Source organism: Treponema sp. J25, assembly GCF_004343725.1.
Classification (GTDB): domain Bacteria; phylum Spirochaetota; class Spirochaetia; order Treponematales; family Breznakiellaceae; genus J25.
The window spans coordinates 1-57671 of record NZ_PTQW01000037.1; the positions used below are offsets into that span (position 1 = coordinate 1).

The window sequence follows — 57671 nt, forward strand, 5'->3', positions numbered from 1 at the left end:
GAAAAATAATGAGGCAGTGCGCCTACTTGTCAAAATATAAACAGATAGGTCAGAATTGACCGTAAGGAGTTTCCATGGCAGATATTACCTTCGAAATTCTTAAAACCTTCGGGGTGCTCTCGGAAGAACGGGGAGGATGGAAAAAGGAACTCAACCTGGTTTCCTGGAATGGTCGGGCCCCTAAACTCGACATCCGGGACTGGGCCCCGGATCACGAAAAAATGGGGAAGGGTATTACCCTCACGAAAGAAGAGGCCAAAAAGCTTATTGAACTGCTGCAGGGAGCGCTTCCATCCCTCGAATAACACCCAGGGAAGATTGCAAAAACGCCCGAACGCCCAAAGGGGGCTCATCATCCCCTGCCCCACTACTGCAATAGGTTACACGGGCGTACGCTAAACTTTTGAGAGTCTAACTGTCGTCTCGGAAAGGCTCTGATTAGTTACACGGCATCCCCTAAGCTTTTAATAGCCTCCTGGGTAAGGCGGTCTACCCGTTCGTTGTAAGGGTTCCCGGCGTGGCCCTTTACCCACCGCCAGGAAATAACAAGAAGGCTATTGAGGCGATCCAATTCTTCCCAGAGATCCCTGTTTTTAACCGGCTCCTTATTACTCGTTCTCCAGCCCCGGTTTTTCCATGCCTGAATCCACTCACTGATACCCTTTTGAACATACTGAGAATCGGTGTACAGTGTGATGGGGAGCCCCTGGAATTCTGACCGCTCAAGGACTCGGGTCAGGGCCGCCACGGTAGCGGAAAGTTCCATCCGATTGTTTGTTGTCTGGGGCTCGGCGCCCCAGCGCTCCTCCAACAGGGTACCCGCATCGTCTACAAGGCAGTAGGCCCAGCCTCCGGGCCCAGGGTTTCCCGAACAGCCCCCATCGGTAAATATGACAAGATGGTTCACCGCCGACCTTCCGAGCGCCAGGTAAGGGTGGGATCACTGGCAAGCCAGGCTTCTTCCAGCAGGGCCGCCGTTTCGTCCCATCCGATACAGGGGTCGGTTACAGAAACCCCATAGCGAAGCCCCTCTCCCCCCGGTGCAGGACTCTGACAGCCCGGTTCAAGGTTACTTTCCAGCATGAACCCCACCACAGGGGAATCTGCCTCCCTTCGCTGCACCAAAAGGTCCCGCAGGACCAGGGCCTGCCGTTCCGGCTTTTTCTCCGAATTCCCATGGCTACAATCAATTACGATAGAGGGGCGTAACCCCGCCTTTTTCATCCGTTCCGCCGCCTCTGCCACATGGAGCCGATCAAAGTTGGCGCCCCCTTTCCCTCCCCGGAGGATCAGATGACAATCGGGATTTCCCGTGGTCCGCATCACAATGGTGGTCCCTTCTTTGTCGATACCAACAAACGAATGGGGGCTACTGGCGGCTACAATAGCGTTGATAGCAATCTGCACGTCCCCATCGGTGGCGTTCTTAAACCCGATGGGCATGGAAAGCCCCGAGGCCATCTCTCGGTGGGTCTGAGATTCGGTGGTACGGGCTCCAATCGAGGCCCAGGAAATGAGTTCCGCAATATATTGAGGGATGATAGGATCCAGCATCTCACTTCCCGCGGGGAGCCCCATATCATTCAGTTGTACGAGCAAGCGCCGGGCAAGTCGAAGTCCCCGGGCAATATCGTAGCTATCATCCATGTTAGGGTCCACGATAAGTCCCCGCCAGCCCAGGGCGGTCCGGGGCTTTTCAAAATAGACCCGCATCACAATACAGAGCCGGTCCGCATACTTCTTTGCCAATTCCGCAAGGCGCCGACCATAGTCCAGGGCGGCCTCGGGGTCATGGATAGAACAGGGGCCCACAATGGCAAGGAGCCGTCGATCCTGGCCATGGATAATGTTGGTAATTTGCCGACGGGCCTCAAACACCACCCGGGCAGACTCATCCGTCATAGGGATTTCCCGGGCCAATTCTGCTGGCGAAATAAGCGGCGTTTCAGAAACGATCCGCAGGTTATTCGTTCGTATCATAGTGGGAAGATAAGGATACCCAATGAAAAAAGCTTAGACAAGTAGAGAAAGTCAAAACCAGAAGGAAAGAAGGAACAAAAGGAAGTCGAAAGGTGTGTCGCTCCTTTCGAGGGAAAGGGAGGGGCCCCTAGGGACCCCATGGCCGAATCGGCCGGTGAAAAATAAATAGAGGGGTATTCAGTCATCCCGAGATCCATTATAATAAAAAAACGAACCGAACCCGATGGGCACAAAAAAGATGGTCTATTTTTTTCATCCTACAGGAAGTATAGAGAGGGTTCGTATAATGGTTTTGTTTTATAGAGGGGAGACATACCAATGAAGATAATATTGGAAGGAATGTTGGCGAGCATAGTTTTGCTGTGCAGTTGTGGAACCCAGAGCTCAGAAAAAACCAAAGGACCAAATAAAGAGGTTATTAGTGAAAACACAACTGAAAATAGTGATGTCTATTCTATAGTTCTCAATAAAATAAGAGAACTCGATGCTGTCTCGAAAGACATACCTTACTCTGAACCGCTACCTGGTTTAAGAATAAGCAATAGAAGCACATATAATAACAATCCGCCTATTGATATTGTTTTCTATGTTTCCCATGAGATTGATGGTGTTCCACGAAATGTAGATTGCTATATTACCAATCTGGACAACATAGGTCTTACCTATTTTGGATCATTTGAGGCAATCCCTTTCGATGAAGACAAGGCGATTTCGGACATCTTTAGTAAAAGAAATACAGTACATAAGTACGACCTCATAATTCCAGATGGATGGGATTTTGGATTTGAAACCTATTATGTTGGTAGATCCTCAGAAATCGAGATTACCTATAATGATCGCTATTTATATTTAAGAAATATACTTCAAGATGAAATTACTCCATCTCAACTAACGGAAGAGGAGGAAGAACTCGAGGAGGATATAGGGCGAATAGTAAATGAAATCAAACGGTTTGCTGGTAGCAGAAGAGATCCTATACGCCTAAGGAATATTTACTATTTTTAATGTATTCAGGAGCCATCCCGAATTTTGTGTTTTCGGATTGAGTAATTGAGTGACTATATGGCGTTGGTTGTATAAATTGCTTTACGGATTGGTTCTGGGTATTTGAAAAAGGAGATAAGCTCTGGCCAGCGGTTGTGCCAGGAGCGGGACATCATGGGATACTTCGAATCCCACCGTTGGGCAAATTGCTCAAGCTCTTGCGCAGCAGCTTCTTCACTAGCTGCCGTATACACCTTTTTGCCATCATCTCTCATTGAGAACCAATGCATCGAGAAACACGATAGGATAGATCGGCTCACGGCTTCTCTTTCGCCAGCTATCCAGCAGTTCTTTTACTGAATCAGTAGCATGACTAATGCGTTCGGGGAATACATCAACTCCGTAAATCTCTTTAAGTAGTATAACCGTTTACACAAAATTTGTTACAGGCTCTTTGAACTTTTCTTTTATTGTTTGCATAATTTGTCTCCTTTACAATTGAATATAAGAATTTAATTTCTCTTATTAGGAACAATAACGGTAACCTCGCTATCTCTAAAATTAAAAATCCAATTAAACTGGCAAATAAACTCCATGCCAGCTAAAAGTTGTTGGTACGAAAAAAAATTCTTAAACGAGACTATTCTGTAAACTGGAAAATAAGTTACTACTATGTTTCCAATCCTTATATCGATTATATCTTTCTTAACAACATGTTTTATTTCTTTACCTGATGTATAGAAAGTTCTTTCTTCTGCTCTTTCTTTTGATAATAGTAAACCAAATTCATATTTTAACACATATCCATCACTTCCCGTGTCAATTAGCATACGATCATCATGATTTTCAAGTATTATTGGAATTTCTGAGGTTTGACTAATCGGCACTGTTGTTACTAACGTTGCATTATAGATTGGTATTTCTTCTTTATTTCTTAGCAAAAGCATTTTCTTATTCTCAAAATCAAGAATCATAATAAAATTGTTTAAGATGTTTCTACCGATAACTCCATCGATGGCATAGCCAACCGCTTTTGAATATTCTGACAAAGCAATATTTTTATCATCTACAAACCATTCTATTTCTTCTCCCTTGTAAGGACCAATAACAAAAGGTTCGTAAGTTACAATTCGTGGATAAAATCTTATGTTCAATCGAGAACCACTATAATAAATAGGTAAAAGAAATTGATTCTTTTTTATTTTTATACCATCAATTACATAGGATAAAAGGTAACTATCGGTAGATCCAGTATCGATAAGTAAATGTATTTTTTTTGAACCCAATAGTGCTTCGATAACTATAGGTTTATCTTTTTCTAGAGGGTTTGTAAATGATGAATTAGAGGTTATATTTTCCCATTTACCACCACTACATGGATAGGGTATATAGCTCCCGATTATTAATACAAAGAATAGTACTAAGAACACTATTATGAAAAAGAAGAGAACGTGTTTTATTTTCATTATAGTTAGACCTCAAATGAGCTTTAACCAAGATAAGCTCTCTAGAAGTTTTGATTACTAGAGAGCTTAGACTATCAAAAAACTTTTTAATAGGTTATTCTCCCACCTTTACGTTTCTCACCAGAGATACTATCTCTGTTTCTGTTGCTAGTACTACTAGCTGACTCTTTTTTTACCCACTTTTCGGTCACTTGTTCTTTATAAAAACCTATATCGATTGATCGAACAATGGTCACTTCTTTTTTTTCATAATCCCTGTTTAGATCACGCTGACCCATTCCCCCTTTCACCGCTGCACTATCCTGTTCCCCCAGCGCTATCCCCTCTACATCCGCGAAGGCTACAGCGGCCGCAGTCTGTTGGGGCGCCGATCCCGGAACAGGCATCTCCGCCATCACCATACTAGCACCTAATAACAGCACCAGTAAAGACGCAATTACCTTTTTCATTATAGCACCTCCAGAAAAATTTTGTACTTCTGGCCAGAAGATGACTTGATTATACCCCCCCCCCCCCGTGTTATTGTCAAGTCAAAAAATTATTTTGTGTCATTCTGGAGGTACTATGGCGGGGATTCTTTCTTTTCTTTTACTCCTTCAGCAAGTGCAGAGTCTTGAAACCCTGCGCTTCTCCGACGTGGCCGAGCAGGGTTATGATACCTCTTGTGGCCTTTCAGTCCTTTCGGACCTGGTGTCCCGCTACTGGAACTATTCCCTTTCAGAAGAAACTCTCGTATTTGAATGGCTTAGTATGAGGCCATCCTCGGAGCAGCCCCATACAAGCGACACCGGAAGAAACGAAGAGGACTACACCATCTCCTTTAAGGATATGCAGGATCTTTTGGCCCGCCATGGTTTTGTATCCAGGGGCTTTCGTTTTAGTTATGACCAGCTTGTAAAGGCCGCTCGGTCTTACGCTCCGCTCATTCTCCATTTTGCAGACCAGGAGGGACACTTTGTGCTCTGCCTTGCGGCAGAGGAGGACCTCCTCGTGATTGCCGATCCCGCAGAGGGGGTGTATTGGCTTAGCCGGGACGCTCTCCTTTCCCGGTGGCAGGGCTATGCTCTTTTGGTCCAGCATCCCACGCTTCTTAAAAACCAACCCGCCCTTGAAAGAACAGTACAGGAAGCCCATTCACGGGAAGAAAGTTTACAATTCCTTTCGAGGATCCATCGAGGAGGATACCGATGAATCAGAGAACTTTCACAAGGCTTCTCGCCACCTATCGGGTTTTTCTTGGTATGATATGGCTATTACGTCTAGCCCCTTCCCTCGAAAGCCAGGAAGCACCCCACAACCGTCTGGCGGTTCAAGAAAAGCGACCCTGGCAAAGTACCCTGGGCGCAGGACTTACAGTGCTTCCCATCATGCAGGGAGATACCCAGGCGATACTTTGTCTTGAATCCTCGGCAGATCTCCTGCTCAACCAGCGTTGGTACTTATCCCTTGGCTTTCCTCTCTATCTCCGCCTGCCCCTTACTACCACTGATATGGTTTCTCCTGTCATTGTTCAGGGAGATGCAAACATAGAAGCTACCTGGATAGGTCATACGAACCGGGGAGAGCATCGTCTTGGAACAAGCTGGACTTTCCCTACGGGGGTAAACGAAGGGGTCGCAGCCCAAGACGATACCATTCAGACCGGAGGCCTCCTTCACTACGTGGACATTTTTTGGCAGTATACCCGCTACACCGATCCGATAAGCCTTACGCTGGGACTCCGTCTTGGAACAAGCCTCCCGGGAAGCCGTGAGGGAACTCCCTACTGGGAACCTTTCTCTGTTGGACTTACTACGGGCCTCATGATGTTGATAAACCGGTCGGTTGCCCTGCAGACTCGCCTGATCCAGGGACTTGCTCTTCCACCCCGCTCAGGGGACCAGTGGCTTTCTACAACTATGAACTACGACGCTCGCCTGAGTGGTGGCCTGTGGTACACTGACCAGGAACATACCCTTTCCCTGGACCTAAGTCACAATATGGCACAGCCCCTCGAAGGTCTGACGATTTCTTTCCGGTATTCTTATACGGTAAAACCTAAGGAGCCGTAAAAATTCTATGGGGTTCTTTCTTTAAAACTTTAAATTCAAGAATATTTTAAAGTGAAACTGGTAAGTAAACAGACATGATACCCCCCTGGGCCTACCCCGATCCAACGGATAGGGATGATAAAAAATGATACTAAAATCTACCTGCCGCATCTTACGGATACCATTATATAAATACAGAGTGACGCGGGACTTGAAATATATTCTCAAAGCTTAGAAGTAAGAGTAGATAATAGTAAATTTACCGTAAGGGTTCGTTGCTCAAAAATTCATCGAAAGAAAAACGGTTTATTAAGTATCCTAACAAAATAAGCGGGATTTGGCCCGAAACAATGACCGCAAAGGAAACGGCTATCTGCTCCAGTATTTCTAATTGCCCCCGTTATGTTCCGCCTTAGTTTACATTTTTCAATTAACTCCTTGACAAAAAACCGGTTTCCGGCCTAACACTATACGGAAGATGAACAGTCCATCACAGTTACTCGAAAGACGTTTTGCCTTAACAAAGGAGGTCCCATGCAATTTGGCTACTTTGATGATGAACACAAGGAATACGTGATTACCCGTCCCGACACCCCCACATCCTGGAGCAATTATCTGGGAGATACGACCTTTGGAGCGGTCATCACGAACAACGCCGGGGGCTATGGGTTTTACCGATCCGGCGCCCGGGGAAGATACTTACGGCTCCGTTTCAACAGCATTCCCATGGACCAACCGGGGCGATACTTCTATATTCGTGACCGGGACACCGGCGATTACTGGAGTGCCAGCTGGCAACCGGTTGGCAAACCTTTAAGCGAGTATCAATCCACCTGTCGCCATGGGACTGCCTATACTACCATCGAAAGTGTCTATAAGGGGATCCGCTCAGAATCCCTCTATTTTATTCCCCTGGGACAGACCTTTGAATACTGGCGTCTTACCCTGAAAAACGAGGGTCCTACCCCCCGACGACTTTCGGTGTTCACCTACTGTGAATTTACCAACCAGTGGATTACTGAACAGGACCAGGTGAACCTGCAATATTCCCTCTTCATCGTTAAAGGACAACGGGAAGGGGCCTTTCTTCGTATTTCAATCCACGACAACCTGAACGAGCAACATCCGGATAACCCCGGCGATGCGGGGATGAATGCCTGGATGACCCTGGTGGGGGCTCCTCTTGCGGGCTTTGATACGAGCCGGGAATCCTTTATCGGCACCTACGGTTCATACCAGCGTCCTGCGGCCCTGGAACGGGGTTCCTGCGGGAATTCAGAGGCCTATGGGGACAATGCCTGTGGGTCCCTTCAGGTAGAGCTGGAACTTGCACCGGGAGAAAGCAAAACCCTTTTGGTGATGCTTGGTATCGGTGATGCCCGAACGGAAGGGAAAAAACGATATCAAGAATACGGTAGTCTTGAACGGTGCGAACAGGAATTGGGGGCCCTCAAAAAGGTATGGCATGGGCGGCTGGGAAGCATGACGGTCCACACCCCCGACGAGGATATCAATCATACCGTGAATGTGTGGGGCCTGTACAATTGTCTTATCACCTTTGCCTGGTCCCGGGCGGCGAGCCTCGTGTACAACGGGGAACGGGATGGGCTAGGTTTCCGGGACTCTGTGCAGGATATTCTGGGGGTTGTCGCGGCCATTCCCGAAATGGCCCGGGAACGGCTCGAATTGATGCTCTCGGGCCAGCTATCCAATGGCGGGGCAATTCCGGTGATCAAGCCCTTTGAGCATCGGCCGGGTCATGAAAAGGCCCCGCCGGCAGAGGAATTCCGGTCCGACGACTGTCTCTGGTTTTTCAACGCGGTGCCCGCCTACGTGGCAGAAACGGGGGATTTCGATTTCTACAAGAAGGTTATTCCCTACGCGGATCAGGGCTCCGATACCGTCTTCGGGCACCTGAAGCGGGCCCTGCTGTTCAACCTTGAACGGCGGGGGGCCCACGGCATCCCCTGTGGTCTTTCGGCGGACTGGAACGACTGTCTTCGGCTGGGATATCGGGGAGAAAGTCTCTTTGTGGCCTTTCAGGTCCGATTGGGGCTGACGGTGTACGCGGACATTGCCCATCGGCTCGGGGAAATTCAGGAAGAACAATGGGCCCTGGAGAAGCGGGACGAGATCGATCGGGCTATTCAAAAACACTGCTGGGACGGAAACTGGTTTATCTGGGCTATCACAGAAAATGGAACAGTGTATGGAACCAAGGACTACGAAGAAGGGCAGGTGTACCTGAATACCCAGGTATGGGCGGTAATTTCAGGGGCCGCCACCCCAGAGCAGGCAGAAAAAGCCATGGCTACGGTAAAAGAAAAGCTTGCCACACCATACGGCCTTATGCTCTGTGCCCCGCCCTTTAGGAAAACCACGGTGGATGTCATGCGGGCGGTGGTATTCCTGCAGGGTATAAAAGAAAATGCGGGGATCTTTAACCACACCCAGGGCTGGGGAATCATCGCAGAAACCCTGCTTGGCCATGGGGACCAGGCCTATGCCTACTGTAAAGCGGCCCTACCGGCAGCCTATAATGACCGGGCAGAAATCCGGCAGAGCGAGCCCTACGTTCAGGCCCAGACAACCTATTCCATTTATTCACCCCGCCCAGGGAACACCCGTGTATCCTGGCTTACCGGGGCGGCAGCCTGGACCTATTACAGCCTCACCCAGTACATCCTCGGCATTCGGCCCGAATATGAGGGGCTTCGCATCGATCCCTGTATTCCCTCTCATTGGAAGGGCTTTACGGTGGAACGGCGGTTCCGGGGGAAAAACCTTACCATCCGCGTAGAAAATCCGCAGGGGGTATGCAAAGGGGTTAAAGAGGTATACCTCAACGGTACAAAACTCCAGGACAACCTGGTGCGCCCTGAATTGCTGGGCCCCACCAATGAAATAGTTGCCCTCATGGGCTAAATCGGGAAATTAGTGGGTCGCCGGGTAAAGTTTCTTGAATCCCGGCGCTCCCCTCAAGGGTTAACCGAGAGGATAAAGAAGAGCCTATTCATCGGCCCGGACCACAAGTCCCTCCCGGGCCATCATAAGCTGAAGGGATGTGCGCCCCGCTATAATCTTCTGATACTGGCTTTCAAGATACTGAAGTTGCCGGTCGGTCCGGTTGGGGTCATGGTGAAACAGAACGAGTTTCCGCACCCGGGCTCGATGGGCCGCGTTAATAGCATGTTCATAGTAACTATGGCCCCAGCCAACCTTACCCGTCTCGTACTCTTTCTTCGTGTATTGGGTATCATGGATAAGCACATCCGCCCCCTGATAGAAACGATCCACCTTTTCGTTTTCTTCTTTAGCGGCAAGTTCCCCTTCCCGGGCGGCATCTTCGTTATAGGAAGGATCGTCAGGATCGGTGGGGAAAAGGTTCCGGAAGGGTTCATGATCATAGGTGGTAACAATCGAATGCCCCTGGTATTCAAAGCGATACCCCAGGCACAAAATAGGATGATTCAGATACTTGGTAATCACCCGGAGTCCCCCACCGAGATCGATGGTGGTCTCTTTTAATTGATCATATTCGATGTGGGCCGCCAGTTCACTCTGACGAACCGGCCAGTACCGATAGGAAAGCTGAGCCCCAATAATCGACTCCAGGGTCTCATCCTCGTACGAAACGGGACCCCGGATCCGCAACCGTGTAGAGGGAATAAAAATGGGCGTAAACATGGGGAACCCCATGATATGGTCCCAGTGGGTATGGGTGATAAAGATATCCGCATCGATGGGGCCCTTCTTAAAATCATTGGCCATAAGCCAATCGCCCAGGGGCTTGATACCCGTTCCCAGATCTACAATGATAAGGCGCTCATCGGCCCGAATTTCTAAACAGGACGTGTTCCCCCCATATCGAACCGTCATCGGTCCCGGACAGGGTATCGATCCCCGATCTCCCCAAAAACGTACAGTAAACATCGTTCCTCCCGGTACACCAGTCAGGACGAGGCCCGGTCCTACTCAATCTTAAGAAACACCTGGGCCTTTTCTATCTCCTTATTCACCTGTCCTTCAATCTCTTCAAAAATGGTTCGGTCAATTCCCAGATATTCCCATACTACCCCGTCAAGTTTTTCGGGGTACCGATTCCCAGAAAACCCGATTTCCATCATACTCGCAAAACGGTTGGCTACGACCACACCGTACAATACATCTTTATACGGGCCCGAATAGTCTTGATAGGCATGATGATAGGCAATCGTATCACCCACCGCCCCCTCAAGTCGCCAGGCCTTAGCAATTCGCTGTCCTACCTCTGTGTGGTCGGCCCCAAAAACCCGCTGTTCCGCCACATGAAGGGAAATTCGTTCCCGGTCTGCGATAGCCAGGGTATTCACATACTCAGTGGGGAACACCGCATTAAAGGGTATCTTTCCAATATCATGGAGCAATCCCGCCGCAAAGTATTCTTCCATCAATTTAGGGTCTACCCCCCGCTTCTTAGCTATCATCTTTGCGGCCACTCCCACACAGAGGGAATGACGCCAGAACCCATCCATCTCAAGGGCCTGGAAGTCCTTTCGACTGGTAAGATTCCGCAGGACCGCACTGGATAGGGCCAGGTTTTTCACCGTGTTGATACCGAGCATGATAATAGCCCGTACCAGGCTTGTTACCTGCTGTCCAAGCCCATAGTAGGCAGAGTTAATCAACTTTAGAACCCGTCCAACCAGGACCGGATCAAGGGAAATAACCTGGTTCAAATCGGCAGGGCTTGTGCGGGGGTTGTTACAGACCTCCAGCACCTTGGCCACCGTGGTGGGAAGACTCGGCATACTTTTGATGTAGTTATCTATTTTTCGCTCAACCTCAGGTGTCACGGGTTCCTCCCTTACCATTCAGATTCTTTAACACCTTTTCCAATTTTTTCCCCATTACCTGGGAAAGATCCGGATCCGGAAGATTCCCCGCCATGGATCGAAGATACCGAAGGGTCTCTGAAACCGGCGGAAGCCCCTGTGCACCCCCCCGGGAAGCCCGCGGGACTTCTTCCGTTTTCTCTTTTATAATCCGCTCTTCGGCCTTTCTGAGTAAGCCCCCCTGTCCTTCGAGCTTTTCCATTACATATTCCATTTTTAATCGGGCTTCGCTCCGTTGAAATGCCCGCTTTTGCTCTTCCGGGAGTTGTTCCGTAAGTTCCTTAAGGTACCGGAAAAGTTCCAACGGCGGTGGAGCAGGAGACTTCCCCTCATAGGGTCTTTCTGCTTCAGGGGATATTCCTGTTGGAGAAGAAGGGGTATCAGGACCCGCCTCTACACTTGGAGAACCCACCGATTCCTCCGGTGAGGGCACCCTACTAGCAGGGCCGACAGGTGATTGGGGCTCCTCTCGAGGAGAAAAGGAAGGCCTCTGAGAGAGAGGAGACAGAGCAGAGTCCCCCTCAGGGGCACGAGAAGAAGGGGGGCCCTCTTCCATCGGAATGCCAGAAAGCATAGGGGAACCCTCCGCTTCTTCCTCTTCCTTTTCCAATCGATCGAGTTCTCTCTCTTCCGCGAGAAGATCCTCAAGGGAGGGAAGTTCCTCCATCCCCGCTTCCAGATCCAGGGGCTCTTCCTCCAGAGGAGGAAGGGGTTCCTGGACGTCCTGAAGGCCCCCTTCGTCTTCAAAAAGAAGAGCCTCGTCCCAGAGGTCACTGTCTTCCAATTCAGGGAAGAGGTCATCCGGCAAGGGTTCGGTGTATTCCGGGGCATTCTCCAACTCATCAGGGAAGTTTTCCGATTCCGGCAGGTTCTCTTCTGCTTCCGGTAAAGGCTCTAGTTGGTCTACCGTACTGTCCTCTCCCTCTGGTAAAAGTTCCGGTTCTTCGGCACTTTGGTCCTCCGGTTCCAGAGATACGGTTTCTAATGGCAGGTTTGCCTCGGGCTCTTCAAGGACCGAATCGGAGAGTTCCGCCGCCGAAAGGGGTTCTTCTTCTAGAGGTTCTTCCAGGGCTTGTGGGGTCTCTGTTCCCTCATCTTCAGGGGATAGCCAATTTTCCCCATCCAATTCTTCTTCCAGGGGTTCAATCTCTTCTAAAGGAATATCATCTAACGAAAGGTCCCCTTCTTCCTCCTCTATATCCGGCAACGGCGGAAGGATGGGCTCCTCTTCGTCGCTCATAGGCAACGGTTCTTGCTCAGACAGAGGCTCTTTCGGGCCCTTTTCTGGCATTCCCCGGGAAGGAGGAGAAGGACGCCCCGAGGGAGACGATGCGGGAGAGGAGGGAGAAAAAGGCGGAGCATAGTCCAACGGTCCTGGTCGAAAATCAGCGGGGGGCGTGTAGGAAGGAGGCTGCACAGGGGGCGCCGCCATAGGGGGCGGCCCATATGAGGGGGAAGGCGCCGATGGGTAAGGTCCCGGAGGAGGAGGAGGAGGAGACAGTTGATATGCCGGGGCAGGTGAAGGACTCGAAGGAGTCACCCCCGAAAAGGGCTGAGCAGGGGACCCACTCCCCAGGGGAGGAAACGCCGCCGGGCCCATATTCGGTTGGGGAGGAATGGAAGAAACAATGGGGGGGAAGGAAACTGGCGGGACCATATTCCCCGAATACGGAAAAGAACCTGGCTGTCCCGGGAACTCCCCGGGGGGATTTTCCGGCGGCACCCTTTCTTTTTGCGGGGGTCTCGGGGGAAGGTCCTCTGAAAGAGCCTCGGCGCCGGCATCTCCGGGCGGTTCTCCTTCCGAGGAAAAAGGCGCCCCTTCCCTTTCCCCTCCTTCTTCCCGGGGGGACCCTTCCACTAATCCAGCCCAGCTATCACGAGGAAGGGGTTCTTCTTCGGGGAGGGTGAACGTATCCTCCGGCACAACCTCTTCTTCTTCCGGTTCTGGCTCTTCGATGGTCTCCACATCTTCTATAAAAAGGGTGTCCGCATCTTCTTCTATACTCACCTTTTCTGTGGTTCCCAACAGCAGCGTATCCAGTTCCGGCTCTTCTTCCGGAACTTGTTCCGCCAAACGGCTCACGTTCTTTTTCCAGATATCCGTCAGGGAACCCGCATACTGGCGAATTATTTTTTCATACATCTCAAGGGAGGCATTTAAATCACTAATGTCTTCGGGGGTGGCCCGCTTTCCCTGGAGATTGATAAGGGCATCCACCGTTCGCAGGGCCCGTTCCACATTGCCCGTTTTTTCCTGCAACTGGGCAAGGCTCGCCAGGGCTTCCGTATCATGGGGATTCTGGCGAACCAGTTCCTCTAGAATCTGGATGGCATGAGGATAATGCCCCATTTCTCCATAGAGCCGGGCAAGAAGGAATTTTGCATCCCTATCCTGGGGTCTTTTTTGAAGATAGGAAAGCAACCGCTGTTCTGCCTCAGGGTACTGATGATTCTGAAAATGAAGATCCGCGAGGTCAAGATAAAAAGAATAATTGGTGGGATCTATCTGTAAAATCTTTTCAAAGATCTTCTGGGCTTCGCTGGTTTTTCCAATGGCCCGCAGGGCCACCCCTTTTATCCGGAGGGCCTGAACGTTCCGTTCGTCCCATTCCAGGGCCCGCTCGGCCTGTTCCAGCGCCTCAGGATAGCGCTGTAACTTCAGGTACAACGACGCCAGCCGAAGGCGTACTTCGATACTATCGGGAACTAACTTTACCAGCCGCTCTAGTTCTACCAGGGCATCACCCAATTTACCCACCGATTCAAGGGCATACTCCAGATTCACCACCGCCTTTACCGAATGGGGATCCAGTTCAAGGGCCTGGCGATACTCCCGGATGGCCTCTTCAAAATTTCCCTCGTCGGCAAAGATAAGGCCCCTATTGTTGTGGGCCTCCGCATTATCCGGATCGATAGCGAGGATCCGTCGAAAACCCTCCAGGGCCTCCCGATGATGGCCCTGTTTATATTGAATCAGGGCCAGGTTGTTCATCGCTTCTATCCAGCCTGGCCGGGCCCGGAGGGCCGCCTCGTATTCCGCGGCGGCCCTATCCAGCTGCCCCTGGGCTTCCAAGGCAATACCGTAATTAAAATGGAGGGTTGGATTGTTTCTATCTAAACTAAGCCCCTTCTTGTACACCTCACAGGCCCGGTCCCATTCGTGGAGCTTTTCGTACATGGTTCCCAGGTTGTTGTAGGCCGGGATATACCGGTTATCCAGCTCTATCACCCGGGCATAGGCCATGGCCGCGGCCTTGTAGTTGTGGGTCTGCTTGTAAATATTGGCCATGTTGTAGTGGAGTTCCACCCGGCCAGGATCGAGTTCCAGGGCCTTTTCGAGCATGTCCAAGGCTTCGGTGAAGCGTTCCTGACGCCGGTAGATTACCGCCAGATTATTCAGGGCCTCCAGATCCCGGGGGTTTTCTGCAAGGAGTTCCTTAAAAATTTTCTCCGCCTCAGCGTGCTTTTCTTCCTTTGCAAGGGTAATTCCCAAGAGAAGGCGGGCTTCCCGCGAAGGAGGATTCTGTTGAAGATAGAGGAGGAGCAACCGTTCCGCTTCCCGATAATCTCCCAGGCGAAACGCACCCCGGGCTCGTTCCCACAGGCTTTGTATGTCAACGGAACTCATGGTTCAATCCTTCCGGGACGTGCAGCAACTTCCCGAGAAAGTTCTCCCTCCTGGGGAGGCTGGGCGCTATCGTAGGCCGCCACAGCAAAATAGTACACCCGCCCATTCTGCAATCCTTCGATTACCACGCTCGTTGTAGGTCCCAGCCGAATGGGGGACGGGCCCTGCGCTGCATCGGTTCCAAAATATTCTCCGCTGGCCATTCCATAGTATACCACATATCCCGCCACATCGGTATCCGCGCTGGGCTTCCACCGAAGCTCTACCGCACCGTTCCGCGGAATAGCCACCAGTTGAGACGGCGGCGGTGGGGGCCTATCAGGCTCATAGGAAAGTCGTATTTCCTGTAAGGAAGGGCTCTGTTTCCCATCAGAAGAAGCGTAGAATTCGGCCCGAATTTGCACATAGCGGCCTCGAGGAAACTCCGAACCCAGCGGGATACCGGGACGAACCGGGATCCATTCCTTTTCTCCCCCTTCAATCGGGGCATCTAACATCCGTACATAGAGACGTATTTCCGGAGCCAGCCATGGGGTGGAAGAAACGCCCCGATCCTCTATTTTAGGATAGGCTATGGCATCGAGGCGCAGAAGGCGGGAATTGGGAAACCCCAGATCAAGGGGCCGGCTCACCACATAGCCCCCCGCCGGAGGCAGTCGGGAGAGCACGGGCCGTTCCACATAGACAGAGTGAATGACCACCTCATCCATAGCCCCCGTATACCGTTGCCCCAGGATGAATTCGCCACTCCGGCCCACCAGGGGAGCATACAGGGTACCCCCTTCCCGACCTGTAGAGGTGGTATACGCGACCCCCTCAATCTGGCCATTCACCAGGTATTCCAGGAGACCCGTTTTTGCTTCATAACGAATTAAATGATGGGACCAGCTCTTAGGGAGGGGAGTCGTAAGACCCCGCAGGGATATGGTAGTTCCCTGCCGTTCATCGGGGGAGACAAAGAAGTCCTGAAAAATCCATTCCAACCGATTTCTCGTTATCTGGCAGCGGATCCGCTGGAACACCTGCTTCCCATCCGGCCTTTGATGAATACCACTCCAGTCCAGAATTTGCTGCCCATTTTCCATCGTATAGGGGTACAACCAGAATTCGATAGAAAAGTCCTCGATCCGCCGGGGGCCCCTAAACAGAGCATCCTGACGGGGAAACACCTTTATCCCCACCGAAGCAGTCAGAGAGTTCCCCCCCAACGCCCCCTGGATATTCCCGCTTCCCCCCCCGGGATTTCCCTGGGGATTTCCGCTGCTTGTTCCGGCACCTCCCTGGTTTTCCTCCAGGGCCCCAAAGACAGCTACCCCGGCACCGCGCCAGGCCTGGGAACTGCCGCCGGCCAGCACCGAAGAACTCACCACCAGGTCATAACGCCCCTGTTGATCTCGATACTGAGATGGGACCGGCTCATCAAAGGAAAGGGCCAGATCCACCGTAGGCGAAAGCGATGCTCCCTCAGAAACCGAAGAAAGGACCAAAAAGGAAGAGCCCCCTCGCACTTCTTCCCGGACTCCCCACCGTTCCTGGACCAGGGACCACCCCTCTTTTCCACCCAGACGAAGAACTGGATACTGCTGGGCCACCGCCAGCGGAACCATGAGAAAAAAAGAAATTGCCAGTACCCCTCCAAGGGCTATGCTCTGTCGCTTCATCTATCGTATCTTATAGTATATCGGAACATTACGGCCATGAATCGATCGAATACCCTTGATTATAGCGAATTGAAACGATTCGTAAAGAGCGCCCCCTTGAACCCCGGGGTGTACCTGATGAAGGATCGGGAAGGGCACATCATTTATGTGGGGAAGGCCAAGGTACTGCGCCATCGGCTTGCCTCGTATTTCAATGGCCCCAAGGATATTAAAACGAGAACCCTCCTTTCTCATCTTGCCAGCATAGAAACCATTGTGGTTTCCAATGAATACGAAGCCCTGCTCCTGGAAAACACCCTGATAAAACAGCACAGTCCCCGATACAACATCAACCTTAAAGATGGAAAAACCTACCCCGTCGTTCGTATCACCCACGAACCCTTTCCCCGGGTCTTTAAAACCCGTTACATTGTCCAGGATGGATCTGAATATTACGGTCCCTACCCCAATGTGGGGGCCCTCGAAAACCTTCTGGACATCATAAAAACCCTTTTTCCCCTGCGACATTGCAAAACCCTTAAAAAACGGGAACACCCCTGTCTCTACTACCACATGGGTCGATGCAGCGCACCCTGCGCGGGTAAAATTGATGAACAAACCTACGCATCCTACATCGAGCAAGTTCGGGAGTTGCTTTCCGGTAAAACAGAAAAACTCCTTCAGGACCTCCAGAAAAAAATGGAAGAAGCCGCAACTCGCCTTGCCTTTGAAGAAGCGGCCCGCTACCGGGATGCCATTCGGCACATTGAAGAACTTTCCCACACCAACGCGGTGGTGGACTTCGACCCCCAGGCCCGGGACTACATTACCTGGGCAAGCGAAGGGGTATTCACAGTCTTTTCGGTGTTCTCCATGCGGGAAGGAAAACTCATTGGCCGGGAATTGTACCGAACCCGCTCCGCCGCCGAAACCAGCGAATCGATACAACAGTTTCTCCTTTCTTATTACAACGACACCCACCGGCCCCCTCCCTTCATCTTTTTTCAGGAAAAGGTGGAAGGCCTTGAGGAGGTCCAGCGCTTCTTCTCCGAGGCATTCCATGAACACCCCGGCTTTTTCTTTGGCACTGAAAAAAGCACCGCGGGGGAAAAAATCACCCCTAACGAAGAGGCAGCCGAGAAAGGGGCATACTTCTCCCAGGATCAGCGACACGGGGCCATCCTTGCCCTGGCCCATCAGAACGCCAAGGAAGAACTGATAAGAATCATCCGGGAACGGGGAGAAGGCCCCGCCCTAGAAGAACTCCAGAGGGTCCTGCAATTGCCCGCCCTTCCCTATCGGATCGAGGGATTCGATGTGGCCCACCTGGGAGGCCGACACACCGTGGCATCCCTTATTTCATTCGTGGGAGGAAGGCCGGATAAGAAAAACTATCGGTACTTTAAAATCCGTACCCTGGAAGGAAAAATCGATGATTACGAGGCCCTGCGGGAAGCCCTTTCCCGACGGTATTCGCGGCTCCTTGCGGAAGAGGCAGAACTGCCAGACCTCATTCTTATTGATGGAGGGCTCGGCCAGGCGAACGCCGCTCACAGCATCATTACGGCCCTGGGCCTTTCTATTCCTGTGGTAGGCCTTGCAAAACAGGAGGAAGAACTGTGGCTTCCCGCCGCCGCATCGCCTATTCGGCTCGATCAGCGCTCAGAGGCCCTGCGGCTTCTTCAGTTCATCCGGGACGAAACCCACCGCTTTGCCACCGGCCTGAACCAACGGCTCCGGAGTCGGGACCTTCAGCTTTCCACCCTGGAAGCGATCCCCGGCATCGGGGAAAAACGGGCAATCCACCTTATCCGTGCCTTTGGTTCCCTGGAAAACCTAAGAAAGGCATCCCTGGAAGAAATTCTTCCGCACGTAGAACAGCGAGCCGACGTAGCCCGGGCGGTACTGGAAGCCCTGCGGGGCCCTGCACAAAGCCCCTAGACTGATAGGGGCCGCTACCGTGCCAGAAAGAACCAGCGCACCGAGGCAGGGACAAACACAAGCAGTCCGAGAAGCCAGCAATAACAAGCGCCCCAAGGAGCCTCCGCCTTTCGGGCACCCACGCGGGGAACCTTTGCCCCCTTCTGGGAGCCTGCATCCTTCTGGCCCATGGAGAGATGAGGCGCCTTTTGCCGGCGGGTCCTTACTTCCTCGGGTGACAGGGGTTCGAGAGTCCGAGACAAACGCCTCTTCGCGGGCTCCCTTATCAGAAACTTACTCCACGGTTTTGCGGATAACTTCCCGATTCAACACCGACAGGACCAGCACCGATCCCCGCTCTACCTGGTACGGAAGGGTCACATCACCCCCAGGGCAGGGCCCAACAAAAATCCGCTTCCGTTCCCCGGAGGGACTGATCGATTCAAGTTTAATCTCCAGCGGGTAGGGATACTGGGGCAAATTCTGGGCAAAGATGCCAAACACCGTCTCTTCCGGAAGAGAGGCCGGCTCGGCAATCACCAGGTTCACCACCGTATTAGCCGCCACAACGGCCTGCCCTGCGGGAAGCTGAGAAACCACCGCCCCGGGATTTTCCCGGTTCTCGACTGGGCGACTGGAACAGGTAAACCAGACACCGGCCTGGCGGAGCCGTTCCAGGGCATCCGCAAAGGGAAGGCCCACCACATCGGGCACCTTGATCATGGCATTTTCTGGGCCCCGACTCACCACCAGTTCCAGCTGGGTTGGCCCATCAATATTAGTACCGGGCTCAGGTTTTTGCTCCAACACCGTACCCGCCGGTTCAGAAGAATACTTATACAATGGCGGCTCCCGAAGGGAGAGAAGAGGGCGACTCGCCGTCGCAAAGAGGGTCTGGAGATGGATCTTTACATCGTCAATGTTCTGTCCGATGTAGTTTTCTACCTTATCTACCACCATGCCCCGACTCACCACAAGACGGATACGCCGCCCCGCCTTCACGATGGTTCCCGGCCGGGGATCCTGTTCCAGGATGGTTCCCTTATCGGTAGCGCTATTAGAGTAGCGTAATTGGATCCGGGGATACAGTTCCTTCGCCTGCAGTTCCAACAGGGCCGCGGTGAGTTCCTTTCCCACCACATTGGGAACCATGGTCTGTTCCCCACCCCGCAAGGCCAGGCCCAAGACGGTGACCGCCACGATTCCCATCAACACCAAGAGGGCCACCGCGGCAGAAATGAAAAGCCGCCCATGCTTCGAAAGATAGGTCTCCATCGCATCAGGGTCAAAATCGATATCGAATCGTTGAAACAGTTTCATATACCCTCAACTATCTCCAAGACGGGATCCCACCATATCCCGCGCCCCATTCAAGAAACTCTTCCAATCCAGAGCTTTCTTAGTAGCATACTGCAAGCGACGCAGCGCTAAAAGTCCTTCTCCAGTTTGTACCAATATTCCCCTTCCTTTGTCTACGCCCACCACGACGCCAGGCGGCGGTTTTCCCTCACCACCGGGGGCCCCTTCCCCTTCGTCCACCGGTTCTGCCTCCAACACATACAGAAGCTGCCCCTTATGAAGGGTATAACACAGGGGCCAGGGAGTATAGGCCCGAATTTGGGCATCAATATCCCGGGCCGAACGGGACCAATCGATCTTTCCATCCTCTTTTTTTATAAGATGACAGTACGTTGCCTGGTTATTATCCTGGGGCATCCCCTGGAGCTTGCCGGCGAGCATATCCTGCAACACCTGGATAAGCAGTCCCGGCGCCCGTTCTGCCACAAAGAAACTCAAACGCTCCGTGGTTTCCCGTCCCGAGAGCGGAAAAGACTCCTGTAAAAGGATATCCCCCGCATCCATTTCCAGGGCGATCCGTTGCACCGTAATACCCGTTTCCCGATCCCCATGCAAAATCGCCGCGGGAATGGGCGTCGGCCCCCGATACCGGGGCAACAAGGAAGGATGGATATTTATTCCCCCTGAGGGGAACAGGGCAAGGAATTTGGGACCAAAAATTTTACCATAGGCAAAAGAAACCAGGAGGTCCGGCGAAAGGGCCGCCACCGCTTCTCGGGAAGCCCCATTAAGTTTTTCAAACTTCAAGATAGGAATGGGCTCCCCACCCTCCAGGACCAGCCGCTGATTTATCTCCTCCGTTGCCAGGGCGATATCGGTGGGTAAGACCACCCCGCCCCGCCCCCGGGAACTATCAGGATTGGTGAGCACCCCCACCACCGTCCAGGGCCTCCGCACCACCGGCGGAGAGGGTTCTCCTCCCTCCCCAAACACCAGGGCCCGTAAACAGGGAATAGCTATCGCGGCACTGGATGCAAAGAGAATTCTCACCACCCCTACTCCTTTCTATCTAGGCCCGCAATTTTTTATCATACAGGGCAAGCAGCTTCTTCCGTTTAGGCTCCGACAGTCGATCGATAAAGAGAATCCCCTCCAGGTGATCGTACTCATGCTGAATCACCCGGGCAAGGAGCCCCTCCGCATCGAGGGTAAAGGGCCGACCCCGTTCATTCCAGGCCTGGATCCTTACTGCTTCCGGCCGTTTTACCTCCCCATACAGACCCGGTATAGAAAGACACCCCTCTTCGTATTCCGTTAATTCCGGAGACGTCTGGATAATCGAAGGATTTATAAACACCCGGGGGATATCCCCTTCTATGTGGACCACAAAAATCCGTTGCAAGAGACCCACCTGGGGACCCGCAAGGCCAATACCTCGCCCCGCATACATGGTCTCCCGCATTTCCTTCACAATAGCGACTATTTCATCGTTGATATCCTGTACGGGCAGGGCCTTCTGCCGAAGCACCTCATGCCCTAACGTATATATCTGCATATTCCAATAATAGAGAAAAATAGCCCCACCGGCAAGGGACCGGAGAAACAACAGGCACCAGGGACGCTCTTTGCCCTCTGTCCGCGTTTTTTTCAATGAGGGGGAGCACCGCACCGCCCCCTACCGGCTTGGCCCCCATCGGGACCCGCCTAAGTCGTCGCGGCTCCCCCCACGCGCCTGCTTCCTTCGCCGCCCGACCCTATCCTATGCCCGGTCTTATCAGCCCGGGCCACTACCCTTTCCCCACGGCTCAGGCGATCAGGCGCTCCCCCCACTCCAGAATGGGGCAACCCTTCACCGTGGGAAGGGGTCCCTTCAGCTTCCCCCCAACACCACCCCCAGCAGGATAAACAGCCCCGTCCCGCCGAGGATACTCAACAGGGTATTCCGCCTCCACAGATGGAGCACCAGCGTTGCAAGGGCCGCCCCGGCGGTCGCCCAGGGGGTCGGTGGCCCTTGCCAGAGCCCATCCATGATAGAAGTGCAGGCCAGGATGGTCATCACCGTGGGAGGCACCGTCTGTTCCACAAAGGGTAACCAGGAAGGGTATTTCCTCTCCTCTGCCCCACAGAAAGCCGGTTCCGTGGCTGAAGGAATATCCCCCGCCTCTACAGTCTTTTCCGTATCTGAAAGGGGTGTCACGGCCTTCCCGGGTCGGCGGGCCCCTTTGAACCGCACCACTTCTTGCAGGGCCAGCAATATCCAGGGAAAGGCCCGACAGCAAAAAATAATCAGGGCCATCACCACCGTGTAGCCCAGGGCCTGAGCAAGACTCAACATGGAAGGCCCCCTTTTTCCTCTGAGCGGCGATACATCAAGCCCAGTATTCCCAGGGCAACCACAATCGACCCCAGGAGCACGATCCGTCCCGGAAGAACAAGTCGGGCCCCAATGGCCGCCAGGCCGGCCACCACAAAAGGCCGGGCCTGCCGAACATGATATATCTGTTCCACCATCAAAATGATGAACAATGCCGTAAGGGCAAAGGCCAGGCCCTCAATCTTAAAGGGAAGAAGAGCCCCTGCGATGGCCCCGAGGGTTCCCCCTGCAATCCAATACAGATGATTCAGGAGGGCTATCCAGAACATCCTTTTATGGTAGGTTTCGACTTCTTCGGGGGACGCGGGGAGCGGCAGAGAAGAAAGGAGCGCGAAGGTTTCATCGGTAAGGGCGAATATCAGGTAGAGGCGCCGCCAGGAACGACCCGGAAAACGCTGTAACAGGGCCATGCCGTAGGCCACATGGCGGGCATTCACTAACAGGGTGACCAGGACGGCCTCCCAGAGAGATGCCCCGGCGGCAAACAATCCCACCGCAATATACTGGCCAGCCCCCGCATACATGCAAAGGCTCATGAGGGGCGCAAGCCACCAGGGATACCCCGCATCGACTAATAAAAAACCAAAGGCAAACCCCAGGGGAAGGTAGCCTAATAAAACCGGAATGGTATAGGTAACGACGGATTTTTTCATAATACCCCCATCATAAAGAGGGGGCTTTTTCATCGCAAGGGGGAATCGGTTATTCTAAAAGCCACAAAATTGATAATTTACAATTTTAAAAAAAGGGTATACCCTAACACCAAAAAGGGGTCTCCCCTTCAGGAGGTTTCCTATGAAGGTACTTATCACTGGTGCGAATCGAGGGTTGGGACTTGCCCTTACCCATCACTTTTTACAAGAGGGCCATCAGGTCTTTGCCACCTATCGAAGCAAAGGGGAAGATCTCGCCCATCTTGAAAGCCTGTATCAAAAGAATCACCAGTTGAGAACGATCTCTTGCGACGTGGCAGAGGAAGCCCAGATTAAACAGGCAAAAAAAGAACTAGAACAGTGGACCGACTCAATAGATATCCTCATTAACAATGCGGCGGTGCATCTAGAACAGGGGCGCCCCGATATCGGGGCCCTTGATTTCTCGGTATATCTTCCTACCCTGGCGGTGAATTCGGTGGCCCCCCTCATGATGGTGCAACACATGCTTCCCCTTCTCCAGAAAGGGCAGGGGAAAACCATCATATCCATATCCTCCGAAGCAGGAAGCATCGGAAATTGCTGGCGGGAACGGGAATATTCCTACTGCATGTCCAAGGCGGCCCTGAACATGGCTATGCGGATTCTCCAGAACCGCCTGGGCAAAGAGGGGTTCCGAATTCGACTTATTCATCCCGGCTGGGTTCAAACCGATATGGGTGGGAAAGGAGCATCCCTTAGTCCTGCCGAATCTGCCCGGGCAGTATACCAACGCATCATGGAGACCGTAGAGGAAGGGATGCCACAAACACATCCCCTCTACATTGATTGGGAGGGAAAGCCCCTTCCATGGTAAACATCCTGTGCCTTGGGGGAACCGATAGTCCCTACCATCCCTTCGAGGTATACCACCCATTCCTCGAGCGCCTTATAAAGGAAGAAGGGTATACCGCCACGTACACCGAGGATATGGACGCCCTTTTACCCGACGCACTCCGGGATTTTTCTGTGGTACTGTGCTGCGTATCAGGGAAAGGCCTTTCCCCCCTTCATGAACGGTCCCTGCTGGAAGCCATGGCGGGCATGCAACAAGACCGGTATGGGCCGCCAAAAAGCTTTGTAGGTATTCACAGTGCCAGTGCGGCCTTTTTGAACTCCGAGGCCTATCACAGAATGATCGGGGCTACCTTCCTTGCCCATCCTGTGGCTGGGCCCTTTTCTATCCAGATTCAAGAACCTATCCACCACATCAGTAGCGATTTAGTTCCCTTTTCGCTAGAAGATGAGTTATACCTTCTGGAAACCCACGGACCTTTCCGGACTTTGTTTTATACCACCTGGGAAGAGTTTTCGGTCCCCCTTGGCTGGATAAAACCCTACGGGCTTGGAAGGGTGTTTTATTTTTCCCCCGGTCACAATCCCAGCACCTGGGAACATCCTGTAGTCCGCACCATCCTCCAGCGGGCCCTCCGCTGGGCCGCAAGAATACCGTAAAAGGGGTTTCTAGAGACGGGCCCCGGGGCTCCAAAAAAATCAGGGGTCCCAAAAATCAAAAACCCCCGAAAAAGCTCCAGCAGCTAGAAAAATTGAAAAACCATGGTACTATACTGAAAGAAGAATGATCAGAAAGGGGGTTCTTAACAGGGATACGACTATGGGGAAAAAAGTTCAGGCATTTATAGGAATCGTACTAGCCGTGGGAGGTTTTTTACTCCTAGTGGGCGGCATCATTAATATGACAGACCCCAATAATCCTAACATCTTGCAGGATGTGGTTACGCTGCCTTTCCCATTGGGGTTTTTGGTCGGGGGCATTGCCCTGTATCGGAGATCTCAAAAGAACCAACAAAAGGAACGGCGTGTTAGTTTAGAGCGGGGGATTATTTCCCTTGCCCGACAACAAGGGGGCCTTGTTACCCCCACTGAAGTGGTGCTGCACCTGGGTGTTTCTATAGAGGAAGCCCAGGCCCTCCTTGATGGGCTTTGTCATCGGGGCCTTGCCCAAATCCTGGTGAACCCCGAAGGGAGCCTGATGTACCGGATAGAAGGGCTTCTTTCTCCCGTAGAAAAAGCTACGGCCACCAATCCTGAAAACCTGTCTTAGAAAGCCCCATCCGTTTTTTCTGAGGGAGACCTTTTGAGAACTAGGGTGATCTCACCGGTTTGAAATCGCCTGGCCCGAGGGTTGGACTTTGTTCAGGGTTTTAGAAGCCCGCTTTTCCTGTCCCCTCAAGGGTAAGAAGCCATCGTTTTTTTTCTATTCCACCGGAATAACCACCCAGGGCTCCTTCGGTACCTATTACTCGATGACAGGGAATCACCAGGGGGAGGGGATTCGCACCACACGCATTCCCTACCGCCCGGGCATACCCTCGAGAAAGGCCAAGCCGTTCCGCTAGTTCCCCGTACGAGCAGGTACTTCCATAGGGAATCTGGAGCAAAGTCTGCCATACCTTCTGTTGGAAGGGAGTTCCCAGTCGGAGATCAGAAGAAAAAACTGCCAGGGGGAGAGAAAAATCCCTTCGAAGTCCCTTAAAATATTCCTCTATTTGCTGGGTTGCCATAGAAAGGAGGGGACTCGTTTCTTTACGAAGGGGAACCCCGAGAGGGATTTTAAAAATCCCTTCATAGGCCATCGCCTTTTGTCCCAATTCATGTTCCGGAAGGAACGCAAGACACCATAGGGTTTCCCGTTCTTTTTCTGCCACTGCAACTATCCCAAGAACACCAAGGGGCGTATCCGGGAGAAGGGTATACGAGAAACGTATGTTTGACCCAGTGGACCCTAGAGGAACAGATAAGCCTTTTAAAAAAGAGGTATCCCTGTTGTTTTTCATTTTTTTCTTTCGGCTACCCTATGCGGAAAAAGAACCATTATGTATCATATATTAACCGCCGATTGTTTATAGGACAAGGAGTGTATAATGGGTAGAGGGAAGTTTTTTTTAAAGTTAGGAACGTTTTTTTTATTAGGTATTTTTATAGGGAAAGTATATTGGGCAGGGGCAGAACCCCCCAATGGTCAGGACAGTGTGGTAGATCTTTTTTCACCGGTCTATGCGGGATCTGGGCTTTTTACCACCAGTACTACTAATTCTCAGGCCCTTTCTCTGAACCCTGCAACCCTCGGCTCTGCCCAGCGGATCGTGCTGGATGTAGGGTATCTAGGAATTGCCGGCACCGGATCGGATGCGGGTTATGGGAACGCCATTTCCCTTGGGGTCGTGTATCCTACCCGGTACGCCGTTTTTGGCAGTTCCCTTCGTCTTATTACGAGTCCCTTTAACAGCATGCCCCTGGGAACTGTTTTCGGCACCGATCTGTACGTGGCCAAGGAACTCTACCCCGGGATGTCCTTCGGTCTTGGTTTGAATCTAGGGTTAGGAAAGGACTGGACCGCGGCGGCTGACCTGGGTTTTTATCATCGTGTAGGAACGGTGGGGCCCCTCCACAACTTTAGCTGGGCCTTGAGTCTTGGGGGCCTTGGAAAAAGCTACGTCCCCAGCCCCTTTACGCTCGCCGGCGGCGTAGCCTTTGACTTTTTCCGTATCCCCGGCAAAGAGAATCGATCGGATCCTTTGGTCCTGGGGGCAGCCCTGGATCTCGGTTTGCCCGGCTTTACCAATCTAACGGGGAAACTTGGCCTGTCCGCTACTATTGCCCGCTTTATCACTATTTCTTCCGCCACGGGTTTTAACGTTCGGGAAAGTCTTGCAGGGAAAGGCCCCTCTTTTATTCCATCCGTAGGGATCACCGCTAACTTCAAACTGAACGGAGATACTACTAAAGAAGGCGCCCTCCCACGGGAAGGAGAGATGGCCACAAGTCTTGCGGTAAAGCCCCTCTATCCAGATATCATGGCCGTGGGCGCAGGTCTTACCTGGACCCTGGGGGTAGCTGATACAAAGGGACCTGTTATCACCATAGACTATCCAGAGACCCGCTACATATCTCCCAATAACGATGGAAAGGCGGATGTACTGGAATTTCCCATTTCTATTACCGATAGCCGCTATGTGGCTTCCTGGGAATTTACCATTCTGAACCAGGACAACCAGGTAGTGCGGACCTACCGAAACAAAGAGCGCCGACCTGAAACCCAGGGGGTACGGAACATAATCGATCGGATCCTCGATGTAAAATCAGGGGTCGAAGTTCCCGCCACCCTTCGCTGGGATGGCATCTTAGACGATGGATCCCTTGCTCCCGATGGCAACTACTTCTTTAAGGTTAGCGCTAAGGACGACAACGGCAACGAGAGTACTTCCGCAACTTACCAGGTGGTGGTAGACAATACGGCCCCGGTTGTTCGGATTATCCGGGCCGGGGGAAACACGGACCTGAATCAACTTAAAATCTTTTCTCCCGATGGAGATGGAAACAAGGATACCTTTGAAATTGTTCTAGAAGGTTCTATCGAAGATAGATGGGAAGGGGGAATATTCAACGCCGCAGGGGCCCTGGTTCGAAGCTTTAATTTCACCAATGCAAGTCCTGCGGGAACCAGCACCACCGCCCCGGCAAGTCTTATCTGGAACGGGAAGAACGACACGGGACAGATCGTCCCCGATGGGGTATATACCTATCGGATAAGCGCCACAGACCGGGCCCAGAACACGGGGAGCACCGAGTTAGGCAATATCATCATAAACACCGAGCGGCCGGTGGTAAGTCTGCTCATCAACGAAGGCTTCTTCTCACCAAACGGAGATGGAATAAAGGATACCCTGGTGTTAAGTCCGGGGGTTCCGGTAAAAGAAGGGATAACCCGCTGGGATCTAAGCATTTTGGATGGTGCTGGCGCGGTACGGCGAATCTTTGAAGGCACCACGATGGCTCCACCGGCCCAGGTCATTTTTGATGGAAAATCAGGAGAGGGGGCCCTCTTACCCGAAGGGACGTATCAGGCCCAATTACGGGTTACCTACCAGAACGGCCATGTGGCGGTTACCAAATCGCCTTCTTTTGTGCTCGATATAACCGCCCCAACGGCCCGGGTGGTGGCATCCTATCCGGCCTTCTCTCCCAACAACGACGGGAACCTAGACGAAATGGAGTTTACCCAGGATAGTAGCGAAGAAATCCAGTGGACCGGCGAAATTCGCCTGGTGCAGGAAGCAGGAAAGGCCCCGGTGGCAAGCCGAACCGGTGAAGGGACAGGGATCCTGGTCCGGACCTTCTCTTTCAGTGGAAAGGTAGATCCCCGCATCACCTGGGATGGTCGGGATTCTCAGGGGCGACCGGTGCCTGATGGCGTGTATGAATATCGGCTGGTCAGTATCGATAGGGCCGGAAACCGGGGTACTTCCAACGCGGTGCAGTTTACCCTTACCACCGTTGACACACCAGTACTCGTGAATACCGATAGTCGGGCATTCTCGCCAAACGGAGATAGGGTAAAAGATACAATCACCATTATTCCCCAACTCCAGGTAACCGAAGGAATCGCGAACTGGCGGCTTGAAATTTTAGACAGCCAGAATACGCCGGTCCGCATCTTTGAAGGACGAAACACGGCGCCCCAAAACACCGTATGGGATGGTAAAAACACCGCTGGCACGGTGGTTCCCGATGGAAAATATACGGCCCGTTTACAGATTCGTTATGTGGCAGGGAATCAGCCAGTAGCAAGTTCCCTCCCCTTCACCGTAGATACCCAGGCCCCACAAATAGAACTCTCTGTACCGTATACGCTCTTCTCACCGAACAACGATGGGAATCGGGACTTCCTCCCCATTCAAGTTCGGACCCCCGGGAACGATACGTGGACCTTGAGTATCCTTAACCAGAATCGACAGATAGTCCAGAGCTGGGAATGGAGGGGGGCTGCTCCCGATATTCGCTGGAACGGAACTGATAGGGCGGGAAATCAGACCGCCGACGGGACCTACTCTATCGTTGCAAGCAGCACCGACGAAGCGGGCAACACCACAAGCCGAACCATCGAAGGCATCGTCATGGATAGCCGCGTTCCCCGGGCCTTCCTTACCGCCTCTACCCAGGCTATTTCTCCCAATGGTGATGGTGTAGCGGATACGGTAAACTTCTCCATAGTCCTTACCTTAAAGGATGGCATTGAAAGCTGGAAGCTGGAACTTCTTACTGAACAGGGAACCAGTCACCGTATTCTAGGAACCTCTGTTCCTACCACAGGAACGGCCACCGGAAGCGGCAGCCCGGCCCAGGGCTCGGCACCAGCAATTCGAACCGCCCCGATCCCCCCGGAAACTCTTAGCTGGGACGGGCGGGATGCCGCTGGAGTGGTAAGAGAAGGCACCTACCAACCCCGCCTTACGGTAAAATATGCCAAGGGTGACCAGATAGAGATCATGGGTGCACCGATCTTAGTAGATATCACTGGTCCGGTATTGAGTCTTTCTACGCGACCCCAGTACTTTAGTCCTGATAACGACGGTGTGGATGATGAACTCTTTATCCAAATCAGTGCTCGAGACGCCTCTCCCATTGCATCTTGGTCCCTGGAAATCCGAGAACCCGAGGGGCCCAAACAGCTCTTCTATCGTCTTGAAGGACGGGGGGCTCCCACCGAACGCATTGTGTGGGATGGACGGAGCAACCGGGGTGAACTCGTGCAGGCCGCTACGGATTACCCCGTTACCCTGGTAGTGACCGACAGTCTGGGGAACACCAGTCGTCTTGAAAGTATGATCAGCGTGGACGTGCTCGTGATCCGGGAAGGGAATCTCCTTAAAATACGGGTACCCTCAATTATTTTCCGGGAGAATGCGGCCGACTTTATCGGTGTAGCCCCTGAAAAGGTGGAAAACAACCTGCGGGTTATCCGCCGAATTGCCGAAATCCTGAATAGATTCCGGGATTACAGGGTAACCGTGGAAGGACACGCCAACCCCGTGACCCGAACAACCCGGGAGGAACGGGAAGAGCTCCAGCCCTTAAGCGAAGCCCGGGCAAAGGCGGTGATGGACCGACTCATCGAATATGGCGTGGACCGGAACCGGCTTTCCTATGTAGGACGGGGCGGAACCCAGCCCGTGGTCCGATGGGAAGACCGGGACAATTGGTGGAAGAACCGACGGGTTGAATTTATTTTGATTAAGTAAAATAGCTTGTCTTTGCGGTAGAGCTCCTTTGTGGCAGCTCTGCCTTTGTAAAGGGCCGGGTAAAACCGGCCCTTATTTTTTCCCTACCACTATCAAGGTTTGAGCATCCTGATCATAGGGCCGAAGATTCCAACTCCCATAGACCTCAATATCTTCAAAACCCGCATCCGATAAAAGGTGTATTAATTCGGCGGCGCTATATAAACGCTGACAAAAACGTTTTTCGTAGCGGTTCCCCGCCGTATCAATAAGTATCCAGTGGTTTTCCAGAAGCCGCCAGGCATCAAGAATGCGATAACGGGTAAGCACGGTATAGCCAGAGCGTTCAAACCATTCACCTTCTATGAAATCCCGGGCTTCGATTTCCTTGCTCAGGGTTTCTAGAATATACCTTCCTCCTTTCTTTAAAGAATCGTAGGCATTTTGCACCACGAGCATATCATCTTCGGGATCGTCAAAATACCCAAAGGAAGTATAGAGGTTCACCACTCCATCAAAACGATCAGGCCGTTGAAAGAGCCGCACATCCTGTCGGACCAATTCCAGCGGAACCCCCACAGTGCGGGCACTTTCGGCCGCCGCCTCGAGGTACGATGGGGTAATATCCACACCGGTTACCCGGGCTCCTTGCAAGGCAAGTTCCACCGCGATTCGACCAGTACCGCAGCATTGATCCAGAATCTCTAAAGGTTCAGCAGGCTCCTCCCCCTGCGGGATATTCGTTTTTATCCTGGAAGAGGATGCCCCTTTTTCCGCATTTCCCTCTGAGGGAGGATTCCCCGCAGGTGTTCCCCGTCGAAGAAATTCTACAATTCGTTTAACCACAAGGGGAACTTCCTGCCAGCGGGCCTCATCAAAAATTATCGGAGCAAAACGCTGCCAGAATTGTTCATCCTCAAACCACGATTCAGAGTGGGGTGTCTTTTCACCTTTCATAGGGCCTCCCTGGTTGCGAGATAGAAGGAGTATAGCGTATAATCAAGGAATGTTTAACGATAGTATTATACTCGCCGGTGGATCGGGAACCCGTCTGTGGCCCGCCAGTAACACCCATAAACCGAAACAATTTTTGCAGACCCCCCGGGGCACAACCCTTTTTGAAGAAGCCCTCGAGCGGGCCTTTGCGATAACAGAACCGGAAGGAAGGGTTGTGGTCGTCTGCGGTAAGACCCACATTCCCCATATTGTAGCCTCCTGTACGGAACTTCCTGTAGAGCAACGAAAACGCCTCGTGCTTATTCCCGAACCCTTTGCCCGGAATACCGCCCCCGCTATCACCTGCGCCGTTCGCTACCTGGAATTTCTCCATGGGAAAAAAGAAAGCACCGCCCTGGTGCTCACGAGCGATCATATTATGGGCCCCCTCGAAACCTTTGTGGAGGATGCAGATGCGGCAAGTTTCCTGGCCCAGCACCATGCCCTCGTGGTATTTGGGATTCCCCCCCGTCATCCTGAAACCGGATATGGCTATATCGAAGCGGGGGCTTCCCTTACTACTCCCCAAAACCTCACCAATACCTACCAGGTAAAATCTTTCCGGGAAAAACCGGATCGCCCTACCGCAGAAACATTCCTTAAACAGGGGAACTTTTTCTGGAACTCCGGTATGTTCGCCTTTTCGGTTTCCCAATTCAAGGAAAACCTCCGGAAATATGCGCCCGTCATCATGGAATCCTTTAAGCAACTCACGGATCCGACAACTGATGCGTCCATGTGGCAGATTGAGTACGAGGTTCCCCTCCTGCAACGATGGAAAGGACTTGAAAAAAGTTATGAACAGTGCCCTTCTATATCTATTGATTATGCCCTCGCAGAAAAATGCCGCGATGTGGCGGTGGTCCAGGCCCGCTTTTCCTGGACCGATGTAGGTTCCTGGGATGAATATGCCCGCCTCTTTTCTAATTCATCGGGGACAGTATATAGTTTTAAGGCGGAAAATTGTTTTGTAGACAGTGATTTCCCCGTGGCCCTCTGTGGGGTGGAGGATCTTCTGGTGGTGGGGCGTAAAAATCCCGAAACGGGCACCCCGGTGGTCCTTATCTGTAAACGGGGGGATACTCAGGGAGTAAAAGACATTGTAGAGCAAATCAAATCCGATCATCGGACTGATTTATTATAAATTGATCTTGTTTTCCCGAAAAATCTGGGGAAACAGGCCATCTATTCAAAACAACTGGAGGAGATATGGTTATTCTTACGTTAAACTGTGGTTCTTCATCTGCCAAATATCAGGTGTATGATTGGGAAAAACAGGATGTGCTTGCGGTGGGGATTGTCGAACGGGTTACCCAGGGAGGTTCCTTTATCACCCATCGGGCAAAAGGAAAAGAGGAATTTACCCTGAATCAGGATTGCCCCACCCATGTAGATGCGGTAGAGCTCATCATCAAGATTCTCACCGATCCTACCCATGGGGTCATCCATGACATGGGGATGATTAAAGCGGTGGGACACCGGGTAGTCCACGGGGGCTCCAAATTCACCAAATCGGTGATCGTTACCGATGAGGTACTCCAGACCTTCCGGGAAGTTTCCGATTTAGCCCCCCTTCACAATCCCGCAAACATCATGGGTATTGAGGCAGCCCGAAAGGTTCTGCCCTCGGTTCCCCACTGTGCCATCATGGACACGGCCTGGCACCAGACCATGCCGGCTTCAAGCTACATCTATGCCCTACCTGCAGAATGGCACGAAAAATACCAGGTCCGTCGGTATGGCTTCCATGGCACAAGCTTTTTGTATACCTCTAAGCGGGCAGCGGTGCTTCTCGGAAAGGACTTCCATCAATGTAACCTCATCATCGCCCACCTCGGAAACGGGGCTTCCATCAATGCCGTAAAAGACGGCTGTTCCTTTGATACTTCCATGGGGCTTTCCCCCCTGGAAGGGCTTGTCATGGGAAGCCGCTGCGGTGATATTGATCCGGCCATTCCCTTCTACATGATGCGCGTGGCGGGGCTTACCGCCACCGAAGTAGAAAATATGATGAACAAGAAATCGGGGCTTCTGGGACTTACCGGCGGCCGGTTCACCGATCGGCGGGATATTCAAGCGGCGGTAGAGAAGGGAGACAAACAGGCAGAACTCGCCCAAGACGTGGAGGCGTACCGGGTAAAGAAGTACATCGGTGCCTATATGGCCGCCCTCGGCCGGGTGGATGCCCTGGTCTTTACCGCAGGGGCTGGTGAGATGGCCCCCTTTATCAGGAAAAAAATCCTTGCCGGCCTTGAACCGCTGGGAATCGTCTACGATCCCCAAAAGAACGAAATTGCCCGGACCCGAAACGCAGAAACCAACATCGCTGCTAAAGATTCTAAGATTCCCATCTTCATTATCCCCACCGATGAAGAGCTCGTGATGACCGAAGACGCCTACGCCCTTATGAAAGGCACCTACGACATTCACACCCGCTTTACCTATACCTTCCAGAAACGGGACTACGTAAACAAGTCCCGAGAAGAGGCCCTCCAGCGGGATCTGCAGAAGAATCCTGCCCTGGCTTCTATTATCGTGCGGCCTTGATACGATAGGGCGCTGAACAAGGAAGAAGGGAGGAAGAAAGGGCTGTGTCATCAAGTAAAAATGTGGAACTCCTGGGGATTGGGAATGCCATGGTAGACGTGTTTGGCACTATTTCCCAGGTCAAGCTTACAGAGATTCTGGAGCAGGCCGGTCAGGATCCCCACAAACGACACGTAAGCTGGGAAACCATCCAGGCCCTGGATGCCCACCTTTCCCAGCCCTTGCGTACCGCCGGTGGGGGAGCGGCAAATACGGTGAAACTTGTCGCTCGGCTCGGCATTCCGAGCGCCTTCGTCGGCGCCGTAGGAACCAGTGCTCCCGCTGAGGCCGCCCAACAGCCAGACCCCTCGCGGTTTTTGAAGGCCCCTCTTACGGGAAGCGAAAAAGGCCCCTGGGACGAAGGAGGACAGCTTTTTGAGCAGGAACTCCGTGAGGCCGGGGTGGAAACCCATCTTGTCCCTGGAGAGGGGCCGACCGGCATGTGTCTTATCCTTTCGGTAACCAATGAAGGGGCATCTTCTTTTGAAGGGACCGAAACAAGAAGGGGAGGAAAAAACGAAGGGCCTTCCCTCCTAGCCAATCCTCTGACAAGGAGTCTTTTTTCCGCGGTAGGGGGGCTTTTCTCTTTTTTAGTTAAAAATAGGGGGCTTTCTTTGCCCCAGCGCATCTACGCCTTTCCCGGAGCCGCGACATCCCTTTCTCTGCAGCACATACCCCTCTCCCTTATCCGCTTTTCCACGGTGGTTCTTGTGGATGGGTACCTGTTGTCTAAACAAGAGCTCATTCAGGAGATAGTACAGCAGGCAGACAAATTCGGCACCGTCATTGCCATGGATGTGGGGAACACTGCCTTAGTCCAGGAACATGCCCATTTTATCGAAAAGCTCTGTCGTGAACGGCCCCTCATGCTTTTCATGAATGAAGAAGAGGCCCACCACTTCTGTATTCGTCTTAATCCCCGGCTTGGCACCGAGGAACATCCTTCCGAGGAAGAACTCTATGAACCCCTGCGATCTCTTACCCGTCACCATATCTTTCCCATCATAGGGGTAAAACGGGGTGCCCAGGGGGCCCTTATCTTTGCGGGGGGGGAAGAATATCATTCCCGTACGGTGCCTCGCTATCCCCGGGATACCACCGGTGCGGGCGATGCCTTTGCGGCCGGATTTATCGGTGGATGGCTTCGGGGCAAGTCCCTTGCCGAATGCGCCACCCTCGGAAACCAGCTGGCGGGCAAAATCATCAGGGTTTACGGCACTAAGCTCGCATCCCACCCCCTGCGAGAAATAGCTAAAAAACTCCGGTAATGTCCCTCATGAGGGCTCGCTCAAGACCAAGGGTCACCCTTTCCGAAGGGCACCGGGGATAGGGCTATTCCACCCGGCGCCACTACAAGTCTTCCCCCGGGGAAAAGTCTTTACTTCGAGCCCCAAAAGCAGAACAAGGGTTTTCTCCCCGGTACAGTAAGTATGGCGACCAATTCTAATGGAGCAGCACCGCCTCGGCTACCTTTCGGGCATCCGTGGGGCCCAGGAGTTTTTCAATTATGGCGATAGCCCATTCGCCAGCGGTACCCGCCGCCCGGCTCGTGATAAGATTCCCATCCACCACCACCCGTTCGCCAGACCACTGGGCGCCCGTTACCTGCTTTTCCATGCCGGGATAACAGGTAAAACGCCGATTGTGCAAAACCCCGAGGGGAGCAAGAACCACCGCCGGGGCGGCACAAATAGCGGCAATCACCTTGCCCATATGGTGCATGTCTTTAATAAAGCCCTGCACTTCCCGGGACGCCGCCACGTTGGTTGAGCCCGGCATACCTCCGGGAATCACCACGCCATCCCACTGGCTTGCGACAAGAGCCCCCCGTCCTGCCAGTTCCTGAATACGCTGCTCCGCTATAACCACCGTCCCCCGGGATGATTTTACCTGACTGCTGGCCCCCACCGCCGCCGTCACAACCTCAATACCTGCCCGACGAAGATAATCGATAGGAGTAATAGCCTCCACATCCTCAAAGCCCTCTGCTAATACCACGAGTACCCTTCGAGACATGGCATACCTCCCTCATATTGCGCTATTTTGGTTCTTCTCATACAATATACTCGTGTTTTTTCAAAAGTGCAATTTATACCAGAGGATCATCCCATGAAACAGGTACTTATCATTGATGAGGCTCCTCTTCTGCGGGAATATCTTAAAAGTAAGTTATCCGAACAGGGCATAGCTGTAACCGTGGCCATCAACGGCCTTGATGGGATCTCAAAGACCCGTACCGTGATGCCAGACCTTATTATTCTGGATTATCATCTTACCCGGATTTCTACCCTAGAGGTGCTTAAAGAAATAAAACAGAATCCCAATACGGCTAAGATCCCTATCATCATCACAGCCCAGAAAATGGATCAAAAAAAGATCATCGAACTCGTTTCGTACAACGTAAAAAAGGTATTTACCAAACCGGTAAAAATCGATGCCCTCCTGGAAACTATTTCCGAAATGCTGGATGTTCCCATCGATATTGATAACACTCCCAGCATTGTAGAAGCCCATGTAAACGATGACGTCCTCTTTATAGAAATTGCAGAAGGCCTTAATAGAGAAAAGCTTGAGCTTTTACGGTACAAAATCTCAGAACTTATCGCCCTCTACGAAATACGCGTTCCCAAGGTGATTCTGTTGTTAAGCAACATGAAACTTTCCTATGCGGACATGCCAAATTTGGAAAAATTATTCGAGGTTATCCTCAGTGCTTCCCGGGCACCCCAGCGGTACATCAGGGTGCTTACCAATGACGAGTTTACCCGTCGCTTTATCGAAGGAAGAAAGGATCTTGCAAATATCGAAGTAAGTAAAGACCTCTTTTCTGCCCTCGAAGGGCTCTTGAGCGAATTTACCGGAGAATACGAATTAGGAGAAAAGAAAATAGAACTCGCCGGGGAACGGGTTCTTCAGGCAGAGGCAGGCCCTGAAGGAGAGGCGGTACATCTTAAATTCCAGACCGAAAAGAAACGGGCCCTTACCAGTATCGAAGAAAGCCGGGACTTTTTACAGGGCCTCAAGATCGCCGTCGTAGACGATGATCCGATAATTCAACAGTTAATTAAAACCACCTTCGAGAAAGGGGGCGCGATGGTATATGCCTACTCGGACGGTCAAGAGTTTATGGAGGCCCTAAAGAAAGAAACCTTCGACTTGATTTTCCTGGATCTCCTTATGCCCCGGATCGATGGGTTTGGGGTATTGCAAAGACTTAAAAGCGCCGACCTGGGTATTCCCGTCATAGTGCTTTCTGCCGTGAGTCAGCGGAACACGGTGATTAAGGCCTTCCAGGCAGGAAGCAAGAGCTACCTCATCAAACCCCTCAAACCGCTGGACATTATCACGAAGACCTTAGAAATTCTTCGCCCCGGGGTATAACTATTGATGAGCAACCTTCTTTTATCAGAAGCCCTCTACGGCGAGCTTTTTAAGGAAGCCCCTATTCCGCTGGCTATCCTTGATGAAAAGGGCTTTGTGCTCGAAAGCAACGATCGTTTTCGTTTAACTTTTTATGCGTTAACAGGACAGAATATTCAGGATATACCCCAGAGTTTGCCGGAATTCTTTTCTGAACGGGATGTGTATAAGTTTCCCTACCATTTTTCGAGGCTTATCACGGGAAGCAGCCAGAGCGTTCACTTTGTTTCTTCTTTTCGGAATACCTCGAGCCAGTCCCGGTGGCTCCACATTACGGCCTCGCTGATCCCTGAAAAAGAGGATGCCCCCCTTCCGCAACGGGGCCCCTTTATCATCGTGGCGGTAGAAGACAAAACAGAGGACTACCAGAAAACCCAGCAACTGCAGGAAGAAAAGGAAATTGCCAACCGCGCCATTGAAACAAAAAGTCTTTTCCTTGCAAACATGAGCCACGAGATTCGTACCCCCCTGCAGACCATCATTGGCATGCTTGAACTTCTGGAAGAAACAAACCTTAACCGGGAACAACAGGAATACACCCACCAAATTCGGTTTTCTGCGGAGGTCCTCCTTTCCCTGGTAAACGATATCCTGGATTATTCCAAAATAGAAGCGGGCAAACTCGAACTTGAATATGCAGAATTTCCGGTAGAAGAAATCATAGAACAAGCGGTGGACATGATTGCCCTGGAAGCCCACCGCAAGGGGCTAGAGCTTTTGATGTATATTCCCCTGGATACCCGGATCCGCATAAAAGGGGATGCCCACCGGCTCCGTCAGGTACTTATCAACCTGATTAAAAACGCCGTTAAATTCACCCGGGAAGGGAGCGTTACCGTTTCGGTCCGCCGAAACTCCTATCAGGGCAAGCCCGCCCTGACCTTTTCAGTTGCCGACACGGGCATGGGGGTAGACCCCTCTATTCGCCCCTATCTTTTTACCAGCTTTTTTCAGGGCGACCCCTCTACCACCCGAAAGTTCGGAGGAACCGGTCTGGGCCTTGCCATAAGTCGTCATTTAGTGCAGTCCATGGGGGGAGAAATCGGCATGGTCCCCAATGAAGGGCGGGGCTCTATCTTTAGCTTTACCATTCCCATAGAAGAGTCCCCCTTCCCCCTGGATATCCCCTACCTGCAGGCATGTCAGGAATGCCGCATCCTGATTGTAGACGATGTCTTTGAAAGTCGTCAGATCCTTACCACCTATTTGAGCGAAGGGGGCTATCGCCACATAGAAGGGTGCGCTTCGGGAGAAGAGGCCATGAGCCTGATGAAGAAGGCCTCCCAAAGTGGACGTCCCTACGATCTTGTGTTCATCGATATGCTCATGCCCCGGATGGATGGCTGGCGCCTTGCGGCGGAGATAAATCGCGACCGGGCCATCAATTCGGCCCGACTTATTTTGATGGTAAGCCAGGGTATGATGGGAGCGGAGGCAAAGATGACCCTCCTTCAGTGGTTTAATGGGTACATCACCAAACCCATTAAACGAAGGGAACTGTTTGAGGTTATTCAGCAAGCCCTCATTACCACCATCGATCTGGAAGATACGCAGGAATCTCAGGAGGTATCCGAAGGGGAAACCTTCGTCCCCTCAGACAAAGAAACCTCTTTGCTTTCAAGAAAGGGGATCCCCGTTTCCGTAGCGGAATCCTCCCGGCCATCTCTTTCTCTTCGCATTCTGGTGGTAGAAGACCATCCTATTAATCAACAACTGTTTGTTACTATTCTCCAACGCCTTGGCTACAGAGACATAGAAACCGCCAATAACGGGGAAGAGGCCCTTACCCTGGTAAGACAGACAAAACCAGAACTCATCTTCATGGACATCCAAATGCCCGGTATGAACGGCTATGAGGTTACCCAGCATCTCCGCGAGGAGGGCTTTGAAGGGCCTATCATCGCGGTTACGGCCAGCGCCTTAAGTGAGGAAAGGGAACGATGTCTTCAAGCTGGGATGAACGATATCATTACCAAACCCTATAAGCGACAGGATATCGCTCAGGTGGTATCCCGATGGACGGGGGCCATCTTGCAGAAAAAACCCGGCTCCGCCACCTCTGAGGAAGCCCGTCAGCCCCCCAGCACCAATGAAACCAGAACCAACTACGTTCAGGAAGAAAAAGCCACCCCTCGAAACAACGAATTCCGGGGTGTTTCTCGGATTTTCGAAGAATCGGAAGAAATCGAAGAATTGGAAGTCATCGAAGAAGATGCGAAAGAAGAGCCTATTTTTGATGTGGATGAACTTTTAGACAATTTTCTGGGAGAAATCGAAACGGTTATTCCCCTGCTTGCCCAATTCCTTGAACGGACAGAAGGAAAGATCCAACAACTTCCCGATCTCTTACGGAACCAGAGCTGGGAAACCCTTGAACGGGAAGCCCACACCATTAAAGGAAGCGCCCTCAACCTCGGGGCCCATGGGTTAGGGAAAGCAGCCCTTACGCTGGAAGAGGCCACAAAAAAGAAAGACCCTGCACTTATTCCGTCGGCAATCCAGGTTGTAGCGCAGGCCTTTAAAGTATTTAAAGAACACGCCCAAAGGGTCATTAGCGAACATACAAGGGAAAAGAAAGAGGATGAATCCCCCTAGAAGCCTCCATTTTAGATGCTCTTAGAGGAGCCCCCTCCCTCTCTAGCTGACAGAATCACGGGATTCTGCCATACTGGGTTCATGCGCTACAGTTGTGTACACACCCATACATCCTTTTGTGATGGAGAAGGCTCCGTAGAAGAACTGTGTCAGGCCGCCTTTGAACGGGGCTTAGAAGCCATAGGGTTTAGTGCCCATGCCCCCCTCCCGAAAGCACCGGGGCTCCATTATGAGATCCATCTTTTAGAAGAAAACTTCGATGCCTATGTGGAAGCGGTTCTCTCGGCCCGGAACCGCTGGGAAGGCAAGCTCACCGTGTATCTGGGCCTTGAGGTCGATTATATCCCGGGCATCCTGGGCCCAGCGGACTTTCAGAACAAGGGCTACGACTTCGATTTTCTGATTGGTTCCGTGCATTACCTGGTGCCAGAGAAAGGATCTCCCCCCTTTGCAATCGACGGAGACATCCAGGAATGGCAGCAGGGGGTTCAGGAAGGGTTTGGCGGGGATTACGAGGCCGCAGCGTACGCGTACTGGCAGACCCTCAGAGAGATGATACAAAAGGGGAACTTCGATATTCTGGGACACATGGACCTGATAAAAAAGAACCACCATCCCTGGCTCGAGACCCAGGCGCCGAACCGCTACCTTCAATGGGCAAAAGAGGTTATTCCTTATCTCGAAAACACATCCATTATTGTAGAAATCAACACCGGCGGGCTTATCCGGCGAAGGGTCCCCGAACTGTATCCTGCCCCTTTTCTTTTAAAAGAACTGGCCCAACACCATATTCCGGTAACCATCAATGCCGACGCCCACCGGCCAGAACATCTCGGCCTCTATTACGAAACGGCCCATCATGCGGCCCTCAAGGCCGGGTATACTACCATGCTGGTGGCAACCTCCGCTCCCCCCACCACTTCTCACAGCACAAAAAGAAAAATCCATTGGGAAGAGGTTGCCCTGACCTGAGGCGGGGAAGGGTTTTCCCTCCCCCGGCCCTAGGCCTGTGGAGTTAACGATTCCGCCGTTCCTCCGATGACTTACATTCAATACACATGAGGGCATAGGGGATTGCCTCGAGCCGATCCTGGGGAATCTTTTTTCCACACTTGATACAAAGCCCGTATTTCCCCTGCTGTATCCGGCTTAAGGCGTTATCAATCGCTTTGAGTCGTTTAATGTCCTGGGTTCCCAGGGTTTCAATCATTTTTCGATCGATATCATCGGAAGCAATGTCCGCAAAGTCTTTTGGGTCCATCCCTTCCACAATTTCTTTAAAATCCTCGTTACCTGCCACCAACGTAGAGATAATTTCTTTTTTGAGATTTATCAGGGATTCTCTCATTTTTTCTACAAATTCTTTATCCATACGTCCCCCTTCCATAGGTCTGGCAACATTGTCGTACTTCTCGATTTTTGTCAAGACTTTTCAGGATTTTTTTACCCCCCAACCAGACCATTTTAGTAATCCAAAATCCCAGGGGAAAGGGAGCCTTTTTTCATGCAGAGCCTCCTCTCTTTCTAAGGACTACCCCGGAACAAAACCATAAGGGACCTGTCCCCGATTGACAAAACGAGGGGCTTCCCTATAGCATAGAATAAATACTATATCTCATTCCTGCGGAGCAGGTACGAGTACTGTGCACAAAGGAGTTTTTGTGGCAAAAGAAGAAGCGATAGAAGTAGAAGGTATTGTGCGGGAAGCCCTCCCCAATACCATGTTCCGGGTTGAATTGGACAACCAGAATGGGCATCTTATCCTGGCGCACCTGTCGGGAAAAATGCGGAAACATTACATCCGAATTGTTCCTGGAGATCGGGTACGGATTGCCCTCTCTCCCTATGATCTCAGCAGGGGCCGAATCATTTATCGTGAGAAATAAGCGCCACGAGGGGCGCACTGCTCTATTCCTTCCGAAAGAAAGCAGGACCTCTGTGCAAGGGGCCCTCAGATACAAAACAGGCCTATCGTTGTTTAGTTCCTTTTTTATGCTTTAGAATTACCCAGGTAGCGCCAGAACCACCCCACTGTGGTGGTGCAAAGCCATGAGTCCCGGCAGCAGGGTGCCGTTCAATAAATTGCCGAACCGTTCGAATAAGCACCGCTTCAGAAGGAGAATGATTTCCCTTCCCATGAATGATAAGCACCTTTTCTGCCCCCTCTCGAAGGGCTTGCTGAAAGAAAAGAGAAAGGGCATCCCAGGCCTCGTCCCGGGTACAGCCGTGTAAATCGATGGTTGCATCAGGGTGTTTTTGTAACAACCTTCGTCGCCGTTCCTGTTGTTCCTCCACTTCCTCTTTAAGGCGATCTAAGGCTTTATCCTTATCTTCTATACCGTGAACATCGAGCCAGGCGGTAAGCACATCCCTTAGTTCCGAAGCGGAACGGTATGTCCCTTCCTCCCTCGTTCCGGAAGATTCCTTCACCGTTGATTCTTTTTTCTTTTCAATCTGCCTCTTGTCCCTACCAGAAAAGGATGGGGCGGGATGTTGCATAGAAGTTCTCTCTGCTCCCTGGCTAGATGCTTTCTTTTCATTTTTTTCCCCTTTTTGGGTAGGCCTCTTTCGTCCTTCCCAGGCATCAAGAATATCTCCAAAATTCATCGGCCCTCTCGTTAATAAAAATACAGTTTTTCCCTCTGGATCCACCCAATCTCTTGATGGGAAAGCACCACATAACACCAGGGAGAGGACAACACCTGCACCAGGACCCTTTCTCCCGCTTTCACGGCAGTTCCCTTCCTGCTTTGTTTTGCCTCATCCTCGGTAAAATACGGAAGTTGATACAAGGAGGTTGTCTCCCCTATGATCGCAGGCCTTCCTCCATAGATTATCCGGGGGAAAAAAGAGGTACCACCGTACCACACCACAAAAAATAAAATCAACAAGAAAAAGGTTACGGCCCCAAGGGGAAACAGCCTTTTATGGGTTTGATAGGGTTTATAGCCAAAGCTCCACCAGAGCCATCCACCAATGCCAATAAGAATTAGCAATACAAAAAAATACATCCAGAAAAGGGGATATTCATCTGGACCAGACGGCAGCCCCAGCTTCTCTTCAAGGATCCTACGGGGGCCACGATACAGAAACCCCACGGGGCTATCCCGCTCAAGGCGACGCACAGCACCAAGGGCTTTCCCATACTCCCCATTTTTCCACAGGGGAAGCACCTGCGTTTCTACAGAGGGGGCAAGCAGGGCTGTGAGAAAAGAGGGGACCCCCTCAAACAACGCAGCAATGTCTTCTCCTTCTTTTAGAACCTGGTGGGGGCCATCCTCCTTCTTTTGGGAAGTTGCTCTGGCCGAAGTAAGTTCCCGACTTTTCGCGGGGGATTCCCTGGCGGCTGGTCTTTCTGTCACCAATCCCCTACGATTTTCTCCAGCAAGCGCAGACCCTACACGCACCTCCTGCACAGGGCTTTTAAGCACCGCCCCCTGTCCCGTCCGCAACACTACCTCAGGAAGCATAAGAGCCCCCTCCCGCAGAGGAGTAAGGGTAAGCCGGAGAACCTCAAAAGAGTCATTTCCTCCCACCGTTTCAGAAGCCCCCCCTGGAGAGGGAATAGCGGTCTGTTCCACGATCCAATCGGGATGTAACGAGACCTGACTCGTCCAATCCTGTAGGTTTCCTTTAAAAAAGCTTCCCCTTTCACCTAGAACCAACCGGACCTCTGTTGCACTTCCAACTCTAAATCCCGTAGGGGGCAGTTCCCAGCTAAGGGGGGGAAGGGCTTCTTCCTGTCGAGTTATCCCTCCCACATCAGGAGTATCCAGAACAGAAAGAAACACCGGGGCCACCGCATATTCCTTCCCCTGGATACGGACAGTGTAGGGGCCAACCTTCTCCTGAATTACTTGCCGGGGAATAAAATAAAAGCGAATGCGGCTGATCCGCGGCTCCGTAAAGCCCATCTCGGGTCGAGCCCTCTGGACATCCCGAATTATCCGGTCCAGGACAAGTTGCGGAGGCAACGGTGGGAAGAGGATTTCTACCCCCGAAGGGTCGGGGAAATCAACAAAGAAGGTAAAGCATACTTCCTGATTCACCAGCGGGGTAGAAGGGCTTATCTCGAGTATGACCGGTCGAGAAGCAGGCTCTTCCGCACAAAGAAGGCCTCCCATCATCACACCCCATACACCGAGGCCTATTGTGGCCCATAGGATGCTTAATAATCCAGAGGAACCGGTTCTGTATCTTCCCCTCGAGGGCTTTTCCATAGTGTTCCTTCCCGCTGTCTAAGATATTCAAAAAGCACTGTTCCTGCGTCTTTTTTTCTACTCATTTCCATAGAATGGATAGTTCCCGTATGGGCCTTCTTCTGTTCCAGGGCTTTAAGGGCCAGTTCCAGATTCCGTTTTGCCGTTCCTTCTGAAGGTTTTAGGATTAAGGCAGAACGAAAATCACTCAGGGCCCCTTCATAATTTTCGAGCACATACCGGACATAGCCCCGGTTATACCATATTCGGAAGAGTAACTCCCTGTTTTTCTGAGGGACCGCCTCTGGCTCTTGCATCTGGAGTTCCTCTAATAACCGGGAATACCGAAGTTCCGCCTGTTCATATTCTCCTAAAGAAAGGGCCAGGGTGGCAAGATTATACATGCCGTAGGGATACACGTCGCGGTCCGTAAGACTCAACTGAAAGGCCCCCAGGGCCTCCGAAGGGTGATTTCGTTCCATATGGTATACCCCTCGGACCACTTCCCAGGAAGCTCTGACCCAGGAACTACAGGAACTGGCCAATACCAGGGAACCGGCCATTCCAAGACACCACAGAAAACGTCCGCATCTCATTTGGTACGCTTCCTTTTTGAAACCAGAATCTCCGGGAGGAAAAGACTTCCCAGGGCAAGCAAGATAAAGAACGGTCGTTGATCTATCACTTCTTTTCGAACATCAAAGGGTTGGGTCTCCCCAGAAAGGAAAGGTTTTAGAAAATCGATAAGCCGAAGCACCACATCTTCCTGAGCCCCATCTACATAGATGCCACCCCGTATCAGGGCGAGTTTTTGTAAAAAATCTCTCCTGAGGGTACTTATAATGGGAGTCCCCTTTTGGCTACTTACCCCTTTAACAGGAACGGGCCCCCCTTCAGGGGTTCCCACCCCAACGACCCCAAACCTCAGGGATTTTTCGCCGGAAAGAGAAAAAGCCCCTTCTTCCCCGCCGCTCAATGTTTCTCCATCAGAAAATAAAAGCACCACCTTCCGAGTAGCCAACTCTGGGGAAAAGGCTTCCTCAGCGACCTCCACCAGGGCTGAAAGGTTTGTCCCCCGGGAGGAGTATATGTCCGGCGAAAGGTCCTGGATCATTCGTTGCACCGATTCTGTGTCGCTGGTAAGAGGAACCGCAAGAACCGCCTGTCCCTTTCCCAGCGCCACACCGCAGTGAAACAAGAAACCCTCTTGTTCAAGCTGGGAAAGAACTTCCAAGGCTATCTTCTTTGCCCTTTCCAATCGGTTGGGGGAAATATCTTCCACCAACATGCTGTTCGAAACATCAAAGGCAAACAGGAGATCCAGACCACTGCGTCGTTCCGGGATAGTTCGTGTTCCCCAGCGGGGGCCCGCCAGGGCTATGATAAGAAAGGCCAGGGAAAGAAGCATACAAGAATCCCGGCTTTTGCTCCGTTTTTTTATATACTCCGCATCTAAAGGGGCGCTCAGCTGCTCCAGGGATACCCAACGGCGCTGCCGTTCCCTATATAAGACAATCCAAAGGGGTATCAATCCTACAAATAACCAGAGAAATTGGGGATGTTCAAGTCTCATACAAGCTCCCGCAAAAGGATGCGACGAATAATCCAAAACACAACGAGAAGAATCACACCCCATTCTAAAAAGGGTTTCAGTAGCGAATGACGGACCGCCACATGGACTACCCGGCTAGTCTTTTTAGAAGAACGGTCTACCCGGGTAAAGGCCTTTTCGAGGGATTCTACCGAATCGGCCACCATAAAGCCCCCGCCTCCTTTTTCTGCCAGGGACATCAGGGACTGAACATCATAGCGGGATTCGAAGGTTCCCACCCGTCGTTCCCCTGTAGAGGGGTCCGTATAGTCGAGGGGTACTTCTCCCTGGCGTCCCACCCCAATGACCCAGAAGGACAGCCCCAGATCCTTTATAATTTCTGCGGCCCTATCGGGATGAATCGAGCCGGCATTGTTTTCTCCATCCGTAAGAAGCACTACCATGGGCGCAGATCCTTCTTTGAGATTGGCCATCTTCTGGGTATGAAACGCAGCCAGGGCCAGCCCCATTCCAATGGCGGTTCCATCTCCCAGTTCACCCAGTTTCAGATTGTTCAATCGTTTAAAGAAGGTCCCGTGATCTATCGTAGGAGGAACCAAGAGGGCCGCATCGCGACCTACCGCCACAAGGCCTAAGGCATCGGCGGGTCGCAGCCCCGCCAGACGCTGAATCACCGCTTTTGCGGCCTCCAGACGATTCTTTCCTCCCATGTCGAGGGCTGCCATACTGGGGCTTACATCCAGCACAAACATGATCTCCTGTCCCCGTTCAAGGTAGAAGGGCTTGTTTTCCACCAGCTGCGGATTACCAGCGGCAATAATCAGGAGCAATATCCCTAACCACTCCCCCGCTCGGCTACACCATAACATGATACGCCAATCATACCGGAGACCAAAGGTGTTTCCTCCCGGTGCGCCAAGAGGAACGGTAAAGAGAACGGACCTTTTCCCATACCGCCTCCACAACCACAGGAGAGAAAAAAGTCCCGCCATCACCAGTACATATTGGGGATATTCAAATTGAAAAAACATTAGCCTTCTCCACCCTTCTAGTTTCCCCTTCTGGTATGCCAGCACCTTTGTTAGCAGCAATCCGCCAGCGTTCTATTTTTTCCATCACCTCTTTTACTAAGGAGAGAATTTCTTCCGCCGAAACTCTTTTTTTCTGGGGATCCCCAAAACGCACCTTATCAAAAAGAGAAAACAAAGCCACGAGGGGCTCCCCCAGTCCCTCTATGGCAAGCACCTTCTCATGGTGCCTCATTTCATCAGTAGTTAAGGCAAAACAGTCCCATTCCGCCCGATCGCGCAAATACCCGCGGATGGTTTGAGCAAGGAGGGCACAATCTTCTCCTTCAAGGTCTTTCTTCGTGGCGAGGGAACCAACAAGCCGTTGTAGGGAAACAAGGGCCTTTCTCTTTCTTCTCAATTCCCGATACCTGGCGAGCATGGCAGGCCCCCGGGTGGGGATTCCGATAAGGAGGCCCACCGCGAGAAGAGACCCTCCTCCTACCAGGGATAGAAACAACACCGTACCGGGGGCCCAGAGGGGCCGTTCATAGGGCGCGAGGACAGGGCTCCCCTTCTCTTCAGAAAGAACGGACGCTATGGGAATCGATACATTCTTTAATGTGAAGGGGCCAATGGTAAGCGGTGGCAACAGGACATTCCCCGGCCGATAGGCCGCAAAATCAATAAGGATGGTAGAAAATTTGTTGCCCGGCACCAGTTCTACTCCAAAAAGAACGAGTTCCGTACTTTTTGGTAGAGGGCCTTTTAACTCTACCCGTTCTAGGGGGACGGCAGCAGGATTCGGCACCTTCAGGTACACCCGGGCCCGGTCTCCCACATACACTACCGAAGGAACCAATTGAACGGTATATCCTTCGCCCTGATTCTGAGGGTATAGCCATCCCCCTATCACGAGCCATAGATATATTAAAAAAGTTCGTGCATGAAACCGCACTTTTTTAATCTGAGAAAAAATCAAACCAGGCTCCCTTTTTACCCACCCCATCCATTGACACGGCAATCCATCCTTCCTTCTGGGGAAAACCGAGTCACGGTGCCAATTTTCTTTTCTGGATCCCAGACCTGTATGTTTTTGCCATTCCATAGTTATTGTCGCCGATTAAAGAAGGCCCGTAGAGCCTTATAGGGATCCTCGGCAGTAGAAATCGCAAGATATCCCACATCATAGCGCCGAGCTACCTGTTGTACATAGATCCGCCGTTCTTCCTGCCAGCTTTGCCATTCCCGGTTGAACCCTTTAAGGTGGGTAGGAACCACCATGCTTCGCTGGCTTTCAGGATCCTGAAGGGGTACCGTCCCCAGGGAGGGGAAATCCTTTTCATTCGGATCCACCAGATGGATCAACAAAAGATCGTGGCGATTTGCCAATCTTCCGAGGCTCTGCTCCCAGGCGGTACAGTAAAAATCCGAAATAACCACCAGGAAACTCTTTCTTTTCAGACTTCCCCCCAGAAAGTCAAAGGCCTTATCAAGACGGGACTCTGTCCCATCGCAGGGGATATCCAGGGCCCGAAGGATGAGTTCCATTACGGCGGGGAAATTTTTACGGGCCTCCAGGTAGGAGGTCACTTCCTCCGAAAAGAAAAGAGCCCCCACCCGCCGTCCCATTCGTTGGGCCGAAAAAGCGAGGAGGGCACCCACAAGCAGGGCCTGGTCTATACGCCGGACCCGGGAGGGACTTCCCATGGAAGCAGAAAAATCCACGATCAGATAGAGGGGCATTTCCCGTTCTTCCTGAAACAACTTTACATAGGGATGATTAAAACGGGCCGTAACATTCCAATCGATGGTTCGCACATCATCCCCTACTTCATAGGGACGGACCTCAGAGAATTCCATTCCCTGGCCCTTAAAGAGGGAACGGAATTCCCCTGACACCACATCCCAGGAAAGCCCCCTGGCAAGGATCGGGAAGGTTCGGATTTTTTCCAGCAATTCCCTTCTGGTCATGATGTTCTTACGGAACCGGCACAAAAGCAAGAAGGCGTTCGATTATGGCATCCTGATTAAGGCCATCGGCAACCGCCTCATAGGAAAGAATCAACCGATGCCGAAGCACCAGGGGGGCCACCGATTTTACATCCTCTGGCAGCACATAGGACCGTCCTTCAAAAAGGGCCCGTACCCGGGCACAGCGGGCCAGGGCTATAGATGCCCGGGGGGAGGCCCCAAAGGAAATATAGCGGTATACGTCGTCCCGCAGGGGCCGCTTTCCTTGATGAGAAGACTCAGGTCGTGTGGCATGGACAAGGGCGGTAATATACGAAAGGATAGCCTTATCAAGCACTACCTCTTCTGCCAGGCGTTGAAGCCCTTCCAGACCGCCGTCTCGTAACAGGGGCTGGATCTCATCAAGACGCCGATTCGACTCAGGGGTGGCAAGGTGCAGAGAAACAATGGCGTCTTCCTCTTCTTTAGAAGGATAGGGAACTCGAATTTTTATCAAAAAACGGTCCAGTTCGGCCTCCGGTAATTCATAGGTTCCCTCATGTTCAATAGGATTTTGCGTGGCAAACACTATAAAAGGTTCGGGTAGGGTAAGGGATTCATCCCCAATGGTTACCTGATGTTCTTCCATTGCCTCGAGAAGGGCCGATTGCACCTTCGCAGGGGCCCGATTAATCTCATCGGCCAGCACTATATTCGCAAAAAGAGGCCCCCGTCGGACCACAAAGGCACCCGTTTTTTGTTCCCAGACAAGGGTCCCCGTAATATCGGCCGGCAAAAGATCAGGGGTAAACTGTATCCGCTTATACGAAAGACCGGTGAGACGGGCTAAGGTTTTTACAAGCCGGGTCTTTGCAAGCCCTGGGGCCCCTTCTAAAAGCACATGCCCTCCCGTTATGAGGGCCATAAGCAGGTCCCGAACTACCGCATCCTGTCCGACAATCGTTTTTTTACATTCGGTAAGGCACCGCTCCAGAAGGACTGCGGCGCTGGGTTGTTCCGTTGCTTTCATATTTCCATTGTATCGGTAACAAAAAAACATGACAATATTGACAAGGGAAGAACAAACTTTTAGATTTCCAGCTATGAATACTCTTGCGGTAGAACTTAATACCATCCTTGATGAAAACGTGGCGGGCCGTCTTCTCTCCTCCCTGGGAAAGCGGCTGTATTTTCCAAAAGGGATTATAGCCCAGTCTGCGGAGGCAAAGAAATTTGCCCACCGGGCAAACGCCACCATCGGAATGGCCTATGAGGGGGGGCGGCCCCTCATCCTTTCAGCCATCGCGGAAGGAATGCCTACCTTATCCGCCCTTGAAGCGGTGGCATACGCCCCCACGGCCGGCGTAGAAACCGTTCGTTCCGCATGGAAAGAGAGTATTTGTGAAAAGAATCCGACCCTTGATCCGGAAGGGATCTCGTTGCCTGTGGTGGTACCCGGATTAACGGGCGGAATTTCCTACATAGCAGACCTTTTCCTTGATGAGACCACGGATATCCTCATCAGTGACCCCAGCTGGGATAACTATCCCCTTATCTTTAAAGATCGCAGAGGAAGCGGGGTTACCGAAGTTCCCTTCTTTGGCAAAGGCACAGGTCTTAACCTTCCTGCCATTCGAGAAGCTATTCACCGAATGGCCAAGACCGGGAAGGTGCGACTGATTCTCAATTTCCCCAATAACCCCTCTGGCTACTCTCCTACCACGGCAGAAGCCATGGAACTCGTAAACATCATTAAAGAAGTCGCAGAAAAAGGGGCTGATGTTCTCGTCATTTGTGACGATGCCTACTTTGGTCTTGCCTATGAGCCAGAGATCTATGGGGAATCCCTCTTTGGTCCCCTTTCAAAGCTCCATGAACGGGTTCTGGCTGTAAAAATAGACGGTCCCACAAAGGAAGATTACGTATGGGGACTGCGGATGGGCTTTGTTACCTTTGGCTGTAAAGGGATGACGCAGGAAACCTACGAAGCCCTGGTAAAAAAATTGATGGGAGCTATCCGTTCTTCGGTGTCCTGTTCTAACACCCCCGCCCAGTACTTCATGCTTAAGACGATGGCCGATCCCCGGAGCAAAGAAGAAAAGGCCCGATTTAAATCGATGCTCCAGAGGAGATACCAGGCGGTAAAACAATTTCTTAGTTCCCAGGGAACTCATCCGGTACTACAGGCCCTCCCCTTTAATTCGGGATACTTCATGTGTTTCGTGTGTACCGGCGTAAGCGCCGAAGAAATCCGACAGAAACTTTTAAAGGAGGAAGGGATCGGCACCATCGCCTTGGGAGATCGGTACCTTCGGTTTGCCTTTTCCAGTGTAGAAGAGCATCTCATTCCCGAAACCCTCAACGCCCTCTACCGGGTGGCAAGTTCTCTAGCCCAATCAAAGAAGGGATAGGGGCTTCCTAGGGGAAAGGAAGTAAAGTGCATTCACTTTACAGCGGAGACGCCCCCTCCTTTAAGAAGGAAAGGGGGCTTCTCTCTGACGCTGGTGAAGAGCTTCCCGCTATTCCCCTACGAGTTGGCGCCCGACTTCGGCAAGCTCCGGTATTTGAAGATACAGTGGCGCAATTCCCTTCGCCTGGGCATATTCTTTATCAAGAGAAACCAGCTTAACATATAGTTCATTCACCATATCAGAAAAAATTCGAAGGTTAGAAGGAAAGGCATTCATCGCCATTTCCCGAAACACCCGATCTGCATCAGAGGTTTTCACCGTTCCGATGCGGTTACGAATGCTTCCACTTAACTCTTTCCGGGCTAAAGCAACAAAGCGGGCACAGGCAATTATCTGCCGATATAATTCATCCAGATGAAATCCCTGGTAACGATACTGTTCTATTTTTTCGGTGAATGTTTCAATAAGGTCCCATGATTGATTATCTAAAGGAAGATATAAAAGGGCTGGTCGAATAAATCGGTTCGCAATATTCGTGCGATAATGATCGCCGATTCGTTCTATGAGTCGAATTATGTCTGGTTCCCGGATCTGCATGGTCCTATACTAGACTGGATTTTTCTAATTGACAAGCATACGAGGCAAGAATAGCATGGGCCTATGAAATCATTCTTTTCTTCTCTTTATCAAATACCAAAAGGGGGTATATCCCTCGTTAGTATGATCCTTTCCGTAATCTTCTTTACCGGTTCCTGTGAGCTCAGCGAACCCCGGGTTATTCAAATATGGACCGATCGGCCCGAACTGGCGGTGTATGGGGAACTATTTAACAGCCAGGAAAGGTCCTATAAAGTTGAGGTTTCATATTATGAAAACCTGAGAGAACAGCTCCTAGAAACCCGCATCTACCCTGACATTGTCATTGGAAGCTGGCTTAAAAGCAGCAGCACCCGTAAGTACTTTAAAGACGTGAATTACTTTTTTGATGAACTACTCCTTAACAAGGCCGCTTTTTACACCCCCCTGCTTGAGCTAGGGAACATTGATGGCAAGCAATATCTTTTACCCGTATCTTTCAATCTTCCCCTCGTACTTTTTCCCCGGGATCAGGCGAGTCTTATCAATAAAGCGGGAATACTTAACCTGGACGATATTCGGGACAGGGGCAAGATGTTTAATCAAAAAAATGAAAGAGGGGAATATCTTCAGATGGGGTTCTCCCCTCGCTGGAGTGATGATTTTTTATATATTACAGCCCGGCTTTTTGGTGCGGCCTTTAGGGAAGGCAATCCTATTGCCTGGAATGGTGGGGCCCTGGAAAAAGGAATGAATTATGTGTATCAATGGAGCATTGAAGTAAATGGCGGACCTCAACAGGAAGACGATTTTGCTTTTAAATATCTCGTTACCCCTCCGCCAGTTCCTCTTAATTCAGGGAAGATTCTTTTTGCCTATCAAGAAAGCCAGAACCTTTTTACCAGCCCCGAAGAACAACGACAAAACCTCGATTTCCGATGGGTAAGTAAGGATAATCGGATTCCTATTATTGAGGGAGAAACTTTTTTAGGAATATACAAAAAAAACAGGGCCAAACGGGCAAGCGACGCCTTTGTTCAATGGTTATATCGAGAAGAAACTCAACGGAAAATTCTAGAATTCTCTAAAAAGATTCGATTAAATGAGCAGGTTTTTGGTATAGCTAACGGTTTTTCTGCGATCCGTTCAGTAAATGAAGAAATTTTCCCGCAATTCTATCCTTTGTTGCTTGGACATATGCCACCGGCGGAATATCTTCTGCCCCCCGAGATTCTTCCCGCCGATTGGCCCCTTATCCGGGAACAGGTTATCCTTCCCTATTTACACGACCGGAGCAAAACCTCCGATAAAAGCCAGATTCAGAGCCTTGAAGGACGTCTTGATGCCTGGAAGAAACAACACAAGGAAACAAAGAAAGGGTGATACGTATAAAAATTTGCCAAATTTGGCAGGAGCCTTTATAATAAAAGGGCCCCTCCAGTGAAGAAGGCCAGAAACTGGAGGAGCCCATCTACTTTTTTAGATACCTTCCCGTTGCTGGTTCAACGAACCGGCGGGAAGGATATCGCCTAGTCCTGAAAGGAGGAACAGGACTCGGTTGTAAATAATTTTATTCCTTCAGCGGGGAAGTTATTTTTTACTACAGCAATCACTTCCTCGACAAGAGGGACTATGCTATCCTTTACATAAGCAAAAAGGATAAAATTTTCTTCAGGCCAGGTAGCATCTCCCAATCGGCGGCGTTCAGGAGTTACCCCCTGTACCACAGGAATAAGGGTATAAGCAAAACCATCGATAGCTGTTTCGAGGCGCGTAGTAATCTCTTCCTGGACTGAACGATTAGCAATAATTTCTATCCGTTTCATCGCTGTTTCTCCTTGGTTTTATGACCTTGATTAAAGTATGAGTAAATAACAGGAATAACAAATAAGGTGATGAAGGTACTTGATGAGAGCCCCCCGATTACGGTAAGCCCAATAGGCTGCACCATCTGGGAATTTTCACTTGGGAAAAAAGCCATAGGAATAAGCCCCAGAATAGTAGTAAGAGTTGTCATCAATACGGGGCGTAACCGGGAAACACCCCCTTGAATACAGGCCTCGGTAAGGGGTGTCCCCCGACGGACAAGCAGATTCGTATAATCAACAAGGATGATGCCATTATTAACCACAATCCCTGCGAGCATCACGAGCCCCATGGCAGTAAACATTGAAAGAGCTTGCCCCGTAATAAGATAGATAATCACCACCCCAATAATTGCAAGGGGAATAGTAAAAAGATTTATGAAGGGATCTTTAAAAGATTCATACTGGCCAGCCATCACTCCAAAAACAAGAAGCACCGCCATTGTAAAAATAAGTATAAACACCACGCCCTGTTCCTGGATATTCTGCCAGGCCCCTTCAAAACTCAGGGTAATTCCGTCGGGGAGTACCATATTTTCATTTATCGCAGCTTTAATTTTTTCTTCTACCCTATCGGCCCGTTCACCACTCGTTATATTAGCCGTTATATGGATTGTCCTATTTTGGTTTTCCCGAACAATACTTACCGGACCAAATCCTTTTTTAAGGGTAGCAAAATTGGAAAGAGGAATACGACCTGAGGTTCCCTGAACAAAAATGCGTTCCAGATCGGGGAGTTGGGCCCTATCACTCTCCTGCAGACGAACCACCACATCGTATTCTTCCCCATTTACTTGATACACCGTTGCCGTAGCACCATCGATACTCGCTTCTATTTCTTTGGCGGCAGCCTGAATACTTACTCCAAATGAATAGGCCCGGTCCCTATCGATAACCACTTCCACCTGGGGAAGCCCTTCTGTAAGATCCATGGTTGGCTCTGAAACATCCGAAACGTGATTTTTAATGACTTCTATTATTTCCTTGGCTGTACTAATACCAGTTTTTAAATCCATCGCTCTCAGGACAATATCAATATCTGACCCTCCTTGAAGTTGCTGGGCTCGACCGGCAGAAAAACTAAAAGAAACAGCGGGAAATTCAGAAAAATGTCGACGAAGTTTTACTTTTGCGCTTTCCGAATCGTCTACACCCTTTTTGGCTGATTCAAATTGAATGGTAAGGGAGCCGCTATAACTGGAAGAGCTCCCCCACATCCCACCACTTCCTACATTGGTGATAATACTTTTTATTCCCTGAATTTCTTGCCGGGCATACGATTCCATCTGTCGGAGAACCTTTTCTGTCTCGGTAAGAGTTGTTCCTACTGGAAGAGTAGCCTGCAAAGTCACTGAATCATCCCCAAAACGGGGCATAAAAGAAATATTCATCCGTGGGAGCAGGGCAATACTGACCGCCAATACTCCAACAACCACAATGAGTACCGTAGGACGATGATGCATGGCCACAGTAAGTAATTTTTGATAGGCCTTTTCAACCCCTTCTATAGCACTTTCCAGAATTCTATCAAGGTACTGCAAGAAACGGTTATGCAGAGGGCGTTCTTTCCGCGTTGTAAGGACAAGATACTTACTTGCCAGAACAGGAACAAGGAAAATAGCAACCAATAGACTGGAAAGGAGGGCAATAAAGATTGTAAAAATTGTATCTTGAAATAGTTGACCAAGCATCTCCAGTCGATTTTTAAAAAATATAAGGGGAATAAAGACACAGATAGTAGTAAGATTAGAGGAAATCACGGCAGACATCATTTCGTGGCTTCCTAGAATGGCCGCCACATCCGGCCGGGCCCCCCGCTCCCGGTATTTATAAATGTTTTCTATCATGACAATCGAAGCGTCCACAATCATACCGACCCCAAGGATAAGTCCCGTGAGAGTCATCATGTTCAGGGTAATTCCCGCGAGTTTCATAGCAAGAAGAGTAATAAGCATAGAAAGGGGGATAGAAATACCAATAATCAGGGTACTCTTTATGCTTCGAAGGAACAAGAAAAGGATTGCCATGGCAAGCATGGCCCCCTGCAATGCGGAATTCACAAGATCATTAATGGTAGAACGAATGGTGGTTGTATCATCGGAAATAATCTCTAAGGAGATATCCGCCGGTAAGGTTTTCCGGATTTCATCCAGTTTTTTATAGACCCCATCTGCTGCAGCCACGGTATTTACACCGCTTTGCTTTTGGATAGAGATGTAAACTCCTGGTGTTCCATTTATATACACCATCGAAGTAGCATCCTCATATCCTTCGCTTACCGTCCCCAAATCAGAAAGTTTTATCCCGTATCCATCTTTTGTGGTTATTACCGTATTGGCAATTTCTGTAACACTCTTGAACTCACCGGTAGTGCGTATGAGGTAATCCTTTATCCCTTCAGTAATCGAACCACCCCCCAATTCCACATTTTGAGTTGCCAGAACGCTGGCCACTCCGGTTACCGTAAGACCATAAGCATCGAGTCGATTCTGGGATAGTTCTACCTTGATGATTTTATCCCGGCCACCCTGAACATTCGCCTGGGCAACCCCATTAACCTGTTCAAGGCGGGGCTGAATATAGTCTTCCGCATAGGCCTTAAGTTGTTCGGCACTCCGGTTCCCCCGGACTGCAATCCGCATGATGGGCATCGAATTAGGATCGAATCTAAAGATCTGGGGAGTACTCGCATCATCAGGAAGACTGTTTTTCACTCGATCAAGTTTATCCCGGATATCATTCACCGCCGTATCCAGATTAGTTCCATAATCGAATTCCAACTCAATACGGCTACTTCCCTCTGATGAAGTGGAGGTCATCTTCTTAAGCCCGCTTAAGTTAGTCAGGACCCCCTCCAGAACTCGGGTCACCGATTTTTCTACTGTTTCTGGCCCCGCCCCTTCATAGGTAGTAGAGACAAAGAGCATCGGCATCGAGGTTTCAGGAAACAGTTCGATAGCCAGGTCCGTCAAGGTATATAATCCTACGATAGCAAGTAGGGCAAAAACCACCGCTACCAGGACAGGACGAGAAACTACATGTTTGGCCACACTCACGATTACTTTCCTCCTGTGCTAATATCCCGGATTACCGTTCCATCAGTAAGATTCTGGGCTCCTTCGGTAACAACCCGTTCCCCTTCTTCCAACCCTGAAAGGATTTCTACCGATCCATCGATAGTGACCCCTTTCACAATACCCCGCCGACTTACCGTATTATCCTGATTCACCACATAGACATACTCGACCCCATCGGAACTATTAATAGCTGTTTCAGGTACGGTGATACGATTTGGATAGACAAGGGTGTTTATTCGAATTCGGGCATACATACCAATTACAATCCCCGGATCACCAGAATCTGTTAGTTTTAAACGCACTTCTCTGGTGCGAGAGGTAGTATTAAGAACTGGAGAAACCTTACTTACCACGGCAGAAAACTTTTTCTCCGGGAAGGCCTCAAAGGAAACAAGGCCTGAAAGGCCCACCTTCATAAGGGCCGCATACCGTTCTGGTACCTGGGTCACAATTTCAAGACGATCTAACACCGCAATCGTCGCTATACTGGTACTGGAAGTAACCGTAGCGCCAACATTCAGAGGGAGTTCCACCACTGTACCAGAGATGGGACTTATGACAGGATTAAGGGCATAACTTGCCCCTGGCTTGGAGGGATCTACTTCCGCGATGACCGTACCTTTTGAGACCTTTGTTCCTACTTCCACCAGCAAGGAAGCAATCTTCCCTCCCGTATCAGGATACACCGCTACGGAGATTTCACTTGCGACTTCTCCATTAACCAGGATATAATCCTGCAAATTCTGGCGTTTTACGGAAGTGCTTTTTACACTTATTCCCTGGGTACCTGCGGCAGTCAGTCCCGCCGTCGGCCCTTCTTTTTTCTGTGGTCCTGTCGCGACATTTCCGCTTGCTTGCGGGAACGCCCCGGCAACAGGGCCATCCTTCTGCCGCGGCCACAGAAGAAGAACGATAACAAGAATAACAAAGATGCCAACTATCACGAAATTCCGACCTTTCATGTTTACCTCCCAAGCGTCCCAAAGGGGAGCCCCAGTGAATATTCAAGATTAAGAAGCGTAATGCTCAAATTATAGGTGTACTCGAGAATCGAATAACGGACTTCCGCAAGGTCGTCCGCCGCATTCTGAACAGATATAAAGTCGGCAAGGCCATTATTGTAGGCCAACTGGGTAAGTTCCAGACTCCGCTGGGCAAGACGTTCATTAGCCTGGTAACTTTCGAGGGCCGTAAGATACTGTTCTATTTCCCGGACGTATGAGCTTCGAGTAAGCTCCGCATTTTTACGGGCATCTTCGATTTGGTAGTGGAGATCCCGAATGGTATCCATGAGTGTATCCCTGCTTTCCCCTGCCGAAGAAAATGGTAAAAGAGAATCCACCGACCAGTTGAGGGCAATACTTAGCGATCCCTGATCTACCCAGTTAGAAGTGGTTCCCCCTGCAGTTGGTTGATAGGTCCAGGAAAAGGAAAGGCTTGGCAGGGTAGTACTGGCCACGGTGGCTTTGCGGTTCATTTCGGCTACTATTAATTGGGAACGCAAACTCTGTTCATCGGGGGAAGG

General features: G+C 51.1%; 49 protein-coding genes and 1 pseudogene (1 of these 50 running past the window's edge). 19 read left to right on the top strand and 31 right to left on the bottom strand.

Annotated features, from left to right (window positions below; genetic code table 11):
* Nucleotides 1-74 precede the first annotated feature (74 nt).
* Nucleotides 75-305, top strand: coding sequence for a YdbC family protein (locus C5O22_RS10940; protein ID WP_132781767.1), 231 nt, complete (start codon nt 75-77; stop codon nt 303-305).
* A 137-nt stretch (nt 306-442) separates the two neighbouring features.
* Here C5O22_RS10940 and rnhA read toward each other — a convergent pair whose 3' ends face one another.
* The gene (rnhA, locus tag C5O22_RS10945; RefSeq protein ID WP_132781769.1) at nt 443-907 is read right to left on the bottom strand and encodes a ribonuclease HI; all 465 of its coding nucleotides are present in this window, start codon (nt 905-907) and stop codon (nt 443-445) included.
* Complete coding sequence (locus C5O22_RS10950) at nt 904-1980, bottom strand: 3-deoxy-7-phosphoheptulonate synthase (protein ID WP_132781771.1); 1077 nt, start codon at nt 1978-1980, stop codon at nt 904-906. The genes rnhA and C5O22_RS10950 overlap by 4 nt, the downstream gene beginning before the upstream one ends.
* A gap of 318 nt (nt 1981-2298) precedes the next feature.
* On the opposite strand from C5O22_RS10950, the gene C5O22_RS10955 reads away from it, so the two are divergent.
* Nucleotides 2299-2985, top strand: a complete 687-nt coding sequence (locus tag C5O22_RS10955) for a hypothetical protein (protein WP_132781773.1) — start codon at nt 2299-2301, stop codon at nt 2983-2985.
* Between the two features lie 56 nt (nt 2986-3041).
* Here C5O22_RS10955 and C5O22_RS13820 read toward each other — a convergent pair.
* The 3 genes and pseudogenes from C5O22_RS13820 to C5O22_RS10970 all read right to left on the bottom strand — a co-directional run.
* Nucleotides 3042-3381 (bottom strand): annotated as a pseudogene (locus C5O22_RS13820) (transposase); the annotation flags it as partial.
* A 95-nt stretch (nt 3382-3476) separates the two neighbouring features.
* Nucleotides 3477-4430, bottom strand: coding sequence for a hypothetical protein (locus tag C5O22_RS10965; RefSeq protein ID WP_132781775.1), 954 nt, complete (start codon nt 4428-4430; stop codon nt 3477-3479).
* Nucleotides 4431-4516: 86 nt separating this feature from the next.
* On the bottom strand, nt 4517-4879 hold the full coding sequence (locus tag C5O22_RS10970) for a hypothetical protein (protein WP_132781777.1): 363 nt from the start codon (nt 4877-4879) through the stop codon (nt 4517-4519).
* Between the two features lie 115 nt (nt 4880-4994).
* On the opposite strand from C5O22_RS10970, the gene C5O22_RS10975 reads away from it, so the two are divergent.
* From C5O22_RS10975 to C5O22_RS10985, 3 genes are all read left to right on the top strand, one after another.
* Nucleotides 4995-5621, top strand: coding sequence for a cysteine peptidase family C39 domain-containing protein (locus tag C5O22_RS10975; RefSeq protein WP_132781779.1), 627 nt, complete (start codon nt 4995-4997; stop codon nt 5619-5621).
* Entirely contained in the window at nt 5618-6481 is an 864-nt protein-coding gene (locus C5O22_RS10980) for a hypothetical protein (RefSeq protein ID WP_132781781.1), read from the top strand. The genes C5O22_RS10975 and C5O22_RS10980 overlap by 4 nt, the downstream gene beginning before the upstream one ends.
* A gap of 513 nt (nt 6482-6994) precedes the next feature.
* Nucleotides 6995-9385 carry a glycoside hydrolase family 94 protein gene (locus C5O22_RS10985; protein WP_132781783.1) on the top strand — a complete coding sequence of 797 codons (2391 nt, stop codon included), beginning with the start codon at nt 6995-6997 and terminating at the stop codon, nt 9383-9385.
* An 84-nt stretch (nt 9386-9469) separates the two neighbouring features.
* On the opposite strand, the gene C5O22_RS10990 is transcribed toward C5O22_RS10985, so the two are convergent.
* From C5O22_RS10990 to C5O22_RS11005, 4 genes are read right to left on the bottom strand one after another with little or no spacing between them, the layout of a single operon-like run.
* Nucleotides 9470-10393 (bottom strand): MBL fold metallo-hydrolase, encoded by a 924-nt coding sequence (locus tag C5O22_RS10990; protein ID WP_132781785.1) that lies wholly within the window; start codon nt 10391-10393, stop codon nt 9470-9472.
* 38 nt (nt 10394-10431) lie between these two features.
* Entirely contained in the window at nt 10432-11295 is an 864-nt protein-coding gene (locus tag C5O22_RS10995) for an HDOD domain-containing protein (RefSeq protein ID WP_243692930.1), read from the bottom strand.
* On the bottom strand, nt 11285-14962 hold the full coding sequence (locus C5O22_RS11000) for a tetratricopeptide repeat protein (RefSeq protein WP_132781789.1): 3678 nt from the start codon (nt 14960-14962) through the stop codon (nt 11285-11287). Before C5O22_RS11000 ends, C5O22_RS10995 begins: the two co-directional genes overlap by 11 nt.
* Nucleotides 14959-16623, bottom strand: a complete 1665-nt coding sequence (locus C5O22_RS11005) for a fibronectin type III domain-containing protein (RefSeq protein ID WP_132781791.1) — start codon at nt 16621-16623, stop codon at nt 14959-14961. Before C5O22_RS11005 ends, C5O22_RS11000 begins: the two co-directional genes overlap by 4 nt.
* Before the next feature lie 36 nt (nt 16624-16659).
* Here C5O22_RS11005 and uvrC point away from each other — a divergent pair, with 36 nt between their 5' ends.
* On the top strand, nt 16660-18543 hold the full coding sequence (uvrC, locus tag C5O22_RS11010; protein ID WP_132781792.1) for an excinuclease ABC subunit UvrC: 1884 nt from the start codon (nt 16660-16662) through the stop codon (nt 18541-18543).
* A gap of 273 nt (nt 18544-18816) precedes the next feature.
* On the opposite strand, the gene C5O22_RS11015 is transcribed toward uvrC, so the two are convergent.
* The 5 genes from C5O22_RS11015 to C5O22_RS11035 all read right to left on the bottom strand — a co-directional run bounded on the left by C5O22_RS11015 (nt 18817) and on the right by C5O22_RS11035 (nt 22848).
* A complete protein-coding gene (locus C5O22_RS11015; protein WP_132781794.1) occupies nt 18817-19842 on the bottom strand; it encodes a PASTA domain-containing protein in 1026 nt (341 codons plus the stop codon).
* Nucleotides 19843-19848: 6 nt separating this feature from the next.
* Nucleotides 19849-20871 carry a methionyl-tRNA formyltransferase gene (gene fmt, locus C5O22_RS11020; protein ID WP_132781795.1) on the bottom strand — a complete coding sequence of 341 codons (1023 nt, stop codon included), beginning with the start codon at nt 20869-20871 and terminating at the stop codon, nt 19849-19851.
* Nucleotides 20872-20890: 19 nt separating this feature from the next.
* A complete protein-coding gene (def, locus tag C5O22_RS11025) occupies nt 20891-21376 on the bottom strand; it encodes a peptide deformylase (protein WP_132781797.1) in 486 nt (161 codons plus the stop codon).
* Between the two features lie 315 nt (nt 21377-21691).
* Nucleotides 21692-22156 (bottom strand): AzlD domain-containing protein, encoded by a 465-nt coding sequence (locus C5O22_RS11030; RefSeq protein WP_132781798.1) that lies wholly within the window; start codon nt 22154-22156, stop codon nt 21692-21694.
* Entirely contained in the window at nt 22150-22848 is a 699-nt protein-coding gene (locus tag C5O22_RS11035; protein WP_132781800.1) for an AzlC family ABC transporter permease, read from the bottom strand. The genes C5O22_RS11030 and C5O22_RS11035 overlap by 7 nt, the downstream gene beginning before the upstream one ends.
* A gap of 142 nt (nt 22849-22990) precedes the next feature.
* On the opposite strand from C5O22_RS11035, the gene C5O22_RS11040 reads away from it, so the two are divergent.
* From C5O22_RS11040 to C5O22_RS11050, 3 genes are all read left to right on the top strand, one after another.
* Nucleotides 22991-23704: an SDR family oxidoreductase gene (locus C5O22_RS11040; protein ID WP_132781801.1), complete on the top strand. Its 714-nt coding sequence runs from the start codon at nt 22991-22993 to the stop codon at nt 23702-23704.
* Nucleotides 23698-24342 carry a ThuA domain-containing protein gene (locus C5O22_RS11045; protein WP_132781803.1) on the top strand — a complete coding sequence of 215 codons (645 nt, stop codon included), beginning with the start codon at nt 23698-23700 and terminating at the stop codon, nt 24340-24342. Before C5O22_RS11040 ends, C5O22_RS11045 begins: the two co-directional genes overlap by 7 nt.
* A gap of 124 nt (nt 24343-24466) precedes the next feature.
* Nucleotides 24467-24952: a hypothetical protein gene (locus tag C5O22_RS11050; RefSeq protein WP_132781804.1), complete on the top strand. Its 486-nt coding sequence runs from the start codon at nt 24467-24469 to the stop codon at nt 24950-24952.
* Between the two features lie 100 nt (nt 24953-25052).
* Here the strand turns inward: C5O22_RS11050 and C5O22_RS13760 are convergent, their stop codons facing one another.
* Nucleotides 25053-25685 (bottom strand): methylated-DNA--[protein]-cysteine S-methyltransferase, encoded by a 633-nt coding sequence (locus tag C5O22_RS13760; RefSeq protein WP_486389498.1) that lies wholly within the window; start codon nt 25683-25685, stop codon nt 25053-25055.
* An 87-nt stretch (nt 25686-25772) separates the two neighbouring features.
* Here C5O22_RS13760 and C5O22_RS11060 point away from each other — a divergent pair, with 87 nt between their 5' ends.
* A complete protein-coding gene (locus tag C5O22_RS11060; protein WP_132781806.1) occupies nt 25773-29930 on the top strand; it encodes a FlgD immunoglobulin-like domain containing protein in 4158 nt (1385 codons plus the stop codon).
* A gap of 72 nt (nt 29931-30002) precedes the next feature.
* Here the strand turns inward: C5O22_RS11060 and C5O22_RS11065 are convergent, their stop codons facing one another.
* Nucleotides 30003-30866 carry a class I SAM-dependent methyltransferase gene (locus tag C5O22_RS11065; protein WP_132781808.1) on the bottom strand — a complete coding sequence of 288 codons (864 nt, stop codon included), beginning with the start codon at nt 30864-30866 and terminating at the stop codon, nt 30003-30005.
* Between the two features lie 49 nt (nt 30867-30915).
* On the opposite strand from C5O22_RS11065, the gene C5O22_RS11070 reads away from it, so the two are divergent.
* From C5O22_RS11070 to C5O22_RS11080, 3 genes are all read left to right on the top strand, one after another.
* Complete coding sequence (locus tag C5O22_RS11070; protein ID WP_132781810.1) at nt 30916-32049, top strand: mannose-1-phosphate guanylyltransferase; 1134 nt, start codon at nt 30916-30918, stop codon at nt 32047-32049.
* Between the two features lie 65 nt (nt 32050-32114).
* Entirely contained in the window at nt 32115-33452 is a 1338-nt protein-coding gene (locus C5O22_RS11075; protein WP_132781811.1) for an acetate kinase, read from the top strand.
* Between the two features lie 44 nt (nt 33453-33496).
* Nucleotides 33497-34759, top strand: coding sequence for an adenosine kinase (locus C5O22_RS11080; RefSeq protein ID WP_132781813.1), 1263 nt, complete (start codon nt 33497-33499; stop codon nt 34757-34759).
* A gap of 175 nt (nt 34760-34934) precedes the next feature.
* On the opposite strand, the gene C5O22_RS11085 is transcribed toward C5O22_RS11080, so the two are convergent.
* Nucleotides 34935-35507, bottom strand: a complete 573-nt coding sequence (locus C5O22_RS11085) for a DJ-1 family glyoxalase III (RefSeq protein ID WP_132781814.1) — start codon at nt 35505-35507, stop codon at nt 34935-34937.
* A 93-nt stretch (nt 35508-35600) separates the two neighbouring features.
* On the opposite strand from C5O22_RS11085, the gene C5O22_RS11090 reads away from it, so the two are divergent.
* The 3 genes from C5O22_RS11090 to C5O22_RS11100 all read left to right on the top strand — a co-directional run bounded on the left by C5O22_RS11090 (nt 35601) and on the right by C5O22_RS11100 (nt 40478).
* Entirely contained in the window at nt 35601-36872 is a 1272-nt protein-coding gene (locus C5O22_RS11090) for a response regulator (protein ID WP_132781816.1), read from the top strand.
* A 6-nt stretch (nt 36873-36878) separates the two neighbouring features.
* Nucleotides 36879-39506 (top strand): response regulator, encoded by a 2628-nt coding sequence (locus C5O22_RS11095; RefSeq protein ID WP_132781818.1) that lies wholly within the window; start codon nt 36879-36881, stop codon nt 39504-39506.
* Nucleotides 39507-39587: 81 nt separating this feature from the next.
* Nucleotides 39588-40478 (top strand): histidinol-phosphatase, encoded by an 891-nt coding sequence (locus tag C5O22_RS11100; RefSeq protein WP_132781820.1) that lies wholly within the window; start codon nt 39588-39590, stop codon nt 40476-40478.
* A 43-nt stretch (nt 40479-40521) separates the two neighbouring features.
* On the opposite strand, the gene C5O22_RS11105 is transcribed toward C5O22_RS11100, so the two are convergent.
* Nucleotides 40522-40878, bottom strand: a complete 357-nt coding sequence (locus C5O22_RS11105; protein ID WP_132781821.1) for a TraR/DksA family transcriptional regulator — start codon at nt 40876-40878, stop codon at nt 40522-40524.
* Nucleotides 40879-41167: 289 nt separating this feature from the next.
* Between C5O22_RS11105 and infA the strand changes: the two genes are divergently transcribed.
* Nucleotides 41168-41392, top strand: coding sequence for a translation initiation factor IF-1 (gene infA / locus C5O22_RS11110; protein WP_132781822.1), 225 nt, complete (start codon nt 41168-41170; stop codon nt 41390-41392).
* Between the two features lie 82 nt (nt 41393-41474).
* Here infA and C5O22_RS11115 read toward each other — a convergent pair whose 3' ends face one another.
* The 8 genes from C5O22_RS11115 to C5O22_RS11150 all read right to left on the bottom strand — a co-directional run bounded on the left by C5O22_RS11115 (nt 41475) and on the right by C5O22_RS11150 (nt 49247).
* The gene (locus C5O22_RS11115; RefSeq protein ID WP_132781824.1) at nt 41475-42113 is read right to left on the bottom strand and encodes a Smr/MutS family protein; all 639 of its coding nucleotides are present in this window, start codon (nt 42111-42113) and stop codon (nt 41475-41477) included.
* Between the two features lie 11 nt (nt 42114-42124).
* Entirely contained in the window at nt 42125-43633 is a 1509-nt protein-coding gene (locus C5O22_RS11120; RefSeq protein ID WP_132781825.1) for a MerC domain-containing protein, read from the bottom strand.
* Between the two features lie 41 nt (nt 43634-43674).
* A complete protein-coding gene (locus C5O22_RS11125) occupies nt 43675-44301 on the bottom strand; it encodes a tetratricopeptide repeat protein (RefSeq protein WP_132781826.1) in 627 nt (208 codons plus the stop codon).
* Nucleotides 44298-45278, bottom strand: a complete 981-nt coding sequence (locus tag C5O22_RS11130) for a vWA domain-containing protein (protein ID WP_165910503.1) — start codon at nt 45276-45278, stop codon at nt 44298-44300. Before C5O22_RS11130 ends, C5O22_RS11125 begins: the two co-directional genes overlap by 4 nt.
* On the bottom strand, nt 45275-46288 hold the full coding sequence (locus tag C5O22_RS11135; protein ID WP_132781829.1) for a VWA domain-containing protein: 1014 nt from the start codon (nt 46286-46288) through the stop codon (nt 45275-45277). Before C5O22_RS11135 ends, C5O22_RS11130 begins: the two co-directional genes overlap by 4 nt.
* Nucleotides 46272-47246 (bottom strand): hypothetical protein, encoded by a 975-nt coding sequence (locus C5O22_RS11140; RefSeq protein ID WP_207895380.1) that lies wholly within the window; start codon nt 47244-47246, stop codon nt 46272-46274. Before C5O22_RS11140 ends, C5O22_RS11135 begins: the two co-directional genes overlap by 17 nt.
* A gap of 128 nt (nt 47247-47374) precedes the next feature.
* Nucleotides 47375-48238 (bottom strand): DUF58 domain-containing protein, encoded by an 864-nt coding sequence (locus C5O22_RS11145; RefSeq protein ID WP_132781832.1) that lies wholly within the window; start codon nt 48236-48238, stop codon nt 47375-47377.
* 7 nt (nt 48239-48245) lie between these two features.
* Nucleotides 48246-49247: an AAA family ATPase gene (locus tag C5O22_RS11150; protein ID WP_132781833.1), complete on the bottom strand. Its 1002-nt coding sequence runs from the start codon at nt 49245-49247 to the stop codon at nt 48246-48248.
* Between the two features lie 73 nt (nt 49248-49320).
* Here C5O22_RS11150 and C5O22_RS11155 point away from each other — a divergent pair, with 73 nt between their 5' ends.
* On the top strand, nt 49321-50628 hold the full coding sequence (locus C5O22_RS11155) for an aminotransferase class I/II-fold pyridoxal phosphate-dependent enzyme (protein WP_132781834.1): 1308 nt from the start codon (nt 49321-49323) through the stop codon (nt 50626-50628).
* Nucleotides 50629-50736: 108 nt separating this feature from the next.
* On the opposite strand, the gene C5O22_RS11160 is transcribed toward C5O22_RS11155, so the two are convergent.
* Nucleotides 50737-51225, bottom strand: coding sequence for a hypothetical protein (locus tag C5O22_RS11160; RefSeq protein ID WP_132781836.1), 489 nt, complete (start codon nt 51223-51225; stop codon nt 50737-50739).
* A gap of 123 nt (nt 51226-51348) precedes the next feature.
* On the opposite strand from C5O22_RS11160, the gene C5O22_RS11165 reads away from it, so the two are divergent.
* Entirely contained in the window at nt 51349-52587 is a 1239-nt protein-coding gene (locus tag C5O22_RS11165) for an extracellular solute-binding protein (RefSeq protein ID WP_165910504.1), read from the top strand.
* A 146-nt stretch (nt 52588-52733) separates the two neighbouring features.
* Here the strand turns inward: C5O22_RS11165 and C5O22_RS11170 are convergent, their stop codons facing one another.
* The 4 genes in view from C5O22_RS11170 to C5O22_RS11185 are tightly spaced (at most 2 nt apart) and all read right to left on the bottom strand, a layout consistent with a single transcriptional unit that may run on beyond the window.
* Entirely contained in the window at nt 52734-53030 is a 297-nt protein-coding gene (locus tag C5O22_RS11170) for a PG0541 family transporter-associated protein (RefSeq protein ID WP_132781839.1), read from the bottom strand.
* On the bottom strand, nt 53027-56125 hold the full coding sequence (locus C5O22_RS11175; protein WP_132781840.1) for an efflux RND transporter permease subunit: 3099 nt from the start codon (nt 56123-56125) through the stop codon (nt 53027-53029). Before C5O22_RS11175 ends, C5O22_RS11170 begins: the two co-directional genes overlap by 4 nt.
* A 2-nt stretch (nt 56126-56127) precedes the next feature.
* A complete protein-coding gene (locus C5O22_RS11180; protein WP_132781842.1) occupies nt 56128-57108 on the bottom strand; it encodes an efflux RND transporter periplasmic adaptor subunit in 981 nt (326 codons plus the stop codon).
* Nucleotides 57109-57110: 2 nt separating this feature from the next.
* On the bottom strand, nt 57111-57671 hold the 3' end of the coding sequence (locus C5O22_RS11185; RefSeq protein WP_165910505.1) for a TolC family protein. It continues 735 nt past the right edge of the window; the window shows 561 of its 1296 coding nt (coding positions 736-1296); its start codon lies off the right edge, out of view; the stop codon is at nt 57111-57113.

Bases quoted from the DNA above. Each gene is read 5' to 3' on its own strand.
- C5O22_RS10940 (WP_132781767.1), top strand. From the start codon at position 75: ATGGCAGATATTACCTTCGAAATTCTTAAAACCTTCGGGGTGCTCTCG.
- C5O22_RS10950 (WP_132781771.1), bottom strand. From the start codon at position 1,980: ATGATACGAACGAATAACCTGCGGATCGTTTCTGAAACGCCGCTTATT.
- C5O22_RS10955 (WP_132781773.1), top strand. From the start codon at position 2,299: ATGAAGATAATATTGGAAGGAATGTTGGCGAGCATAGTTTTGCTGTGC.
- C5O22_RS10965 (WP_132781775.1), bottom strand. From the start codon at position 4,430: ATGAAAATAAAACACGTTCTCTTCTTTTTCATAATAGTGTTCTTAGTA.
- C5O22_RS10970 (WP_132781777.1), bottom strand. From the start codon at position 4,879: ATGAAAAAGGTAATTGCGTCTTTACTGGTGCTGTTATTAGGTGCTAGT.
- C5O22_RS10975 (WP_132781779.1), top strand. From the start codon at position 4,995: ATGGCGGGGATTCTTTCTTTTCTTTTACTCCTTCAGCAAGTGCAGAGT.
- C5O22_RS10980 (WP_132781781.1), top strand. From the start codon at position 5,618: ATGAATCAGAGAACTTTCACAAGGCTTCTCGCCACCTATCGGGTTTTT.
- C5O22_RS10985 (WP_132781783.1), top strand. From the start codon at position 6,995: ATGCAATTTGGCTACTTTGATGATGAACACAAGGAATACGTGATTACC.
- C5O22_RS10990 (WP_132781785.1), bottom strand. From the start codon at position 10,393: ATGTTTACTGTACGTTTTTGGGGAGATCGGGGATCGATACCCTGTCCG.
- C5O22_RS11000 (WP_132781789.1), bottom strand. From the start codon at position 14,962: ATGAGTTCCGTTGACATACAAAGCCTGTGGGAACGAGCCCGGGGTGCG.
- C5O22_RS11005 (WP_132781791.1), bottom strand. From the start codon at position 16,623: ATGAAGCGACAGAGCATAGCCCTTGGAGGGGTACTGGCAATTTCTTTT.
- uvrC (WP_132781792.1), top strand. From the start codon at position 16,660: ATGAATCGATCGAATACCCTTGATTATAGCGAATTGAAACGATTCGTA.
- C5O22_RS11015 (WP_132781794.1), bottom strand. From the start codon at position 19,842: ATGAAACTGTTTCAACGATTCGATATCGATTTTGACCCTGATGCGATG.
- def (WP_132781797.1), bottom strand. From the start codon at position 21,376: ATGCAGATATATACGTTAGGGCATGAGGTGCTTCGGCAGAAGGCCCTG.
- C5O22_RS11030 (WP_132781798.1), bottom strand. From the start codon at position 22,156: ATGTTGAGTCTTGCTCAGGCCCTGGGCTACACGGTGGTGATGGCCCTG.
- C5O22_RS11035 (WP_132781800.1), bottom strand. From the start codon at position 22,848: ATGAAAAAATCCGTCGTTACCTATACCATTCCGGTTTTATTAGGCTAC.
- C5O22_RS11040 (WP_132781801.1), top strand. From the start codon at position 22,991: ATGAAGGTACTTATCACTGGTGCGAATCGAGGGTTGGGACTTGCCCTT.
- C5O22_RS11045 (WP_132781803.1), top strand. From the start codon at position 23,698: ATGGTAAACATCCTGTGCCTTGGGGGAACCGATAGTCCCTACCATCCC.
- C5O22_RS11050 (WP_132781804.1), top strand. From the start codon at position 24,467: ATGATCAGAAAGGGGGTTCTTAACAGGGATACGACTATGGGGAAAAAA.
- C5O22_RS13760 (WP_486389498.1), bottom strand. From the start codon at position 25,685: ATGAAAAACAACAGGGATACCTCTTTTTTAAAAGGCTTATCTGTTCCT.
- C5O22_RS11060 (WP_132781806.1), top strand. From the start codon at position 25,773: ATGGGTAGAGGGAAGTTTTTTTTAAAGTTAGGAACGTTTTTTTTATTA.
- C5O22_RS11065 (WP_132781808.1), bottom strand. From the start codon at position 30,866: ATGAAAGGTGAAAAGACACCCCACTCTGAATCGTGGTTTGAGGATGAA.
- C5O22_RS11070 (WP_132781810.1), top strand. From the start codon at position 30,916: ATGTTTAACGATAGTATTATACTCGCCGGTGGATCGGGAACCCGTCTG.
- C5O22_RS11075 (WP_132781811.1), top strand. From the start codon at position 32,115: ATGGTTATTCTTACGTTAAACTGTGGTTCTTCATCTGCCAAATATCAG.
- C5O22_RS11085 (WP_132781814.1), bottom strand. From the start codon at position 35,507: ATGTCTCGAAGGGTACTCGTGGTATTAGCAGAGGGCTTTGAGGATGTG.
- C5O22_RS11090 (WP_132781816.1), top strand. From the start codon at position 35,601: ATGAAACAGGTACTTATCATTGATGAGGCTCCTCTTCTGCGGGAATAT.
- C5O22_RS11095 (WP_132781818.1), top strand. From the start codon at position 36,879: ATGAGCAACCTTCTTTTATCAGAAGCCCTCTACGGCGAGCTTTTTAAG.
- C5O22_RS11100 (WP_132781820.1), top strand. From the start codon at position 39,588: ATGCGCTACAGTTGTGTACACACCCATACATCCTTTTGTGATGGAGAA.
- C5O22_RS11105 (WP_132781821.1), bottom strand. From the start codon at position 40,878: ATGGATAAAGAATTTGTAGAAAAAATGAGAGAATCCCTGATAAATCTC.
- C5O22_RS11115 (WP_132781824.1), bottom strand. From the start codon at position 42,113: ATGAATTTTGGAGATATTCTTGATGCCTGGGAAGGACGAAAGAGGCCT.
- C5O22_RS11120 (WP_132781825.1), bottom strand. From the start codon at position 43,633: ATGATGGGAGGCCTTCTTTGTGCGGAAGAGCCTGCTTCTCGACCGGTC.
- C5O22_RS11125 (WP_132781826.1), bottom strand. From the start codon at position 44,301: ATGAGATGCGGACGTTTTCTGTGGTGTCTTGGAATGGCCGGTTCCCTG.
- C5O22_RS11130 (WP_165910503.1), bottom strand. From the start codon at position 45,278: ATGAGACTTGAACATCCCCAATTTCTCTGGTTATTTGTAGGATTGATA.
- C5O22_RS11135 (WP_132781829.1), bottom strand. From the start codon at position 46,288: ATGTTTTTTCAATTTGAATATCCCCAATATGTACTGGTGATGGCGGGA.
- C5O22_RS11145 (WP_132781832.1), bottom strand. From the start codon at position 48,238: ATGACCAGAAGGGAATTGCTGGAAAAAATCCGAACCTTCCCGATCCTT.
- C5O22_RS11150 (WP_132781833.1), bottom strand. From the start codon at position 49,247: ATGAAAGCAACGGAACAACCCAGCGCCGCAGTCCTTCTGGAGCGGTGC.
- C5O22_RS11155 (WP_132781834.1), top strand. From the start codon at position 49,321: ATGAATACTCTTGCGGTAGAACTTAATACCATCCTTGATGAAAACGTG.
- C5O22_RS11160 (WP_132781836.1), bottom strand. From the start codon at position 51,225: ATGCAGATCCGGGAACCAGACATAATTCGACTCATAGAACGAATCGGC.
- C5O22_RS11165 (WP_165910504.1), top strand. From the start codon at position 51,349: ATGATCCTTTCCGTAATCTTCTTTACCGGTTCCTGTGAGCTCAGCGAA.
- C5O22_RS11170 (WP_132781839.1), bottom strand. From the start codon at position 53,030: ATGAAACGGATAGAAATTATTGCTAATCGTTCAGTCCAGGAAGAGATT.
- C5O22_RS11180 (WP_132781842.1), bottom strand. From the start codon at position 57,108: ATGAAAGGTCGGAATTTCGTGATAGTTGGCATCTTTGTTATTCTTGTT.